The 57,671-nt window shown below is 39.7% G+C and carries 45 protein-coding genes (1 of these 45 running past the window's edge); 13 read left to right on the top strand and 32 right to left on the bottom strand.

Annotated elements, in window-relative coordinates; all coding sequences use genetic code 11:
- Both ACRRSQ_RS02930 and ACRRSQ_RS02925 read right to left on the bottom strand, forming a co-directional pair.
- On the bottom strand, nucleotides 1–1,022 hold the start of the coding sequence (locus ACRRSQ_RS02930; RefSeq protein WP_440874195.1) for an EAL domain-containing protein. Its footprint begins 1,357 nt before the window's first position; the window shows 1,022 of its 2,379 coding nt (coding positions 1–1,022); the start codon lies at nucleotides 1,020–1,022; its stop codon lies beyond the left edge, outside the window.
- An 11-nt stretch (nucleotides 1,023–1,033) separates the two neighbouring features.
- A complete protein-coding gene (locus ACRRSQ_RS02925; protein WP_440874194.1) occupies nucleotides 1,034–1,756 on the bottom strand; it encodes a hypothetical protein in 723 nt (240 codons plus the stop codon).
- A 773-nt stretch (nucleotides 1,757–2,529) separates the two neighbouring features.
- On the opposite strand from ACRRSQ_RS02925, the gene ACRRSQ_RS02920 reads away from it, so the two are divergent.
- The gene (locus ACRRSQ_RS02920) at nucleotides 2,530–3,219 is read left to right on the top strand and encodes a PEP-CTERM sorting domain-containing protein (RefSeq protein ID WP_440874193.1); all 690 of its coding nucleotides are present in this window, start codon (nucleotides 2,530–2,532) and stop codon (nucleotides 3,217–3,219) included.
- A gap of 102 nt (nucleotides 3,220–3,321) precedes the next feature.
- Here the strand turns inward: ACRRSQ_RS02920 and ACRRSQ_RS02915 are convergent, their stop codons facing one another.
- Entirely contained in the window at nucleotides 3,322–3,735 is a 414-nt protein-coding gene (locus ACRRSQ_RS02915) for a MarR family winged helix-turn-helix transcriptional regulator (RefSeq protein ID WP_440874192.1), read from the bottom strand.
- Nucleotides 3,736–3,832: 97 nt separating this feature from the next.
- Here ACRRSQ_RS02915 and ACRRSQ_RS02910 point away from each other — a divergent pair, with 97 nt between their 5' ends.
- The 4 genes from ACRRSQ_RS02910 (at nucleotide 3,833) to ACRRSQ_RS02895 (ending at nucleotide 6,158) form a co-directional block, all read left to right on the top strand.
- Nucleotides 3,833–4,285, top strand: a complete 453-nt coding sequence (locus ACRRSQ_RS02910) for a hypothetical protein (protein ID WP_440874191.1) — start codon at nucleotides 3,833–3,835, stop codon at nucleotides 4,283–4,285.
- Nucleotides 4,286–4,642: 357 nt separating this feature from the next.
- The gene (locus ACRRSQ_RS02905; RefSeq protein ID WP_440874190.1) at nucleotides 4,643–5,383 is read left to right on the top strand and encodes a siderophore-interacting protein; all 741 of its coding nucleotides are present in this window, start codon (nucleotides 4,643–4,645) and stop codon (nucleotides 5,381–5,383) included.
- A gap of 23 nt (nucleotides 5,384–5,406) precedes the next feature.
- On the top strand, nucleotides 5,407–5,874 hold the full coding sequence (locus ACRRSQ_RS02900) for a DUF4405 domain-containing protein (RefSeq protein ID WP_440874189.1): 468 nt from the start codon (nucleotides 5,407–5,409) through the stop codon (nucleotides 5,872–5,874).
- On the top strand, nucleotides 5,874–6,158 hold the full coding sequence (locus ACRRSQ_RS02895; RefSeq protein WP_440874188.1) for a hypothetical protein: 285 nt from the start codon (nucleotides 5,874–5,876) through the stop codon (nucleotides 6,156–6,158). Before ACRRSQ_RS02900 ends, ACRRSQ_RS02895 begins: the two co-directional genes overlap by 1 nt.
- A gap of 30 nt (nucleotides 6,159–6,188) precedes the next feature.
- On the opposite strand, the gene ACRRSQ_RS02890 is transcribed toward ACRRSQ_RS02895, so the two are convergent.
- The 5 genes from ACRRSQ_RS02890 to ACRRSQ_RS02870 form a co-directional block, all read right to left on the bottom strand.
- Nucleotides 6,189–7,022 (bottom strand): substrate-binding periplasmic protein, encoded by an 834-nt coding sequence (locus tag ACRRSQ_RS02890; protein ID WP_440874187.1) that lies wholly within the window; start codon nucleotides 7,020–7,022, stop codon nucleotides 6,189–6,191.
- 204 nt (nucleotides 7,023–7,226) lie between these two features.
- Complete coding sequence (locus ACRRSQ_RS02885) at nucleotides 7,227–8,636, bottom strand: hypothetical protein (protein WP_440874186.1); 1,410 nt, start codon at nucleotides 8,634–8,636, stop codon at nucleotides 7,227–7,229.
- Nucleotides 8,637–8,824: 188 nt separating this feature from the next.
- The gene (locus ACRRSQ_RS02880) at nucleotides 8,825–9,775 is read right to left on the bottom strand and encodes a polysaccharide lyase family 7 protein (RefSeq protein ID WP_440874185.1); all 951 of its coding nucleotides are present in this window, start codon (nucleotides 9,773–9,775) and stop codon (nucleotides 8,825–8,827) included.
- A 199-nt stretch (nucleotides 9,776–9,974) separates the two neighbouring features.
- Nucleotides 9,975–12,587, bottom strand: a complete 2,613-nt coding sequence (locus ACRRSQ_RS02875; protein WP_440874184.1) for a hypothetical protein — start codon at nucleotides 12,585–12,587, stop codon at nucleotides 9,975–9,977.
- 251 nt (nucleotides 12,588–12,838) lie between these two features.
- Nucleotides 12,839–14,254, bottom strand: a complete 1,416-nt coding sequence (locus ACRRSQ_RS02870) for a polysaccharide lyase family 7 protein (RefSeq protein ID WP_440874183.1) — start codon at nucleotides 14,252–14,254, stop codon at nucleotides 12,839–12,841.
- Between the two features lie 306 nt (nucleotides 14,255–14,560).
- Between ACRRSQ_RS02870 and ppk2 the strand changes: the two genes are divergently transcribed.
- Entirely contained in the window at nucleotides 14,561–15,415 is an 855-nt protein-coding gene (gene ppk2, locus ACRRSQ_RS02865; RefSeq protein ID WP_440874182.1) for a polyphosphate kinase 2, read from the top strand.
- A 24-nt stretch (nucleotides 15,416–15,439) separates the two neighbouring features.
- Here ppk2 and ACRRSQ_RS02860 read toward each other — a convergent pair whose 3' ends face one another.
- The 12 genes from ACRRSQ_RS02860 to ACRRSQ_RS02805 all read right to left on the bottom strand — a co-directional run bounded on the left by ACRRSQ_RS02860 (nucleotide 15,440) and on the right by ACRRSQ_RS02805 (nucleotide 29,568).
- A complete protein-coding gene (locus ACRRSQ_RS02860; RefSeq protein ID WP_440874181.1) occupies nucleotides 15,440–16,735 on the bottom strand; it encodes a sensor histidine kinase in 1,296 nt (431 codons plus the stop codon).
- 32 nt (nucleotides 16,736–16,767) lie between these two features.
- Nucleotides 16,768–17,460: a response regulator transcription factor gene (locus tag ACRRSQ_RS02855; RefSeq protein WP_440874180.1), complete on the bottom strand. Its 693-nt coding sequence runs from the start codon at nucleotides 17,458–17,460 to the stop codon at nucleotides 16,768–16,770.
- Nucleotides 17,450–20,611 (bottom strand): efflux RND transporter permease subunit, encoded by a 3,162-nt coding sequence (locus ACRRSQ_RS02850; RefSeq protein ID WP_440874179.1) that lies wholly within the window; start codon nucleotides 20,609–20,611, stop codon nucleotides 17,450–17,452. Before ACRRSQ_RS02850 ends, ACRRSQ_RS02855 begins: the two co-directional genes overlap by 11 nt.
- Nucleotides 20,611–21,768: an efflux RND transporter periplasmic adaptor subunit gene (locus tag ACRRSQ_RS02845; protein ID WP_440874178.1), complete on the bottom strand. Its 1,158-nt coding sequence runs from the start codon at nucleotides 21,766–21,768 to the stop codon at nucleotides 20,611–20,613. Before ACRRSQ_RS02845 ends, ACRRSQ_RS02850 begins: the two co-directional genes overlap by 1 nt.
- Nucleotides 21,769–21,770: 2 nt before the next feature.
- Entirely contained in the window at nucleotides 21,771–23,123 is a 1,353-nt protein-coding gene (locus ACRRSQ_RS02840; RefSeq protein ID WP_440874177.1) for a TolC family protein, read from the bottom strand.
- Nucleotides 23,124–23,303: 180 nt separating this feature from the next.
- A complete protein-coding gene (locus ACRRSQ_RS02835; protein ID WP_440874176.1) occupies nucleotides 23,304–24,263 on the bottom strand; it encodes a Gfo/Idh/MocA family protein in 960 nt (319 codons plus the stop codon).
- 38 nt (nucleotides 24,264–24,301) lie between these two features.
- The gene (locus ACRRSQ_RS02830; protein WP_440874175.1) at nucleotides 24,302–25,273 is read right to left on the bottom strand and encodes an MBL fold metallo-hydrolase; all 972 of its coding nucleotides are present in this window, start codon (nucleotides 25,271–25,273) and stop codon (nucleotides 24,302–24,304) included.
- A gap of 176 nt (nucleotides 25,274–25,449) precedes the next feature.
- Nucleotides 25,450–25,830, bottom strand: a complete 381-nt coding sequence (locus tag ACRRSQ_RS02825) for a VOC family protein (protein WP_440874174.1) — start codon at nucleotides 25,828–25,830, stop codon at nucleotides 25,450–25,452.
- Nucleotides 25,831–25,835: 5 nt separating this feature from the next.
- On the bottom strand, nucleotides 25,836–26,057 hold the full coding sequence (locus ACRRSQ_RS02820) for a DUF7661 family protein (protein WP_440874173.1): 222 nt from the start codon (nucleotides 26,055–26,057) through the stop codon (nucleotides 25,836–25,838).
- 130 nt (nucleotides 26,058–26,187) lie between these two features.
- Nucleotides 26,188–27,711 (bottom strand): parallel beta-helix domain-containing protein, encoded by a 1,524-nt coding sequence (locus ACRRSQ_RS02815; RefSeq protein ID WP_440874172.1) that lies wholly within the window; start codon nucleotides 27,709–27,711, stop codon nucleotides 26,188–26,190.
- Nucleotide 27,712: 1 nt separating this feature from the next.
- Nucleotides 27,713–28,975 carry a cytochrome-c peroxidase gene (locus ACRRSQ_RS02810; protein WP_440874171.1) on the bottom strand — a complete coding sequence of 421 codons (1,263 nt, stop codon included), beginning with the start codon at nucleotides 28,973–28,975 and terminating at the stop codon, nucleotides 27,713–27,715.
- A 17-nt stretch (nucleotides 28,976–28,992) separates the two neighbouring features.
- Nucleotides 28,993–29,568: a c-type cytochrome gene (locus ACRRSQ_RS02805; protein WP_440874170.1), complete on the bottom strand. Its 576-nt coding sequence runs from the start codon at nucleotides 29,566–29,568 to the stop codon at nucleotides 28,993–28,995.
- 589 nt (nucleotides 29,569–30,157) lie between these two features.
- Here ACRRSQ_RS02805 and ACRRSQ_RS02800 point away from each other — a divergent pair.
- Nucleotides 30,158–31,909 carry a DUF885 domain-containing protein gene (locus ACRRSQ_RS02800; RefSeq protein WP_440874169.1) on the top strand — a complete coding sequence of 584 codons (1,752 nt, stop codon included), beginning with the start codon at nucleotides 30,158–30,160 and terminating at the stop codon, nucleotides 31,907–31,909.
- A 12-nt stretch (nucleotides 31,910–31,921) separates the two neighbouring features.
- Here the strand turns inward: ACRRSQ_RS02800 and ACRRSQ_RS02795 are convergent, their stop codons facing one another.
- From ACRRSQ_RS02795 to ACRRSQ_RS02775, 5 genes are all read right to left on the bottom strand, one after another.
- The gene (locus ACRRSQ_RS02795) at nucleotides 31,922–32,665 is read right to left on the bottom strand and encodes a substrate-binding periplasmic protein (RefSeq protein WP_440874168.1); all 744 of its coding nucleotides are present in this window, start codon (nucleotides 32,663–32,665) and stop codon (nucleotides 31,922–31,924) included.
- A gap of 203 nt (nucleotides 32,666–32,868) precedes the next feature.
- Nucleotides 32,869–33,975 (bottom strand): PepSY-associated TM helix domain-containing protein, encoded by a 1,107-nt coding sequence (locus ACRRSQ_RS02790; protein ID WP_440874167.1) that lies wholly within the window; start codon nucleotides 33,973–33,975, stop codon nucleotides 32,869–32,871.
- Between the two features lie 283 nt (nucleotides 33,976–34,258).
- Nucleotides 34,259–35,107 carry a hypothetical protein gene (locus tag ACRRSQ_RS02785; protein ID WP_440874166.1) on the bottom strand — a complete coding sequence of 283 codons (849 nt, stop codon included), beginning with the start codon at nucleotides 35,105–35,107 and terminating at the stop codon, nucleotides 34,259–34,261.
- A gap of 327 nt (nucleotides 35,108–35,434) precedes the next feature.
- A complete protein-coding gene (locus ACRRSQ_RS02780; protein ID WP_440874165.1) occupies nucleotides 35,435–36,403 on the bottom strand; it encodes a Gfo/Idh/MocA family protein in 969 nt (322 codons plus the stop codon).
- Complete coding sequence (locus ACRRSQ_RS02775; RefSeq protein WP_440874164.1) at nucleotides 36,403–38,001, bottom strand: sugar porter family MFS transporter; 1,599 nt, start codon at nucleotides 37,999–38,001, stop codon at nucleotides 36,403–36,405. Before ACRRSQ_RS02775 ends, ACRRSQ_RS02780 begins: the two co-directional genes overlap by 1 nt.
- 374 nt (nucleotides 38,002–38,375) lie before the next feature.
- Between ACRRSQ_RS02775 and xylB the strand changes: the two genes are divergently transcribed.
- From xylB to ACRRSQ_RS02745, 6 genes are all read left to right on the top strand, one after another.
- Nucleotides 38,376–39,833 (top strand): xylulokinase, encoded by a 1,458-nt coding sequence (gene xylB, locus ACRRSQ_RS02770; protein ID WP_440874163.1) that lies wholly within the window; start codon nucleotides 38,376–38,378, stop codon nucleotides 39,831–39,833.
- A gap of 43 nt (nucleotides 39,834–39,876) precedes the next feature.
- On the top strand, nucleotides 39,877–41,196 hold the full coding sequence (gene xylA / locus ACRRSQ_RS02765; RefSeq protein WP_440874162.1) for a xylose isomerase: 1,320 nt from the start codon (nucleotides 39,877–39,879) through the stop codon (nucleotides 41,194–41,196).
- Between the two features lie 108 nt (nucleotides 41,197–41,304).
- On the top strand, nucleotides 41,305–42,267 hold the full coding sequence (gene tal, locus ACRRSQ_RS02760) for a transaldolase (RefSeq protein ID WP_440874161.1): 963 nt from the start codon (nucleotides 41,305–41,307) through the stop codon (nucleotides 42,265–42,267).
- Between the two features lie 172 nt (nucleotides 42,268–42,439).
- Nucleotides 42,440–44,464, top strand: a complete 2,025-nt coding sequence (tkt, locus tag ACRRSQ_RS02755) for a transketolase (protein ID WP_440874160.1) — start codon at nucleotides 42,440–42,442, stop codon at nucleotides 44,462–44,464.
- Between the two features lie 32 nt (nucleotides 44,465–44,496).
- Nucleotides 44,497–46,155 (top strand): glucose-6-phosphate isomerase, encoded by a 1,659-nt coding sequence (gene pgi / locus ACRRSQ_RS02750; RefSeq protein WP_440874159.1) that lies wholly within the window; start codon nucleotides 44,497–44,499, stop codon nucleotides 46,153–46,155.
- Nucleotides 46,148–47,119 carry an aldose epimerase family protein gene (locus tag ACRRSQ_RS02745; RefSeq protein WP_440874158.1) on the top strand — a complete coding sequence of 324 codons (972 nt, stop codon included), beginning with the start codon at nucleotides 46,148–46,150 and terminating at the stop codon, nucleotides 47,117–47,119. The genes pgi and ACRRSQ_RS02745 overlap by 8 nt, the downstream gene beginning before the upstream one ends.
- A gap of 153 nt (nucleotides 47,120–47,272) precedes the next feature.
- Here the strand turns inward: ACRRSQ_RS02745 and ACRRSQ_RS02740 are convergent, their stop codons facing one another.
- The 7 genes from ACRRSQ_RS02740 to ACRRSQ_RS02710 form a co-directional block, all read right to left on the bottom strand.
- The gene (locus ACRRSQ_RS02740) at nucleotides 47,273–48,310 is read right to left on the bottom strand and encodes a LacI family DNA-binding transcriptional regulator (protein WP_440874157.1); all 1,038 of its coding nucleotides are present in this window, start codon (nucleotides 48,308–48,310) and stop codon (nucleotides 47,273–47,275) included.
- A 190-nt stretch (nucleotides 48,311–48,500) separates the two neighbouring features.
- Nucleotides 48,501–49,958 (bottom strand): aldehyde dehydrogenase family protein, encoded by a 1,458-nt coding sequence (locus ACRRSQ_RS02735; RefSeq protein ID WP_440874156.1) that lies wholly within the window; start codon nucleotides 49,956–49,958, stop codon nucleotides 48,501–48,503.
- Between the two features lie 48 nt (nucleotides 49,959–50,006).
- A complete protein-coding gene (locus ACRRSQ_RS02730) occupies nucleotides 50,007–51,194 on the bottom strand; it encodes a fumarylacetoacetate hydrolase family protein (protein WP_440874155.1) in 1,188 nt (395 codons plus the stop codon).
- 41 nt (nucleotides 51,195–51,235) lie between these two features.
- Complete coding sequence (locus ACRRSQ_RS02725) at nucleotides 51,236–52,105, bottom strand: SMP-30/gluconolactonase/LRE family protein (protein ID WP_440874154.1); 870 nt, start codon at nucleotides 52,103–52,105, stop codon at nucleotides 51,236–51,238.
- A complete protein-coding gene (locus ACRRSQ_RS02720) occupies nucleotides 52,105–53,496 on the bottom strand; it encodes a GH1 family beta-glucosidase (RefSeq protein ID WP_440874153.1) in 1,392 nt (463 codons plus the stop codon). The genes ACRRSQ_RS02725 and ACRRSQ_RS02720 overlap by 1 nt, the downstream gene beginning before the upstream one ends.
- Nucleotides 53,497–54,537, bottom strand: coding sequence for a LacI family DNA-binding transcriptional regulator (locus ACRRSQ_RS02715; protein WP_440874152.1), 1,041 nt, complete (start codon nucleotides 54,535–54,537; stop codon nucleotides 53,497–53,499).
- Between the two features lie 100 nt (nucleotides 54,538–54,637).
- Entirely contained in the window at nucleotides 54,638–57,604 is a 2,967-nt protein-coding gene (locus ACRRSQ_RS02710; RefSeq protein ID WP_440874151.1) for a TonB-dependent receptor, read from the bottom strand.
- Between the last annotated feature and the right edge of the window lie 67 nt (nucleotides 57,605–57,671).

The raw sequence follows: 57,671 nt of genomic DNA, 5'->3' as shown, positions 1-57,671 counted from the left end.
AGTTCACTTTTATCGCATATTGCTAAGCGGCGGTCGTATTGCCCTTGTGCGACTATTTTCGCTTGTTTAACCAACTGTCTCACCGGTTTAGTTACTGAGGCGGCAATCCAATATGCGCTCACTAAAGATAACAATAAGGTTAACGCTGCCAAGATCAAAAATTGCCACCACTTCGATTGCAAGACTTCAACAATATCTGCCTTTAAACCATACATAGCAACACCAAACTGCGGTTGGTTATGGACATTAACAATATAATTTGTCGCGATATAGTTTGCCGGAATGTTATTGACAAGAATGTTTTGTGAAAACTCGAGGTTTGAATTGCTATTAGATGAAGCGATTAATTGCCAGCGTGTTGTTTTTTCCTTTGCATCTAGTCCGGTGGACACTGAAATGTCTTCATCAACGCCTTGAGCAAGTAAAAAGTCAATTTCTAGTTGCGTGATATTTTTAAAATGTTGAGTCAGACGATTATCGAGTTGAAAACCAAAACCCACCCAGCCAATCACTTTTTGACCAACTTCTAGCGGTGATAAACTTAATTGATATAGCCGACCATCTAACCTGTATAAATTTGATTGCTGCTCAAGTTCAAGCCATTGCGGATAACGAAAGTTCTGTGCACGCTCACTGCCGGCTAAAACACGAGGTGTTGCATTGTTTATATGTTCAACAAATATTTGCCCCGTGACAATGCCATCAGCTGAAATCGTCATTGCCAAATCGGCATCAATGCGTTTACGGTGATTATTTAATGCCACCAGTAAACTGCGAACATCGTCATTAAAGACTTGTTTAATACCATAATCGCGCGCTGCTGTTTCAGCAAAGGCGCTAAGGTACTCTCGTCTGTCCTGAAATTGTTCAGTAAAAATGGTTTGTGCAGTTTTTAGCCTGCTTTCAATCGCTTGCCGCTCTTGTGTGCGATTGCCTTCATATATTGTCCATATTCCGACAGCCTGAACCAACAACAGTAAGACAACAAAGAGTAAAAATATTTTATTTTGAAGGCTTTTCAAACCAAGTTTCCTTAATAGTCTGACAAAAAGTCAAAATCATCTTCACTTTTTTGCTCAGGCAGATGATTAAAAGAGGATTTTAGCTTGATTGAAAGTTTAGTATTATTTTGTATTTCAATACGTTGAACTTGTTTATTTTCAGCAGCGCTCATTTGCGGATGCCATATATTAAGCAAATAATCTCCGGCGATAACATCACTTATCTCTACCTGCCCTTGCGCATTCGTTTTGGCATAGTACGGCGTATCAACCACCAAGATATAACCACTCATCCAATCATGAATATTACAGCCCATCGCCACTTCCCCGGCATGTTCAAAACTTGGTAGCAGCTTTTGCTCATGGGTTTTTATTTTAAATGCGAACTTATTATCGCTTACCGGTGAATAAATATGGTGGGTAATATCGTCTTCGTTGACAAAATTTGCCTGTCCACCTTTTTGAACAACACTGATGTAAGGCGCAAAGGCTTTATCTCTTTGACTGACTTTAACGATTGCTTGGTTAGCGGGTAATGGTAGAGCAGCACTTAGCGGCTCTAAATAAACAATTAAATCAGCTGCAGCTTTATTATCGATATGCTGTACGTTCAGGGTGACTGAGTAGCTTTGTTTAACTGAATAGTTTTGTTTAGTTGCTTCTTGTGCTGACTCGTTAGCACTCAAATGTCCCCATGGCTGAAATGTCATTATCAACAACAGCGATAATAATAACTTCCAAGATTGTTTTATCATTTATTGTTCTCAAAATTTTAGGTGATAAACAACAAGACCATGACAGCCTCAAACTTATTTCACTAACTGTAGTTAAAATTTAAATATACAATGATAGATAACGCAAATAAAACACTGAATTTTTTCGAAAAAATTAACATTATTGCATTTTGCTACGGTATTAATTTCAAGCGGCGACCTTAACGATGTCGCTTATCGGCTATCAAATTTAGCCATTGTCGGATGTTTTAAAATTCAGCCGCTATAAATGTTGAACGCATTGGTTCATTTAATACGTTAGCTAAAGCAGGTTTAATTGGGCGAGTGATTAAGCTAGCCAAGTGAAAACTGTCACTTTAAAAACAGACGCTCTACATAACAGACGCCTTACAAAAAAGTGTCAGCTTTTTTTACACTTCAATAAGAAGAAACACAAAACGAAATGTAACCTATATACCCTAACGCTTTGTATTATTTTAATAACTAACCTTACCTAGTAGTGCTGTCACCTGTTAATTTCATCGCTATCGGCCAAGGTAATTCCTCGGTTGCAGACTATTTTTTATATCAACATAAAGCGATTAAAAGTAACAACTTCATACCTACTCAGCAAAAACCGAACAAGTGTCCAATTAATTTACAGTTTTAATGTGTACTAATACAAACAAAAGCAATCAGCAATACTTCCCCTTAAATTACAACAACTTACAGACTTGGCAGTGTAATTGCATATTTGTACAATGAAAAAGAGAACCCATTCTATCTAAAGGAATGTTTTACCAAGGAAAATGAAAATGAATTCAAAAATGTTAAAATCAATTATTGCAGGCTTCGCCTTATCTATTGCTAGCTTTGCCCAAGCGGGTGTAATTTACGATGCGGACATAAGTACTGGCGTCTTATTTGGTTCTGGCAATGAAAATGGTTTCTTTGTTGTTAACAAAGCATGGAAAAATAACCAAAATAATATTGAGCTCGGCTTACGTGCTAAAGTACCTTATGAAGGTAGTTTTAATAGTAACGGTGCTGGCACTTATGAAATGAGCACAGGTTTACACCCTAAATTTGGAGCACCTGGTGCTGCTTGGAATTTTGAATTTGCAATTAACCTTAATTACGACGGCTCAAACACCGATCGCGTATTTGACGATTTTTTAATTGAACTAAGTGTCGATTTAGACCCACGTAAAAATAAAAGAGACTGGTTAACGTTTGATCCGGTAACTAAGTTTACAGATAACTATATTGGTGGAGATAACTCAATTGCTCAAAATTCAATGAACATTGGTTGGTTGATGCAAGATTTTGATCCAAATATTGAAGGTACATATGGTTTTAAACTAGAAGTTAAAGACAAACTTACTGAAGAAGTACTGGCGTCAACAAGAATGAAAGTTAAAACAGTGCCAGAGCCTTCAACACTGGCCATATTCGCTTTAGGTATTTTAGGTTTAGCATCACGTAAATTTAAAACAAATAAGTAAGCGATTAACTACTGTCTCGTCATCTAATACAAAAAAGCACCATTTTACTGACAATGGTGCTTTTTTCGTCAATATCACCTTTGTAAATTAACCTATTGTTAATCACCCTAAATTATTTTTAAGTGTTTGCGTTAAGAGAATAAAGCTTTCTATTTGCGCTTTTGGTATATCGGCAATCATTTTATCAAACACTCTTTTTTCTGCGCATTGAAATTGCATCATTACCTTAAGACCCGTTTCTGATAACGTTAAAATTTGGCTGCGTTTATCTTGTTTATTTTCTGATTTTATAATGAATTCCTGACTCACTAACTCTTTAATAAGTCGATTAATTTGCGCTTTGTCTCGCCCCATAAAATCTGCAAGCTTTTGCCCTGTGCAATCATCAATTATTGATATAACTTTTAACGACTTTAAATGCATTGGCGACAAATCGCTTGTTAATTGTTTGAGCTCCTGCTGCATATTGTTGCGCACGGTGTGCACTAAACTAAACAGCGCTTCACTTAATTCCATTTTTTCTCCTAATAACTTTTGAATACCTTAATTTAGTTGACAAAGTCAACCATAAGCAATATAGTTGACATTATCAACCATATTAAAGGAAAGTATTATGCAATATAAACTAAAACCTCTATCGATAATATTAGTCATTATGCTGGCTTTAATTGGTACATTAACCGCAATTATGACATGGGTTAACCTTTTACCCACCCAGAATTTCATTGAAGCATGGACCAATGCGCTTACCTTTGCATTTTTAGTAATGTTACCTTTTGGCGCCGTTAGCTTTTATACCATTAACAAGCTCATTAAACGCTTCTTTTTATCTTGGTCAACAACACAAAAGAACTTATTACAAGGTGTGATGATGGCCATCATTATAGAGTCAGCCATGGCAATCGTGACTGTCGTCAGCAATTTCAACGTTGAACTAAATGCTCATTATTTACAGCTTATCTTCAACAGCTTGTTGTATGCGTTACCTGTTGGTCTTTGCTTTTCAATTGTAATGACACTGGTTGTAAAACCAAAGGTTGAAGCACACTTAACTAGAGCATGTTGACCATTGCGGTACAAATTTCGTTCGAATTAAACGTGATTCTGATTTTTGAAAAAGATAAAGAGGCATAGCGTTCTATATAAATGAGCTATAACACAGAGTAAATCACGTTTAATCGAATCTTAAAGACAGCGTTTATTGCGTATTTCTACTACGTTGCCCCACATGGATGTGGGGTAAGGTGACTTTGCAGGAGCATAAAGTCTTTATCGCCTATTTATGTGGAACAACCACACTGCATAGGCGCTGCCTTGTATAAATACGCAATATACTGCTGAAAAAACATACACCAAAGTTCAACATGCTCTAGTGTATCTGTTTATAAACTGATTAAAAACAAACAAATAGGAGAATTTAATTATGGGTCCTACAATGCGTATGACACAAGTTTTGTCAGTCCGTGATTTGTCGCCACACATGAGACGTATAACCTTAACGGGTGAAGCACTAAGCGACTTTCCTGAAAACAAAGAAAGTGCACATGTCAAAGCTATATTTCCTAACCCTAAGCTTGGCAACAATAAACCTAAATTAGGCCTTTACTTAGGTTTTAAGAAGTTTATGCGCTCTTACACAATTAGAAGCTTTGACAAATTGAACTTAGCCTTAACGATAGATTTTGCTGTGAATGATCATCAAGGGTTAGCAAGTAGTTGGGCACTAAAAGCAAAGCCTGGAGACTATCTCGGCATCGCGGGTCCTGGCGAGGTAAAACATCCAGATTTATCTGCCAACAATCATTTGTTTTTTGGTGATATAACCGCACTTCCAGCTATTGCCGCGACGTTAGAAAAATTACCAACACATGCCACTGGACATGTCTACATTCAAGTACCGGATGAAGGTGATATTCAAACGTTAACTGCGCCAAGTGCAATTCAAATTCATTGGTTAGTGACACACAACAAATTAACAAAAAAATTTGTACAAGCACTGGAGTCTCATGGCACTAACTTAGTTGACACCGCTATTTTTATTGCTGCAGAAGCAAGCATAGTAAGGCAATTAAAACAGCATCTTAATAACAACTGTCACTATAAAAAAACAATGCTTTACGCGAGTGCGTATTGGAAACAACAAAAGCAAATATTAAACGCATGATCAAAAAGATAAGGTTGCAATTAATGCCTAACTGGAAAGAAAATTTACATAAAACGCGATATGTCATGGACGCTATCTTATTGTTTAGCTTTGCAATAGTATCAGCGCCACAAGCCACAGGTTTACCTTTACATGAATGGCTAAGCGTACTTTTTGTTGCGCCATTTTTTATTCACCTTTTATTGCATTGGGATTGGATAAAACAAAGCGCCTTGAAATTTGTCACTAAAATTTCAGCAAGGGAACGATTCACGATTGTATGGGACTATCTGTTGTACCTGACAATGCTATTAGCCTTTATCAGCGGTTTTCTGGTATCGGTAGCACTATTGCCAGCAATAAACATAAATATTGATATTCAAGACTTTTGGTCGAAGCTGCATCACGACTCAGCTACCTTGTTGATGCCAATGCTGGGTATTCACCTTGCATTAAATTGGCATTGGATTGTTAAGTTATCAAAGAAAATATTTACCAAGGAGTCACGCTGATGAAATATTTAAAAGTACATTGGCGACAACGTGTTTTTCTGCTCTCGTTGGTCTCGGTATCAATATCTTTATTAATGATATCGTTAGAGCTTACTGACTGGGCACAACAAATTAATGAACTCGGATTTTCTCATGGTGACAATGAAAATAATGGTAAAAGTATACCAAGTGCAATGAGGTACATATTGCCTTTCGTTAAAGAGTTGGTACTTATTGGTGTGCCGATGGGCCTTGCATTATTATGGCTAAAGATATTGAGAAAATTAAAACACAAATTTAAATAACGATTAAATAATGCCTGAAGTATTAAAAGCCTAGTACTTCGGCTTATTCTCTTGATTTGGTTCGTTTGTCACAATACTTTTATCACTTTCGATTTTACTAAAGCCGCATAACGTCTCAGACTCTTCAAGTAGCAAGGTTGCTTGCTCATTAATTGCATCAATAAATGCTGGTGGATGTTTTTTTGAAACTAAAAGTGCCACTTTGTCTAACCATAATTTTTGATCGAGAAAAACTAGCCCCTCCAGCATTTCAGGCGACTCTACAATTTTTCGATTCCACATGACATTGGAAATAAATGTAAAATCAGCGCGCTTTTTTTTGAGCATTGCAGCTGCTTGATATGAACTCAACGGCGCATAGATAACACTTTTTACGCAAGTGGAATTTTTTGATAACGCATCAACATCTTCATTAATAAATGAGCCTAAGGGTAAGATCACATCAGAGTCTTTCATGACGTCATCGCACCAAGATGTTATGTTGAGCGCTTTGCTTTCTTTGTGAGCAACAATTGAATAATAATGTGAAATGATATCGTTAGTGAAGTTACCAAACTTTTCTCTTTCTTTTGTTCGAGTTAAGCCAAAAGCAAAATCTAATTTGCCATTTTTTAACAACTCTAGCTTTCTTCTTACCGGAATATATTCAAGCCAAGTCACATCGCAACCAACACGTGCCATTAACTCTTGCTGCCAAGCGTCAACACAACTGTCATTTTTAAATAGCGACGCCGTTAACTTAGCCGGACAAGCGTATGAAGATGCAAAGGCGACAAATGCCAAGCACCAAATTGCAAAACTCCAAAGCACAAAGCTAAGTGCAATCTGAAGCCAATACGGTTTTCTAGCGTTAGAATAATTCAAATAGCCACGCCTACGTTAATGCACACCTTAGTTATAAACCTAGTCTAAAATAGTACGTTTTACCTAACTAAGTACTAAAACCTAAGCACTTAAACCTAATCAATAAAACATAAGTAATAAAACGAAAAAGCTAACACAGACTGCGAACCGAACTTTTACCCGAACGACGCATTGCTTGAATTCAACAAAATTGATGAAACGTTATTAGCGCTTAAATAAGAATGCCGCTGGATTATGATTAATGAAATTTTCAATATATTCATTACTATTACCGTTAAACCAAGCACTCGGTGGTAAGACAAACATAAACTTGTGTGAATAATTCCCTTTCATGCATTGATAAAAGGCTTTAACTTGCGCTTTATATTCAGGGTATTGATACATCGTCATAGGAACATCAGTACCAAAGAGTATTTTGTCTTTTAGTTTATACTGGCTGTTAGGAAACTCATCGTCTAATTGTCCTTGTTCATCTAAATATAACAGCCATAAAAAAGATGCTACGGCTTTTTGGTCTTCAAAATCAAATGCCGCCAGATCTGAATAAATATTTTGTTGTGTTTTTAAAAGCTTAATAATGCGATAAGTCCACGACTTAGTATCTCGATCAAATGCCTCAAATAACTTTTTGTTTTTATATTGTGCCCGATCTCCTGCTCGCCATGAACGCCAGTTAACTAAGCGCTTAACGCCCTCTTCGCCACCAAAATGAGCAAAATTCAAAAACAGTTTAGGATTGTCAGCCGCATTCAATAAGTTTTGCCATTTTTTAGGGTTAGCATAGTTTATTAGGGTTTCATCACTAAGATCTAAGTTGCCTGACTCATACGAGTCTTTTTGACAATGTACCGTTACCGGATATTGCTTTTGCGCCAGTGTTTTTATCAATTCAATGTTAATTGCTCTGCGCTGCTCATCTTCTGGCCAAACATCACAGCCTAAACTCGGGTAAATTTTTAAACCAATACAGCCGCCATTATATTGTTGGTATAAATCTTCAAATGGCTGTTCAAAGTCATTAAGCTCAATCACATTTAAACCGCTGCTGTTTAATGCAATTAATTGCTCGAGTGTGTGCTCGATATTATCAGCATTGTCAAATCGACGTAAATCTAAACCAAGAAACGGCAAAACTAGCCATTTATTATTGATAAGCTTTTCTTTTATCAATAAAGAATTGGCTTCTTGTGTTAAGTTTTTTACTTGGTCTTTTAATAGTTTTTGACCAACATAATTAGGGTTGTAGTCAACCACAGAGTATTCGAAATCCATCACAAGTGGCGTAAATAATTTAATGCGATTGTCATAGTCACTAATAAAATAAATGCCTTCACTAGAAGTGACCGCTTTATTAATGCTAAACGCGGCATCGGTATCAAAAAACTCGATAAACCCTTTAATGCGTTCAATACGCCCCTCCACCGCTCCCGTATTTTCTAAAAGGGGTAATAAAGGAATAAGCGGAGCAGCAACAGATAAGCCTGCTGCCGCAGTTAATTTACTGCCAGTGCTACCAAAGGTTTTATTTAAGAGTCTGTCAATGGTTTGTTGCAGTGGAATGTGCCCAGCAGAAAAGAAATGGACATGCGCATCAATATAGAATTTAGTTGTCATCGGTCTTCCTTGTACTCATTTAGTCATGTTTATACCGCATAGGTCTTATTAAGATAGCAGCTAATGAACAAATTACAGGGGAAAAGTTGGAGACCAATATTGGTTTGAAGGTTAATAAAAATGAAGCACCATAGAAAATACATGGTGCTTTAAGACAGGTAAAAATAAACACGAAAGATCAACAGACCCTAACGTTTATTGTGTTTATTTTCTAGTTGATAAAATGTCGCTTGCACATAATCGGTGTTATCGCCGGTATTATTTTGGTTATAAACACCCGCTTTAAAGTACATGTATTGATTACTTTTATCGTAACCGCTGTTAGTCATGTCAACCTCTTGCACAACATCTTCTTTGCCAGCGCGCATAATAGTCACCCGCAATAAATGCCCTTCAACATGAATGCGATAGCTAAACACCTCATCAAGTTTTATTCCATCTTCAGGATTTTTTGCATTGCTGGCACGCGAACCTATTAAATCGTACCACTGTTCGTCGCCAGTTAACGGTTCATGTGCCATGTATATAGCACCATGCGTATTATTTGGCAGTTTGCGATAGTAAAGTCTTACAGGCTCATCGTTGGTGGCATGAATTTGCCCAACGATCACCCGACCAATTTGTTTGGCATCACCCGTTGTGGTGACATGGTTTACTGCAAGTGTCGCGTCGAGTGTGCCATCGACACCGCCTGCTTTTTTCTTTATTTTTCTTTTGGCACTGCTAAACACCCAGTTATTTTGAGTAATGCCTTTGGTTTTAATTCGAGCATTGCCTTTGCGCAGCATTTCACGCAACTCAGTACGCGTGTATTTGGTATTTTTAGATGTTTTAGGGCCATCAATTGGCGCAAGAAATACCATACCGCCATCATCAGCCGTATAAAATAGCGGCTTAATCGTTAAGCCACTGGCCAAATAATTTTCAGGCACGTTGTCTGCAACCCCATCTTTGTTTGAGTCAATCGGCAAACTAATGCTCCAATCAGTCAAATCAAAGTTACTCGCAGGGTTAGCATTAGCATCTAGCGTTACTTTTTCTTTGTGACTATTGATGATGTCTTGTGCGAACACTAGGCTGTGACTAAAAGCAACCACCATACAAGCCAAACTTACTGTGTGTTTAAAAAGAGGTTTCATTATTGTTACCTACTGCTTATTTTACGGATAATCTATTCAATAATAGCGAAATAAAAAATAGCGCTACAAGTAGCGCTATCATCATTATTGCAATGCGATATAGTTAACAATCTAACTACATCGCCTCACTTTATTAGCACTTTTCAGCACTGTTCAGTTCAGTACAGTTCAGTACATTGCAGCACAACAGTCAGATGTATTATCTAATGACTTGGGCAACAACAGCTTCTGCAGTACTTGAGTTATATGGCGATGACGCGTTATCTGTATCAAGTGAATCACCAACACTGTAACCTTCAAAGTCATCAGCAAACGCTTCAGTTGTACCCGCAATATCTGAATACAAGACAAAGTCATCAACTTTATAAGCACCTGTTACAATCGAGCTAGTATCGCTTAGTTTAAATACTACGGTTTCTACGCCGTCCATTACCGTTGAAAAATCGGCTGATACTGAATCAAATGCATCACTTGTTACCGCGCTACCATTAATGGTTAAAGTCACTTTTGGCGCAACTGTTGCGCTAGCGCTAGTCGCATCCCACGTCATAACTACATCAATCCAATCACCTGGTGTGAACGTTGACGAAACCACAGTATCGCTATTACGAATGGTGTAAGAACCGTTACCGATACGTAAATCAACCAAAGCATTGTTAGTTGAAGTAGAGCTACCATATAAAGCAATATAGGCTTCTTTTTCGCTACCGCCGGCAGTTACAACCGCATCTTTTGCAAAAGAAACAGTCATTTTGCCCGCTTCTATCGTTGAGCTGTGCTTGTAACGTAATTCACCTGCGTCGTCCCCCATATTGTCGGTAATAGAGGCAACTTGGTTTTCTGTTGGCATCGCAACCGCTTGACCTTCAGTTTCAATAACAATCGCTTCGGCAGTGCTTGAGTTATAAGGTGAAGCATCGTTATCTGTATCTAGCGAATCATCGACGCTATAGTCTTCAAAGTCATCAGCAAACGCTTCAGTGGTACCGGCAACATCTGAGTAAAGCACAAAATCGTCAACAACATAAGCGCCCGTTACCACAGAACTCGTATCACTTAACTTAAAGACAACCGTTTCAACACCGTCCATTACCGTTGAAAAGTCTGCCGATACTGAATCAAATGCATCGCTAGTTACCGCACTGCCATTAATGGTTAAGGTCACTTTAGGCGCAACAGTTGCACTGGCGCTTGTCGCATCCCAGGTCATTTCAACATTTACCCAATCACCTGGCGTGAACGTTGAAGAAACCACAATGTCGCTATTACGTATGGTGTAGGTGCCGTTACCAATGCGTAAATCTACCAACGCATTGTTAGTTGAAGTAGAGCTACCATATAAAGCGATATAGGCTTCTTTTGCGCTGCCGCCAGCAGTCACGACTGCGTCTTTAGCAAACGAAACTGTCATTTTACCTGCTTCAATCGTTGAGCTGTGCTTATAGCGTAACTCACCCGCATCGTCAGCCATGTTATCGGTAATTTGCGCTGCTTGTGTTAAAGGTGGCGCAGCAACGGCGCGGCCTTCAGTTTCAGCAACAACCGCTTCGGCAGTACTTGAATTATAAGGAGATGAGGCATTATCGGTATCAAGTGAATCATCTACGCTGTAACCTTCAAAGTCATCAGCAAAGGCTTCAGTAGTGCCGGCAAGATCTGAATAAAGCACAAAGTCATCAACAATATAAGCGCCCGTTACAATCGAGCTCGTATCACTTAATTTAAAGACAACCGTTTCAACACCGTCCATAACGCTAGAAAAGTCAGCAGATTCGGAGTCGAAGGCGTCACTAGTGACTGCGGTACCATTAATGGTTAAGGTTACTTTAGGCGCAACCGTTGCACTGGCACTTGTTGCATCCCATGTCATTTCAACATCAACCCAATCACCTGGGGTGAAAGTTGACGACACCACGATATCGCTATTGCGAATAGTATAGGTTCCGTTGCCAATGCGTAAATCAACCAATGCATTATTGGTTGAAGTAGAGCTACCGTATAGAGCGATGTAGGCTTCTTTTGCGCTGCCACCTGCAGTAACAACAGTATCTTTAGCAAATGAAACTGTCATTTTACCCGCTTCAATACTGCCACTGTGCTTATAACGTAACTCACCGGCGTCATCTGACATGTTATCGGTAATTTGCGCGACTTGTGTTAAAGGAATTGACGGGAAGTCTGGTTCTTCGATTACCGCATCGGTTTGTGCAGAAACAACCGCTTCTTCAAAACCGTCGTTATCGATATAAGTTGCTGATACACTAATTTGAGAACCTAAGTCTGCACTAGTTAAGGTGTAGCTTGCTGCGTCAGCGTCGGCGATTTCAGAGCCATCAGCCATCCAAGCATAATCAACTGCGTTGTCACCCGTGCCATTTGGATCAGAAAGAATGGCAGTTAATACATCACCGACATAGGCATCACCTAATATTTCAAGACTACCTTCAGTGTTTACCGGTACAGGCCTAATAGCTTCTGTTGCAAATGATTTAGCAATTTCGTTATAGCCATCGCTATCAACATAAGAAACCGATACGGTAATTGTACTGGTGTTGTCAGCCTCAACAATCACATAAGATTCAGATGTTGCGCCTGCAATGACTTCGTCATTGAGCATCCAAGTATAGGAAACACCGGCACTGTCATAGCCGTTATTATCAGTAATATTAGCTGACAATGTAGAACCAATATAGGCATCTCCAGCAATAGCAACACTACCTAATGAGTTACCCATGCTCTCGGTTACATTGTCATCTTGACAGGCTCCCAGCGCTAATAAAGCTGGCAGTGTCATTAACAATTTGCTTTTCATTATAATTCTTCCCCTACTCTTTTTTAGTTATTTTAATACCAATTACTAGTACCAATTTCGAGTACCAACATGCATCAACAAAGTAAAATCAATTTAAAAAATACTTAAGTTATGCACCATAGTGAAACCATACTCGCAATACATTACCAATCTGTCAACCAATAATTCACTAAAAAACAAACAAAGCGCCATCATTGGTATAACCAAAATCTTCGTACTTATAACGTTATTATTGCCAAATAAGCGCTGTATCAATTGCTATAGCCTTGGTGGCTATTGTCAATGCGGTAAAAAGTGGCTTGTACATAGTCTTTTGGATCTCCGGTATTATTTTGGTTATAGACACCAGCTTTAAAGTACATATATTGACCACCTTGATCGTAGCCGCTGTCGTTCATATCAATAACGGTGGCAATATCCTCTTGCCCTTCGCGGCGTAATGTAAAGGTTAATGAATTACCAACAACCGAAATTGTGTAGCCAAATCGTTCATTGAGTTCAATACCGTTTTCTGGGTTAGCTGCACTTTGAGAGCGTGTGCCGATAAGCTCGTAATAGATATCGTCGCCATCTAATATTTCATGCGCGAGATAAATAGCGCCTTTATCGTTTTGAGGAAGTTTTCGATAATAAACACGAATCGGCTCGTCGTCGTTCGCATGAATTTGGCCAATAATAACGCGGCCAACTTGCGCCGATGTTCCAGTTTCAGTCACATAATTCACAGCGAGTTCGGCAACAAGTTCACCATCAACACCACCAGCAGCCTCTTGCTCGTCGGTACTTGCACTAGAAAATACCCAGTTGTTTTTGTTGATGCCTTGCACCCGAATACTGGTATCGCCGCTGCGCAACATTTCACGCAATTCAGTACGGGTATAACTGGTATTCGTTGATGTTTTCGCTCCTTCTATCGGTGACCTAAAGACTAGCCCACCTTCAGTGTCGATAAAGAAAAATTCAGCATGAAAGTAATTATCCGTTAATACCGATTCATAAATACTTTGTGATTTAGTATTCGTCGCTTCATCTACAGGGATACTCAGATACCAGTCGTTCAGCGCGATATCAGACTGATGCTCAGTGAAACAGCCAAAAGCTTCTGCTTCAACGATATGATTGCCATTATTAAGCACATTGCCACGCGCAGTAATTTTAACGTAATTAGCGGTAGTCTGCGTTAACTCAACGTACTCACTTCGAGTTGAACTAGCGTCGCTATTTTGAGAGGTTAATACAGGTTGCCATGTGATGTTGTCTTGCGAAGTTTCAACGTCATAACTGTAGCTAATTTGCTCTTCATTTAACCAAGTGATCGCGATCCCTTTTACTAATGACGTCTCAGCTAACGTTAAGATAATAGCTTGTTCATTTTGCCTAGTTGACCAACGAGATTGCGATACAAATTGACCATCAATGACCTTGCTAGCGTCGTAATTTGTCATTTCATCATCAGCCAGCGCTTCAACAAACGTTAATCGAGCGGTGCTCTGACAGGCGATTTCTTGAATTTCAGTCGGTGTTTCAGTATCGCCAGGTGGCGGAATATCTGGCGTAGTAACATCACTTACTGGTTCATTTGGCGTTTGAGTTTCTGACTCGCTTGAAGAACCACAACCAGAAACAGACAATAAGAACAAGAAAGGTAAAAACAAATTAAAACGCATAATATAAACATAACCCATCAAATTAAAAACAACCAATATACACGCAAAAACAAACCAATCAACACAAATTGGTAATAACAACAGGTAATGAGCATTATAAATAAACGACAAGTTATGGAAAAATAAAATGTGAATAAATGAGTTAAGTCACTGAACAAATGGCAATTTAGCTTTTATCTTTAATAAAAATTGATATAGATCTGCGTTCAAACACAAATAATTTTGTTTATTTTTACTATCTTCTAAACTTATAAAATAAATATCGATAACATTGATTAAATCCCTATATGTAATAGTGAGCCAATTATGAATCCATCCCCTTCATTTTCCGTTAGTGAAGTCAGTATTAAAGATCAAAGTAAGCAAGAAGAGTTTGGTGACAATTACAACGGCATCGAACATCGAAAATCGCAGAAAAAATTGAGCAATAGCGACTATTTAACCTTGCTCAACCCTTTGCACATTGAATTAGTTAAATTTCAAACTTGGGTTAAAAAGCACCATAAAAAAGTTGTCATTATTTTTGAAGGGCGTGACGCTGCCGGTAAAGGGGGTACGATTAAGCGTATTATTGAGCATATCAATCCTAGAGGTTGCCGCGTTGTTGCCTTAGAAAAACCGACCGAAACCGAATTAAGCCAATGGTATTTTCAGCGTTACGTTACACACTTGCCAAGTGGCGGAGAAATCGTACTTTTTGATCGAAGTTGGTATAACCGAGCAGGCGTTGAACGGGTAATGAAATTTAGTAATAAAGACCAAGTTATGGAGTTTTTGCGCACAGTACCAAGCTTTGAAGACATGCTAAGACGCTCAGGCATTCATATTATTAAATTTTGGTTTTCGGTTAGCAAAGAAGAGCAAGCACGACGCTTTAAAAAGCGTGAAACCGATCCGTTAAAACAGTGGAAACTAAGCCCGGTTGACAAAGAGTCGCAAAATTTATGGGAGCAATATTCGCAAGCCAAAGAAGATATGTTTTATTACACCAGTAGCCCAGAAGGCCCTTGGACAGTAGTTAAATCTGATGATAAAAAACAAGCCCGGATTAATGCCATTAGTTACCTGTTAAGCCAATTTGACTATGACAATAAAGATGAAAGTGTGATTAAAGTCGACAGACGCATTATCAAGCGTGTCGTAGATGAATTAAATAATTAACTGACTCACTAACACACGATCAATTTAAACAGAATTTGTGACAGGTTCAGAGCGTTTAAAGTTAATCAACACCTGATAACTTTGCGCGCTATGTTTAATAGTGTATTGCCAGCCAAATTGCAGCACTAGTTTTTCGACCAGTTGCATACCTAAGCCAAAGCCTAATTCCTGCGCAGTCGTTTTTTGTGAAACTTGCGAAGCATCATCCATTTCAACATTAGTGATAACAACTTCACTGCCACATTGAACTATATCAACTTGGCCATGTTGAGTGTGTTGAAAAGCATTTCTGATCAGGTTATTTAAGACAATAATCACCGGCGTCGTTTCAATAGTAATTTCGGTATTATCAGTGACCAAGTCAACCGACACTTGTTTACCTGAAAGTAAATACGATAATTCTGCTTGCATGGTTGCGAGCAAATTCCCTAATGAGCATGGCTCAGATATTAACTCAGTTTCCCCTTCTCGGCTTAACCACAACAAGGTTTCAGTCATCGACTTCATGGTTAAACTCGCCCGTTGGATCCGATCTCTTATTTTACGTTCTTTGTCACTTGGCTCTGGGTTCACTTTTTCTAACAGCGCCGTATTACTTCTTAGCACAGCTATTGGTGTGCGCAGTTCATGGCTGGCATAACGTAAAAATTCTTGCTCGCGCTCAACGGAATTTGCGACCGAACTCAAATTACTGTGAATAATGGCAGCAAGTGCATTAAGTTCTTTAAACTGAAAATCGGGCGGGGTATTTTTTAAATCTTCTATCTGTAAATCTTTTGCCCAGCGATGCAAATGTTGAACGGGCATTGTCACCTTTCTAAATGCATAAAGCTGTGCCAATATAAAAATCACGATGCCAGACACGCCAAGTAAGGCAATAAATATCATCGGGTCGTTATACCAGGCTTGCTTGCCATATTTCTCTTCAACTTCTTGGTGGATATTCTCATTAATATGAGTAATAAAGATTAATTGATTGTTGCGTTTCACCGTCAGCAACGAGTAAGATTTTTGCGGCGGAGCAAAATACACCCAGTCAACAAATTTACTTTGAATACGGTTAGAATTTTCTGGAATAGTCGGAAAATATTCTTTAACTTTACTAGGCACTTTTTGCCAATCGGTTGTGACATAAAAGTCTAAAACATGTGCTTCGTCAGTCCCCTCTTTAGGATAACGCTCAGCTATTTCACGCATCGTGCCTGCCATAGAGCGCTCAAAAGAGCCAATAAAAATACGAGCACTTTGAAACGACAAAAAAGACGCAATAATTAGCACCATGCTAGTTAAAATAATAAAAAGATAATTACGTATACTCATTTACTGCGCCTTTTTCTGCTCTACCATTTAGCTTATGTTTTACTCTGTGTTTCACTTTGACTGCGTAAGACAAAACCAAAGCCTGCTTCATTATCTATGGTTAATTTTGCCTGCACTTTTTTAAGTGAATTACGTAAATGATGAAGATGCACTTTCAAGCTATTGCTGTCAGGTTGTTCTTCGCCCCAAACTGCGTACATTAGCGCTTCTCGCGTTACCGCCTTGCCCGATTCTCGCATCAGTTTTTCAAGCAATTTATAGGTAATTGGCGTTAGCTTTACCGGCAATGCTTGATAACTAGCACTGCGCTGTTTAAGATCTAAACTTAGCGCTTCAAAGGTTAAATTTGCCACTTGACCACTTTTTCGTTTCGACAAGGCAATAACACGTACAACTAATTCTTCAATTTCAAAAGGTTTAACTAAATAGTCGTCAGTGCCCGCATCAAACCCTGCTACTTTATCGGTTAACGAGTCACGCGCAGTCAACATTAAAATCGGCGTATCATTGCTGTTTTCACGCACATGTTTGCAGACAGATAAACCATCTAAACGCGGTAGGTTTAAATCGAGCAAAATCACTTGATAGTTGTTTGCTTCAATCAAAGCTAAACCTTGCACGCCGTTAACGGCATGATCACAGTGAATATTTTCAAGCTCTAAATAATCGACAACGGTAGCGGCCAGATCGATATCGTCTTCAACTAACAATACACTAATGCTCATAAGCAACATTTTCCTCTGTGTTTGAGAAGAGTTTAGTTTTTATTTTGGCTAATATGTTTATCGCATCTTGTTGCATCATAAGCAACGCAGGAACAAGCAATAAGGTGATAAAAGTTGCAAATAAAATACCATAACCTAGCGATGCTGCGGCAGGAATAATAAACTGCGCTTGGGTCGAGGTTTCACTCAGCAGCGGCATTAACCCCGCATACGTAGTAATGGATGTTAACAATACAGCGCGTAATCGGCCTGTACAGGCGGTTAGTACCGCTTCTTTAATATCAATTTTTTGCTCTTTCAAACGGTTAAAGCGCGACACTAATAATAAGCTATCGTTAACCACTACCCCACTTAAAGCAACAATACCATTGAAAGATAAAATACTTAGTACCATGTCGTTTAAATAGTGTCCTAATATTGCACCAACCAAACCAAACGGTATTGCCATCATAATGATCACCGGCTGCACATAAGAGCGCAGTGGTATCGCCAATAAAATATAAATTGCGCCCATGGCCATGATAAATAAATAGCTCATTGAATTAGTTGTTTCTGCTTGCTCTTCTGCTTCACCAGCAAAGTGTATATTTAGATCGGGATAACGACTTTCTAACGATGGGATCAAGCTATTTTGTAATGTTTGCACTAACTCATTTGACGAGAGAATATCTTTATCAACCCGCGCACTCACATAAACCGCAGGTAAACCCGAAATACGGGTAATTTCATTTTGTTGATACTCAGAATAAATATTTGCCACCACCGATAATGGCACAACTTGGGAACTGCTTACGCGAATATTGGCATTATGAATGTCATTTGCGTTTTGACGTTGATCTTCTGGGTAGCGAATGCGCACTTTAACTTCATCTTTATCACGTTGGTAGCGCTGGACAATTTCACCGCCAAAGGCTTGTAATACTTGGCGAGATAAACTTTGCGTCGTTAGCCCTAATGCTAAGCCTTGTTCATTTAATTCAAAACGAAGTTGAGCTTGGCCCGAGTCAAAATTATCATCAATACCACTAACACCTTGAATTTGCGCAATTTCAGATTTAATTTCTTGGCCGGCTATACGAATAGATTCGGTATCCCATGCTTTTATTTCAACTTTGAAATTATCTCGACCACCAAAACCAGACATAATATCAAGTTTACGCACGCCTTCTGGCGTTTTAGCGGTTGTTTTCCAAATACGAACAAAATCATTTAACCCATAAGGCGAATTTTCATCGAGTTCGATAACCACAGAACCAGATAAGTCGCTCTCGGCAATCACTTCCACTGTATCTATCGCAGTACCCGGTTTACCATGTTTTTCCATCAATAGTTGATCGGCTTCTTTAGCTGCTCGCTCTAATACCATCAGGTTTTTGTTGGTTTGACCAAAGCTTGCATCATTTTGCATTAGCATATTGGCTTCAACCACACTGCCTGGAATATCAGGGAAAAATGCCACACGCACACTGCCATTAAGTGGCATGCCAATCACTAAAATAAACACCGAGATAAAAGCAAAGAAAACGCCATAACGGTAGTTAATGGCAACTTTTACCGCGGGTTGATAAATACGGTCGCTAAAGTACTGCAGGCCTGCATCGGCGCCATGTTGAATTCGCCCCCAAATATTGCGCCAGCCTTGCTTAGGTTTACGATGGGTATTTAAGTGCGCTAAATGCGAAGGTAAAATAAGTTTAGACTCAACAACAGATAAGATTAAACAAATCGTCACCACGACTGCAAACTGTGAATAAACCTGCCCCATACCACCTTCAACATTGGCTAAGGCGATAAAAGTTGCCACTGTAGTTAACACGCCAAATATAGTCGGAACAGCCACTTTTTTGGTGCCTTCAATGGTACTTTGCAGTGTATCACCCTGCTCTTTTCGTGTTGAATATATGCTTTCACCCACCACAACAGCGTCGTCAACCACAATCCCCAGTGCGAGAATAAAGCCAAACGTGGTCATTTCATTAATCGACATACCGGTAAAGCTGTCGGTCATAAAAAACAAGGTGCCGCAAAAAATAAACGGTAGACCCGCCGTCACCCAAATAGCCACTCGTAGATTTAAAAATAACGCTAAAACAATAAATACTAACGCGATCCCCGATAACGCATTTTTAACCAACAGCGCCAATCTATCGCGAATTAACGTGCCGCCATCATTCCACGCTTCAATAGCAACATTGTCAGGCAATAACGAACTCGTTTGCCATTGCTCAATCACCTGATTAGCTTGTTCAACTATGTTTAATACATCACCGTTTTCATCAACTGTCAGTTCAATACCAATACCCGGTTGGCCGTTGTAGCGCCCCACCACAAAGACATCATCGGCAAAACTGTCGTCTATTTTTGCCACATCGCCTAACAAAATATGGCTGCCATCAGCTAGCGTAACTAACGGAATATTGGCAAACTCTTTTTTACGATAAGCCTGCTCTGCCACTTTTAAACGCACTACTTTATCGGCATTACGTAAACTAGTAGATAACGCAACCGACGATTCATTATTAACAATGTCGGCAACATCAGAAAACGATAAATTATACGCTTGCAGCTTTTGCTCATCTAATTCGATAGACATCATAGGTTCAGCTTTACCTTTGATTTCAACATTAGAAATAGCGTTTTTTGCGAGTAAGTCGACTTTTAAGCGCTCGGCTAACGCTTGTAACGTAGTACGGTCAGTATCCCCATAAATTTTAACGGAATAAGCTTGGGTTAAGCGCGTAACTTGTTCAATGACAGGATTTTCTGCATCGGCAGGAAAATTAAAAATTGCGTCAACTTCTGCGGTAATATCACGCTGTAAAAGATCAAGGTCGTAGCTAGACTTGGCTTCAACTATGAGGTTACTGCCATTGGCATTTGACGTAGAGGTAATACGTTTAATACCTTGTACTGTCGCTAATGCTTCTTCAATTTTTATCGCAATGCCTTCTTCCGATAACTTGGCATCACCACTGTCGTAAACCATGGAAATACTAATTGAGTCAGTCGCCATTGCCGGAAAGGCTTCTTTTCGTAGCTGGTTAAACGACAATATGCCTAGAAACAAAATCGACAACATAAGTAAGTTTGCCGCAACGGAATTACCCGCAAACCATGCAATAACACCACCTTGGTTGGTTGAAGAGTTCATTATTGACGCTCCTCAACTACTGCTTCTACTTTCATTTTTGCTAGATAACTTGCCAATGGACGATTAACAATTGTTGCTACGCTCATCGGTTGTTCAGGTTGCACATAAACATCACTGCCTTGTGAAAAAACAACGGCTATTGCCAAGTGTTCAAGTACATTTTCTTGTGTTACTTGCCAAACGGTTTGATTGTCGATTAAAGCAGATGCCGGTAATTTCCATAAATTATCAAGGGATTGTCCACTTATAGTGGCTTTAACAAAAGTACCTGGATACAAAGGTTTTGATAAAGTGATTGGCTGCTCAACAGTTGAAATTAATGAGCGTTGTCGACTCGTGCCGTCAATATGTTGTTCAACACGGTCAATTTTCGCCTGCCATTGGTGTTGATTGGTTTCATCAACAATCGCAATGGTTAACGCCGATAATGTATTAATGTCGTTTTCAGGTAGCAGTTGCCATTGTTGCTGAGAAAGTGGCAAGGCAATTTCAAAAACAGCGGTATCGTATAGCTCGGCTAAGGTAACACCGGCTTGCACGTTACTGCCTAATTGCACTTGTCTTGTTACCACTAGCGCGTTAAACGGCGCCACTAATTGGGTTTGTTCTAGGTCGTATTGCGCTTTTTCAACATCGGTTTTTGCCATTGATAATGTTGCTTGAGCTGCTGCAAGTTGCGGTTTTCTCAGCACCAAATCTGAAGCTTGTTCATTGGCTAGACCTGATTGTTGCCACTCTTGTGCCGCTTGACGACTGTTTAATTCTTCTTGTGCTAACGCAAGTTTAGCGTCGGCTAAACTCGCTTGTGCGCTTGCCAGTGCTTGCTGATAAATAATAGGTTCAATTTTGGCGATCACTTCACCTTTTTCAAAGGTGTGACCCGATAAAAACTTAGGAGACAAATAGGTGATTTGCCCACTCACTTGCGCCGTTAAGTCTAACTGATGACGAGAAACAACTTCGCCATAACTCACAACGCTTGCTTGATGCGAAACAGGCGAAACTTGGCTAACCGACACTACAGGTAATTGCACTACCGCTTTTGGTGGCGGTGTTTTTTTCTGTTTGGTCGACATGGCGCCATTAATGCCAACAGCCAAAAAAATCATTAAAAATCCGGCTACTGTTACAATTAATGTTTTATTTATTTTTGCCATAATTAAGCTCCTAAGCCCAGTGCAAGACCTAAAGTAATGCGATTTGTTAAGTGTTGATACGTAAGCTCGGTTACTTGCGCTTGCAATGAAAAGGTTTGCTGCTGAACTTGTAACAGGTCAATTAAAGATACCGTTCCTTGACGATAACGTTCGGTGTACGTTGTTTCACTACGCCTTGCACTTTCAAGCGCTTGTTTTGTTAGCTTGATTTGTTCGACAAGCGCGTGCTCTAATGCCACAGCATTGTCGACTTCGTTAACAGCATTTAATAAGGTTTCTTGAAATTGCCAGTAGGTTTTTTCGGCGTTGAATTTGGCAATTTCTACTTCGCTGGTAAGCTTGCCTGCATTAAATAGCGGCGCAGATAATTGCCCCAGTAATTGCCAAGCACCACTACCAAACAATGCTTCGTGTAAATTTGCATCACTGTTTCCCACAGATGCAGTTAACGATAAATTCGGTAATAAGTTTTTGTAGGCAACTTTATGTTGGTATTCACTGGCAATAATTTCTTGATAAGCTTGTTGCAAGTCTGGACGAGTTGCTAAGTTTTGCTCGCTAACGTCAGTTAATGCCAATAAAACATCAGGAAAGTCGGTACGATAATTAAGTTGGTTTTCACTAAGTCCAGTCAGTAACGATAAGTTTCTTAACGCTTGTTGATATTGTGCTTGGTAATTGACCAAATTGGCTTGACTAGAACGGGTTGATGACTTTGCAGTATCAAGCTCACTTAATTCAATTAAGCCTTTACGATAACGGTCGATAATAACCTTTTCGTTGGTTTGATAAACAGCAACACGTAAGCGTTCTATTTCAATAAGTTGAGCCGATTGCACTAAGCCCAAATACGCTTGCATAACGTTGGCTGCTAATAAGTTTTTAACGTCTTGATATTGATACGCTGAGGCAATAGCGCTTGCATGCTGCGCGTTATTTGCATCACTTAACTGCTGCCAAATATCGAGTGTCCACACTACATCTAGGCTTGCTGAATAGTCACTGGCAGTATTTTCAACTTTGTTAGCGTTTACGCCCGCACTAACGCTTGGCCAGATTGCAGACGACGTAACGGTAACTTGCTGCTGCGCAATTTTTAAGGTCAATAAACTTTGTTGCAAACTCGGGTTATGCTCAAAGGCACTGGCAATAAGCTTTTCTGACTCTTCTAGCGCAAGTAACTGTGTTAAAGACAATGACGACTCATTAATCTTATTTTCAGTGTTGACTTGTTTATTAAGGGGATTACTTAGTTGTTGCTCTGCTTGTTGGCTATATGTTACATCGTTAAAAGACGCACAAGAGGCAAGCATACACACGCTAAAAGCAGAAGCTAACCTAATCGGCTTTTTCATCTTTAACCTCATCATTTTAATTATTGGCTAAAGCGTAAATGATCGGTGGTTAAGACACGGTTAAGACGTCGTTATTTAGGTAAAAAAAGTGAAAAATCCTCAACTCGCTACTTGTCACGTTGAGGATTCTTTAAATGAAAGTCACACAAATTATCGTGTGTTCAGCGCTGTTGACCTTCGCTAAAATAAGGCTTTAATACGTTCCATTTGCTGTTGAAAAAGCAAACTGTGTTGATGGCTAACCACGTCACTTTCAATGTTGCCAGCTAAAATTAAACGGCCAACTTCTTCTGCTTCAAAGTTAAGACCAATTGATTGTCGGTCATCTTGAAAATGCTCAACCAAATCATCCATTTCAAATAATGAACACTGATAGGCACGAAATGCGTCAGGAATAACAATATAACCTTTATCACCAATAATATGAGCGCTATTGCCTAATCGGCATTGAAATGAAGTGGCTAAACTCGACATTGCTTGACCACATTTTGCGGTAATCATTACGTCATCATCAACACCCGTTAGCGCCAGTTGTGCGCGTACTTGTAATTCGTCAAGATCCTGATTAAGAAAGAAGTGATTTATCGCAATTGGATAGATGCCCATATCTAACAAACAGCCACCGGCCAGTTCTGGATTATATGCACGCCCTTCAGGTTGATATGGCATAGGGTAACCAAAATCGACTTTAACATGTTTGATGTTACCAATGCGCCCTTGTTCAACCCACTGCTTGGCTTTTTGCATTGCCGGTAAAAAGTAAGTCCACATCGCTTCCATCAAAAAGACATTTTTTTCTTTTGCTAACACCGATAACTCCGCGCATTGCTTAGCAGAAATGGTGATCGGTTTTTCACATAACACATGTTTACCGGCTGATATTGCGTCAACGACATTTTGATAATGGAAATTATGCGGGGTTGCTACGTAAATAACGTCAATGGCAGGGTCGTCAAACATGGCTTGATAGCCTTGATAGGCTTTTTCAACATGATATTTTTCTGCAAAAGCCTGCGCATCAGCAAGGTTTCTTGCCGCCACCCCATAAGCAATTCCGTTAGTCGTGTATTGTAAGTCTTGACAAAACTGTTCAGCAATTCGACCTGCGCTGACAATTCCCCAGTTTAGTTTTTTGTTCACAAATTATTCCTATACCTTGTTATATAACGACTGTGCCATTATTCACTAGTCAACCAATCGGCAACACTTGTTAAAGATTTTTGCAGCATGTTCATCGGCTGAATAATAAACTCAGCAAACCGTATTTCTTTGGGTTCTTGATTGGCTTGCAGCGCTGAATTTAGCGCTTCTAAATGCACTAGCCCTAAATCTAGTTGGTGTTCATTTGGCTGATATGTTGTGCCGATCGGGTAAATAATACCTGGCTTGTTAGACATTTCAATATGAGCGCCCATAATCGCACTGATTGGGTTATTTTTTGAAAATTCGCTAATGCGTTTAATGCTATTACGATAAGCTTGCCAATCTTTAACATATATCAGCCCAGGATATAGGCTATCACCAGTCATTAACCATTTTGTCTGGTCGTCGTACAGCGTGATGGCTTGTGCTTGATGCCCAGGAGTCGCAATAACCGTTATTGTTCGATGCCCCAACTCAATGGTTTTTTGCTCATTTGGCCAGTCTTGGTAATTAAAATACTGGCCGATTGCTTTTGCCGTAGGAGCAATAATTTGAACATTCTTTTTATCTTTAAATGCAAGATCGCCTTTATAATGATCGCTGTGACGATGAGAATGAATGACCACTAATGATTTAGTGGCTAATTGATTTTCGCCGAGTGTATTTTGCAATGTCTGATATAAAGAAAACTGATGAATATCATCAAGTGCGCCGGTATCAAGCACTAATATTTTTTCTTTACCAACAAATACATATATAAAGGGTGCTTCAAATGTTGCGCATTTGTTTTGTCTAAAAATATAAGTATTTTCATTATGTTGGTAGGTTTCAATAATAGGCTCTCTATTATTGTCACAATTTTCGCTGCCATGAGACCAATGGGATTTTGTTATGACGCTTTGCTGTTTATCGACAATAGGTGCAGATACCTGACTTGCCTTAACCTGTGTTTGTGAACTACAACTAACCGTTAATAAACCAGCAAGCAGTGTAATTAAAAACTTCATATTTATTCCTATTATTTAACGGTGCGCTTTAACATAAATTTCAGTCTACCTAATCACACTCAGTAATTGATAGCTAATGTGGCTAAAGAGTTGTTACACGATATGTTGCCTACAGGTAACTTAGCTTTAAGTTAATTGATAGCTAAGTTAATTGATAGCTAAGCGAATTGATTAAGCTACTCGCTTAGTTCAACACGCCAAGGAGGGTTAAGTCGATTTTCACCAGCCCAGTACAATTTAATTTTATTGCCTGACGGGTCAAATAATACCGCTTCTCGCCACAAATAGCGTTGTTCTGTGGGTAGCTGAGTAAATTCGATGCCTTTACCTTGTAGGCGCTCGACCCAAGCATCTAATGCTTGATGTTCAAAATAAATCACCGCGCCATTATCTATTGGCGCAGGCTCTAACGCCAATGAAAACGTAGCGTTGCCTTCTGGGCATTCAAAACGCGCATAGTGCTCGGTATCAACAATTTGGGTAAAACCTAAGGTGCGATAAAACTGGCAGGCTTTGTTCATATCGATAACAGGTAAAGTTACTTGGTTTAAATTCAATGGTATTACTCGCTTAGTTGCACGACATGCGGATGTTTTGTTGACGAATATTCGTGATAAATATCGTCAAGATAAGTGGCTAATTCACTACTTTTCAAATCATCAGGGATAACAACATCATAAATACGGCTGCGCATTCCTGTGTCAGACTCTTGATATAACAGCCACTGCTGCTCTGTTTTTATCACTGACATTATTTTGCCAAAAACATTAAATTTTATGATCACCAATTCGTCCTTAACAAATGAATAACAAGCACTTAGAAAAGCATAATTAAAGTGGTTGAGTCAACAAAAAAGCCTCACTGTTTACACAATGAGGCTTTACGATTTTTCCTAATTTTAACTTGTTCGGTAGTTACTTAGTTCGGCTCAGCATATATTCTGCTGCCGCCAAACGAGTTTTCTCGTCCAAGTAATTTTGTGGTGGCATTTCTGGGTAGTCTTCACGCTTTTTAGTTGGGCTATTAATATAGTCAGCAATACCTTGCGGATTATCCATATAAAGTGCCTGAATAATTTGCACTGGTGGCCCTATCATGCGCCCAGTATACGTATGACAGCCAGCACATACGCCGTTATAAACAACTTTGCCGCGCTCAGACGGGTCAATAACGCGCGGCGGCACAGGCTCGTCAAGCAAATAGGTATCAATTGACGCAGTATTGGTAAAGCTACATTCTTGCCATTTATTAACACCAACACTGACATAACGATGACGATTAATTATACAACTGTCTTTTGAATTACCGACACGAATAATATCAGGCTCGCCTTGTTTAAACTCGGTCAGCATTAAGGCTTTAATTTCATCAATGGTATCGTAGCCATTGTTATGCATTAAGTTATTTAAGATTTTAACACCATCTGGTGAAGGGTCTGACTCTGGGTCAATAGTCACATTTGGCGCATTTTGATGGTCGGTGATCAATATGCCTGCGGTTTTATTTCCGGTAATAATATTGTCTTCAACCACCACATCATCCGCCGCCATAATCAGTATACCAGTACCGGCTGGAATGCCGCCGACAGTCGAGCCAGGCGCACCGAAGTTTTTATGATTATTGTTATAAATGAAGTTATTACGAATAATGACATCATAAGTGGTTTTAATCGGTAGGCCTGGAGTAATAAAGGCCAAAATACCGCCGGTATTGTTGTAAACATTGTTATTTTCAACAATCGCGTGGCGCGAATTTTCAATTTCAATACCTGCAACATTAGCAAAAACATCGTTGTACGCTACGTGAATATTGTCGCTCATACCAACATATATGGCGGCATCTTCAATGCCCGAAATAACGTTGTATTCAACAATGCCGTTTTTACCTAATTGCGGAAAAATGCCGTAAACGCCGGTATCAACAATAATGTTATTACGAATTTCAAAATTATTGCCCGCCTGCCCCATTACGCCATTACCTTTATATTTGGTAATGACAAAATTTTCGACAACAAAGTTATTACCTGAATACAAAAATGCGTCGTTAAGTACGCCTTTACCGTCAAGAGTCGCGCGTTTACCTTCTTGAATAACACCAATTATGCGAATGTCATCTTTATCAACATATACGGTTTCATGGTAAGTGCCCGGCATCACTTGAATAGTATCGCCAGGTTTCGCCGATTGCACCGCCGCCATAATGGTATCCCCATCATTAACAACATGTACTGTACCTGCAACTTTTCGTTCAATCACTGCACTTTTTTTGGCGCCTTTGTTTAAGTTTTTATCCGCAGACTTATCGTAACCACCGCCATAACTAGCACCACTTGAGCTATTGGTGATAACCGGTGCGCCATTTTGACTACTTCCAAAATACGTGCCGCCAGCAAATGCTGCCACCACCAAAACTACCCCAACTATTTTTCCTGAACTCATACTATTCCCCGCTATGCATGTTTACGTTATTGTTATTTTGATTATCTTGCTGTGTCGTTAATGCTTGTTGTTTTGCTGTTTGTTGTTTTACTGCCTGAAACTTACTATCGATTACAGGCAAACCAGACGGTACACTCGTAGGAACTTGCGGTGTTAAACTTTCATCAGTTAATGTACCGAGAAATTCAACAATTAAATCTAACTCATGGTCGGTTAAATCAGGCTCTGAAATATGCCAGTGGATCAGCATTTCTTCCCCTTCTGGAATGGCATTGCCACGACCGTCGTTATAAAATTTCACTGCATCGCGTAAATTATCGTAACGACCAGAATGCATATAAGGCGCTGATTTTGTAATATTTCTTAACGTTGGCACTTTAAAGCCGCCACGCAACTTAGGCGCGTTATAGGTTTTTTCTGCGCCAATATCTAAGGCTCTACCTTCTGGCTCAGGTGCACCAATAACGGCGATTTCATTATTGGTAAATAATGGCGGTTGATGACATTCTGCGCACCTAGCGACAAACGAGCGAAAGACATTCAAACCTTTAATTTCATTTTCAGTTAAAGCTCCATGGTAACCGTGGGCATAACGATCGTAACGACTATTAAGTGAAATAAGTGATGCTTGAAAAGCAGTAAGTGCCGTATACACTTGCGATAATTCAATTGTGTTTTGCTCAGGAAATGCCTGTGCAAATAAAGCAAGGTAGGTTTTATTCGCTGACAATGTTGCTAATAATTGCGCCGGTGTATTGCCCATTTCAAGTGGATCAAATAATGGCCCTTGGGCTTGTTCTTCTAAATTATTTGCCCGTGCGTCCCAAAAAAATTTATCAACAAAGGCAACATTCCACAGCGTTGGTGCAGAGCGAGCCACTTTTTCACCGGTGATACCGATACTACGGTCAAGATCATCACTAAAACCTTTGTCTGGCTGATGACAACTGGCACATGAAATTGAGCCATCTTTTGACAATAACGGGTCAAAAAATAAATAACGGCCTAAGTCTATTTGCGCAGGAGTAAAGCCATCTCGATGTGGTGGCAAATTGGTTTGTGTTCCACCTAGCCCTTTATTTTGTACCGAACTATAAAATTGATATTGGGTTAACAGCCGGCATACGCCCTGCTCGGTAAGCTCAAAACTTGGTGGGCAGCGCTCAGACAACAGATAACTTTTGCTGATGTTTGTATTCTCATTACTATGAGTAAAACCTACTGAGCTGATAGCGGTAAGAATCAATAAGATGAAATTTTTCATGATGTCATCACCTGCCATTACTGCTGAGCAATAAAGTGCAAAATATCGTCAAGCTCTTTGCCTGAGGTCGTTTTGGCCATCATCGCCATTTGACGACCTAATTTGTCTGTCGCTACATTGCCGCGTATGCCAGTTGAGAAGTTTTTCATTTGGCTTTGCAAATACACAATACTTTGCCCAGAGAGCTTAGGCGCATTAAGCGATAAATTACCTTGCGCTTGACCGCCATGACATGCACCACATTTACCTTGGTAATAGCGACTACCATTTTTTAAATCACCCTCGGTGTTATTGATAATTTTTACCGAAGGTAGCGCCGCTAAATATTGAGATAACTCAGCAATATCTTCAGCAGTTAACTGCTTGCTTATTGCGACCATTTGTTTACCTAAAACATCTTGCTGATGACTGCCACGCAGTCCAGATGAAAAATTAGTGAGCTGTCTTGATAAATAGCTTTGTGATTGCCCTGCTAATGCCGGTGACTTTAACTCGGCATTACCTTGAGCTTCTTCACCATGACAAGCAACGCACTGAGCATAAGATTTAGGGGCTTGGTTAGCGTAACTATTTACACTTATTAAACATGCCATGATAACAGCACAGTTAACGGTAAGTTGTTTTAGGGTTGTGTTACTCAGCACACAATTTATACAGGTATTAATAAAAGATGGACGCAAATTAAAGTTCAAAGCAACTGCAAGGTTCATAAATTAACTTCACTTATTATTAGTTGCTTTCAACTATAAAGTGAGCAAAGCTAAATTGCTGACGAATTCCAAAAAAAAGCTGACGAATATTAGAAAAAAGCTGACGAATTACATTGTCTAACCACGTTTAATAAAAAAGTGTTATCTATAAATAATCAATAACTTAGCTAAACAAAAAACAAGATTTTGAATTATTAACCACCTTAAAAGCCATAATTGGCGTGTGCAAAAAATCACAAAATCATGCGATAAACGTTTCTGGCAGTTAGGTTATTAAAATCGATTTTCGCAGGCAAAATAGCCGTTAAAAAATAAACTTTCACCGGTAAATAAAAGATGATTTTTGCTCAAACTGCGATTAACCCACCAACATAATCGGTCAGTTACCATGACTTATTTTCAATAAGCGGTCATGATAGACAATAGCAATGTTATGCAAGATAACGATAATAAATAAGCGACGAGAAAGTTTATGAAAAAAATACTATTCACCCTTGCGGTTGGTTTGATCAGCAGTAATGCATTTGCCAAATCGCAAGCACTAGAAGATTTAATTCAACAAGAGTGGCAATACAATTTAGCCAAACAGCCACTAACAGCCACTAATCACGGCGTTAAAACCTACAATGATCGACTGGCTGATGTTTCGCCCGCAAGCTTAGCTAAAAAACACCAACAATATCTGGAGTTTTTAGCACGGCTAAAACAAATACCCCGCAATAATTTTACCGAGCAAGAACAAATAAATTATCAATTAATGAAGTGGCAACTCGAAGGGGAAATTAAAGACTATGAATTAAAATCGTACCGTGTGCCCTTTAATACCTTCTGGAGTTTTTATACTGCGGTAAGCAGCACTATGCCAAGTACGCCAATGCGTACTACCAAAGATTATCAAGACTACATTAAACGATTAGCAGATATTCCTCGTTATTTTTCACAGCATATTGCCAACATGGAGCAAGGCATTAACGACAATTTCATGCTACCTAAAATAGTGCTCGAAGGCATTATTCCTACGGTAGAAAGTCAAGTTTACAACTCAGCAAAAGACAATGCGTTATTTAAGCCGTTTAACAGCTTTCCAAAAACCATTGAAAAAAGTCAGCAACAACAGTTAACAGCACAAGCAATAGCGGTAATCGAAAACAAAGTTCACCCGGCTTATCAAAAACTTGCTGACTTTTTTAAACATCAATATCTACCAAAAGCGCCATCTAAAATTGGTGCTTATCATATGAATAACGGTAAAGCCTATTACGCACAACAAATTCGAAATTATGTCACCGTAACTGACTTAAGCGCTGAGCAAATACATCAAATAGGCTTAGATGAAGTTGCTCGTATTCGCGCAGAAATGATGGCGCTGATCAAAAAAGAAAAATTTGACGGAAGTTTTAACGACTTTGTCCAGTTTTTACGTACCGATAAGCAATTTTATGCAACCAGCAAGCGTGACTTGTTAAAAGAAGCTTCTTATATTGCCAAACGCATTGACCATAAAATGCCGGGCTACTTTAAAACCTTACCACGCCTACCTTACGGCGTAGTACCTGTACCCGATAGCATAGCCCCCAACTACACCACCGCCGCTTACTGGAATGCCATTAAAGGTGGCGATACCGGTGGCAGCTATATGTTAAATACCTATGGCTTAGATCAGCGTCCTTTATATGAATTAACCGCACTAACCTTGCATGAAGCGGTGCCGGGGCATCATCATCAAAGTGCAATTTCATCGGAATTGGAAAACGTACCAGAATTTCGTAAGTCGTTATATTTTAGTGCCTTTGGCGAAGGTTGGGCGTTATATACCGAAAAACTCGGTGTTGAAATGGGCTTGTATGAAACCGCCTACGACGACTTTGGCCGTTTAAGTTATGAAATGTGGCGTGCTAGTCGCTTGGTTTTAGATACGGGTATTCATGCCATGGGCTGGGAACGCCAACAAGCACTAGACTTTCTCGCAGACAATACGTCTTTATCACTCGCTAACGTGCGTGCAGAAGTTGACCGTTATATCTCATGGCCGGGGCAAGCACTGAGTTACAAACTCGGTGAAATTAAAATTTGGCAATTACGTCACAAAGCTGAAAACGCTTTAGGCGAAAAGTTTGATATTAGAGAATTTCACGACGTTATTTTAAAAAACGGTGCTCTTCCTTTAGTCATGCTTGAACAATTGGTGAATGATTATATTCAAACAACCTTAACTGCCGTTTAGGAATAAATGCCTTTAACTCGACGTAAATAATGTCTGATATTTCGCCTTGTGTTTTAACTGATCAAACGCTTGGCGAAATTCAGCAACGACAGCGCTATCTGTTGATAAACTAAAAGCAATCGCCAACTCGCCATTTTCACTGGGCAGTGCATAAGTATGACGTAATTTATCAAAATTAAACCCTAAGCTTTTCACTCTGTCTTGTAACAGCTGTCGCGAGCTCAATAACAAATCAACACGACCACTCATTAACATTTTCACTGCTTGTTCACGAGAATTGACCACATACAAGTTTTGATTATGCTTAAAACCATTTTTACTTAAATAACTGTAAGTATTGTCATCTCGAGGCACAACAACTGAATATTGCTTAGCTTGCGCGAGTGAACTGACATTTAGCTGATTATTCGCTTTTAACGACCAAAAGCTGTCTTTGACTGTACCGAAACCGCCAACCCACTGAAATAAGTGCTCACGCTCTGGTGAACGAGTAATTGAAAAGATAAGAACATTAGGCTGGTGACGAGCCATTTTATACGCGCGCGCCCAAGGATAGACTTCGATCGCACTATTACTTTGTGTTTCTTTAAGTAGTTCGCTGACAAAGTCGACCGCTAATCCCGATAAAGGCTGCCCTTGATTGGCGATTTGATACGGTGGAAAATGTTCGGTAACAACGGTAATAGGTGTGTTTTTTGAAAATGCATTTGTACAAACAAATAGCACTAAAACAATATTAAATTTGATAAACGACATAAAACAGCTTTTTAAATACGGCATTAAAAGTAAAAAACGGTCACATTATATACAAACTTGGTGGCACTCCCAAACAAATTTACGCTTTATTTTTACACAAAAGCTTTTCACTATAAAAATCAAACTTTAAGACATTCATCGTAAAGCTGCGATGATAAAAAAAGCACCTTAAAAAGGTGCTTTGATAAAGTCAGGTATTCAAATTAGCGTTTGCGGCTATTCACCCACCTGCGCCAACTTAGCATCACACCGGTATAAACCAATAGACACGCCAATAACGAGGCAAGGCCTGCAACCGTTTGGCCAACTAAACCAAACACCTCACCTGTATGTAAAAAGCGAATATAACTTCTAATTTTTCGATAACTTGATAACTGCTCAAAGTCTTGTTGTTCAACAATTGCTGACGTGATCTTATCTACCGATACCGAAAATCGTTTATGCGGCTCGCCGCCATTGCCCATATCAAGGGTAAATATTTGCGTTCTCGTATCAGCGACAGGATATTGATACGACATGGTTTGCCACAAAGGAAAGCGTTGTTGCAACATAGATAGGTGTTGATCGGTACTTTTTACTTTAACTTGGCTCTGCAATTTAACCGGCTGACCTAATGACTGCTCTGGCGTGGTTGCGTATTGCTTTAGTAATTCACCCGGCCATTTGTACGAAAAGAATACGGCGGTTACGGCAAGCACAATTAAAATTGGCGCCATGTAAAAGCCAAAGACATTATGCCATTGGTAGTTTCGCGCTTGCTTATTGTTATGTGACTTGCTTAGTTTTAACTGTTTTTTAAAGGCACGTTTATTAAAACGGTTAGGTAACCACAAGTACAAGCCCGACAAGGCTAAGATAACAAAGGTGATATTTGCAATACCGTTAATGGTTCGCCCTGTTTGACTAAAACTGCCATCTAACGTTAACCAACGATGAAATGCACGTAGCTTTTTCATAAAGGCTTTAGTTTCTTGACCCGGCATATCCATTTCAACACCCGTATAAGGGTTTAAGTAAGCCAAGGTTTTTCGGCCTTGTTTAACCAATACTGGCGCACCATCACCTTTAGTAATAACGATATTGACCGGTTTTTTATCGACTAATGTCGAAAACTTTTGCGCAAGCTGTGTATGAGTTAAAGCCGTTTGCACCGAACTGGCCGGCCTTGCATAGTCAGCCCTTTCGGCTGATTGAATAATTTGACGCTCATAAGTAAGCGCTACACCGGTAACAGACATAAGGAAAATAAAAATAGCGGCACTGCAACCTGCGATTAAGTGCGCCCAAAACAATATTTTTCTAAAATTCATAAATCTACTTATTTAAACACGATAAAAATACCACCTTAAAAATACGAAACAACAAAGTACTAATTAGGTAGATTACAACAATAACGTCACTAACCCGATATCTGAGCAGAGTATATTCGATAAACCTAAGTAAGTTAATGTAAATAGTTCTTATTTACAAAAGAGATACAAGCGAGTTACAGCTTTTCTTGAGGAGCTATTGATAGTTAAAATTTACAGAAAAAAAATGGTGTCTCCTTTAAAAGCTAACACCATTTATTTTACAGCTTATATGTTGAATTAATTATAGTTGGTAGTTAAATTCAATTCTGTGCTGACCATCTTTAAAATCAACATTTTCGCTCCAGTTAGCGAAATAACGAATATTGGCACGTGGAGATATCTTATAACTAATGGCAAATTCGTGTAGCAACATACTATCAGCATCAACACCGTAAGCATGCGCCTTATATAAATCTGAACCGCCTAATGCCTGAAAGTAAAATGGATTGTAGTTTACCCAAACACGATCTGTAATAGCAATTTTTGAATACATCCCGATAAGACCGTATGCACCAACGCCTGAGAAACCTTGATCGACAATTGGACTACCATTTTCATCAAAGCCATCAGTCACATTATTACCAAAGCTTGCACCAACACCAGCTAAAGGAAATAAGTTTACAGGACCAACTTTTGGCAAAGCTTGCATGACTGAGTATGAGATATCGGCAGTTTCTTGAGCTAAATGTGTACCGTCAACATTAAAGTTAACATCAAGCTGTGAACCTCGACCATTTGTCGAATCTACAGTAAGTTGCCTCCACCGAAACGAATCTATAGAGTTATCTCTTGTTTGCGCATCACTGAAACCAACGTCTTCACCGTAGAGACCTTTCATTTCAAATACATTCATACCTTTAATGGTATCGCTACCGGTATTAAGCGTTCTACTCATGTTTAAGTTAAAACCACGATCCGTAATACCAACACCCACTTTTGTCATTACCGCCATTGGATCTGACATATCGACCAATTCTTGTTCCGCTTTGATTTCTGGAGTATTTTCAGCAGAATTTGATTGTTCAGAAGCCGCAAAAGCAGTGGAAGACATAAGGGTACAAAGTAACGCTAACTTTATATTTTTGTTCACAATAAAATCCTTAGACCTATCTGTAATTTTTAATAAGCCTGTTATTTAAGAAATTCGTCAGCCGCAACAAAAAGGCTATAAAATAACTAGACTGAGAAAACACATTACATTTACGCAGCTATTTGTATTTAATTGTACAAACAGACAAGCAAAGATAAGAATTTTTAATAAATGAAAGCGTCGAAAAAACAAAAACTCACACAAATAAATAGCTGTGAGCCTAAGCTGTATAAATTATTTAGGAAAGAAAATGGAATGGCACCTTAAAAACCTAGTTACAGTGGGTCTTTTAGCAAATAAAGAAGTATAGTAACTCATTATTTTAAGCTATTTAAATTGCCGCTTTAGTTTCTCCATCTGTTGTTGCAGTAATAAACTTGCACTATGTGGCATTGTTGCATGTTCCACAGAATTAGCCATTATCGCCTCCCCTGCAGCATCTGCTTCAAAGTTAAAACCTAAAGTCGTTCGCTGATCACAGAAAAAGTCTACTTTTTCATCAAGCTGAAATAAGCTGCATTGACTTGCTCGCCAAAAATCAGGAATGGCAATATAGCCATGTTCACCAATAATATACGCCCAGTTTTGCAATTTACACTGAAATGACGTTGCTAAAGTCAATTTAGTGTTACCTGACTGAGCAAGTATAATGACATCATCTTCGACCCCGTTTGGCGCTAAATGATAAGAAATTTGCATATTACTCATTGGCTCTTTAGTAAAATGGTGAGCAAGTGCCAAAGGGTATATGCCCATTTCAAGCAAGCAGCCTCCGCCCAGATCTTTATGATATTCTCGGCGATTGGAGTCATATGGCAATGGGTATCCAAAATCAGCCTTAATATGCTTAATATCCCCTATTTTCCCTTGGTCAACCCATGCTTTAGCTTTCTTAATTGCAGGTAAAAAATAAGTCCACATCGCCTCCATTAAAAATAAACCTTTAGTCTGGGCCAATTTTGAAAGCTCATCAAACTCCCGGCTGCTGACAGTAATTGGCTTTTCACATAAAACTGATTTACCAGCTTCAAGTGCTGATTTTATATTGCAATAATGAAAGGTGTGAGGAGTTGCAATATAAACAGCGTCAACCTTTGAGCTTTCAAACATTGATTGATAGCTTTGATATGCATATTCAATATCGTATTTATTAGCAAAGCGCTGAGCATCTACACGTTTTCGTGCAGCAACAGCGGCCAATTCAGCGTTAGACACAAAGGGCAAGTCTTGGCAAAACTGCTCAGCAATTCTGCCCGTACCTACAATACCCCAACGAACTTTACTTGAGTTATCCATTATACGGCACCCGCTGATTTTAATGGGCTTACATCTTTTGCTCTTTTTTGAAACACAACTTCCAACTCTTCTAATGACTTGCCTTTTGTTTCAGGTAATAGTCGATAGACCAAAACAAAACCCAATATGGCAAAAACACCATAAATGATAAAAGTAGCGGCGGTGCCAATTGTCGCGACTTCCCAAGGAAATAATAACTGCACACTAAAGCTCACCATACTGTTAACTAAACCTGTAAATGCAATGCCAACACCGCGTAAGTGATTAGGGAATACTTCCGCTAGCAAGACCCACATTACAGGTCCTAAAGAAACCGCAAAAGATGCAACAAAACCCAGTATGCCTGCCATGATCAACAGCGCATTCATATTTGCTGCAGCTTGTAAGATAGTCGCTTTATTCTCTCGCATCTCTTGCTCACCGATAAGATCGGTCACCGCATTTTTAAATTCAACATCACTGTTAAATTGTTTACCAACTAAAGGAGCTAATTTTTCTTTGGTTTCAACAGACGAAATTTTTGATACAGATTCCGGCGTTAATTTAAATGTTGCTTGATGAAATCCATAGGCCGCAACCGACATACTGATAACGACGCCTGCTAACCCAATCAGCATCAAAGGTTTTCTACCAAGTTTGTCAATCAATAACATGGCGACAATAGTGAAAACAACATTAATAATTCCAACCCAAACCGCTTGCGAAAACGCCGCGTCTTGCCCGACACCGCTTTGCTCAAAAATACTTGGCGCATAAAAATAGACCGCATTTACGCCAGTAATTTGCTGACTAATACCGACAGTTAAACCAACTGCCAACACTAATCGCATTTTAGGTGAAAAAAGCTCAGCCAATCGCTGCTTAAGCGGTGGCGCAGTACTGCCTTGTTGAACCTGAATCTCTTCTACCATTTTGGCTGAGTTATTATCAGGGAAAAGTTTTGTAAAAACGGCTTTTGCTTGCTCAATATAGCCATTACTCGCTAACCAACGCGGGCTTTCCGGGATAATAAATAATAGCGCCAAATAACATAGCGCAGGGATAATTTCCAAACCTAACATCCAGCGCCAAACATTTTCTTTAAGACCAAAAGTAGCTGCGATTTCGCTAGCGCCGTTGCTTAATTGCAGCAAATAGTAGTTAGCAAAATACGCCACTGAAAAACCAATCACAATATTAAATTGGTTAATTGAAATCATCTTGCCTCGGTATTTAGCGGGCGATATTTCGGCAATATACATAGGGGCAAGTACTAATGAAGCAAAAGCTAAACCGCCAATAAAACGCGCACCAATAAGCATATAATAGTTAAGAGCAAAAGCAGAAAATATTGCTGAAACCACATACAAGGCAGCAATGGTTATTAATACCTTTTTTCGACCAAAATGATCAGCACTTGGTCCCGCAAATAATGAACCGATAACAGCGCCTAACGTAGGAGAACTCACCACAAAGCCCTGTTGCCATTCACTTAAATGAAACTCCACCGCAACAAAACCAACGACACCTGATATTACTGATGCATCAAAGCCAAATATAAAGCCACCTAATGCGACAACTACAGCATAAAAGACACTGTTAGCGATTGATCCTGACATACTTTCTCTCTTTTAATTTTTATAATTCAAAAACACCTATGATAACGCTACCACAATTATTTTAATAATACCATTTTAAATAACGTTCCCTGAAAGGTAACCAAAAATTTATAATTAGGAATCATCATAACTTCTATGTTATTCACTCCCTTTAAACCAGTTGAACACAATAGTTACTCAAAAGAAAACAAACTAATTTACAAAGAGTTAAGGCGGTACAAAAACACGTTAACACGGTTAATCGCCTCAATAACCTTATCACTTACTTTCGATTTAATGACGTTATCTCGAAATATTTTGACAAAAAATGTTGCTAACAAAAAAAACCGATGATAATGTTAGCGCTAACAATTTATAACAAACAAAGCTTTCATATGTATTTAGGAATAGATTTAGGTACCTCTGGGGTAAAAGTGATTATCCTCGACAATAACGACACTATCGTTGCACAGGCACAGGCATCGCTTGAAGTAAGCCGCCCAGCCCCTTTATGGTCAGAGCAAGCTCCGAGCGATTGGTGGCAAGCCACCAATGAAGCCATCGCAGAAATAAAATCAAAAAATAGCGCGGCGTTAAAAGCAGTGCAATCGATTGGTTTATCTGGGCAAATGCATGGTGCAACTTTGCTTGACGCTGATAACAACATTATTCGTCCGGCGATTTTATGGAACGACGGTCGCAGTGAAGCGCAATGTAAAACCATTGAACAACGTGAGCCTAATACACGAGCAATTACCGGCAATATTGCCATGCCAGGTTTTACTGCACCAAAACTGGTTTGGTTAAAAGAAAACGAACCAGAGCACTTTGAAAAAGTTGCTAAGGTGTTATTACCAAAAGATTATTTACGCTTTTTAATGACCGGCGATTTTGCCTCAGACATGTCAGACAGCGCCGGTACCCTTTGGCTTGATGTTGAAAAACGCCAATGGTCAAATGAAATGTTAGCCGCGACCGAGTTAACCCTTGAACATATGCCTGCCCTTTTTGAAGGCTCTGAGATCACCGGTTATCTTTCAAAAGAAGTCGCTGATGCTTGGGGAATGAATGAAGTTGCGGTAATTGCAGGTGGCGGTGACAACGCCGCAGGCGCTGCAGGCATTGGGGTGATTAACCCTAATGAAGCTTTTTTATCTTTAGGCACCTCTGGCGTATATTTTGTTGCCAACGAAACCTATAACCCAAACCCTGATAGTGCTGTACATACCTTTTGTCACTGCATACCTAATACTTGGCATCAAATGTCGGTAGTGTTAAGCGCCGCAAGCTGTTTAAGCTGGGTGACCAAGCTTACTGGTTTTACCAATGAAAAAGCCTTACTCGATGAAGTAGAAAAGCTTGATTTTACCAAGCCCTCGCCGGTGATGTTTTTACCTTACCTTTCTGGTGAGCGCACGCCACACAACAACCCTAATGCACAAGGTGTTTTCTTTGGCCTTGGCCACAATACTGGCGCCGCTGAACTTGGCCGCGCCGTATTAGAAGGTGTTGCCTTTGCTTTTGCCGACGGCCAACAAGCACTCATTGCTGCAGGTACAAAAATTGATCAAGTATCCGTTATTGGCGGCGGCGCACGTAGCGCGCTGTGGGGAAAAATATTAGCCAGCGTACTTGATAAACCACTGACCTACCGAAAAGGTGCGGAAGTAGGCCCTGCTTTTGGCGCGGCGCGTTTAGCAAAAATTGCCAGCAGCAAAGCACAGCCAAGTGACGTATGCACCGCCAGCGAAGTCGATTTTGTTATCGAACCTGACACTAGCATGCACGCTTATTACCAAGCGCAACACAATAAGTATCAACAACTTTATAAAAGCTTAAAAGATCATTTTTAAGCGGTAACAACACAACAAATTAAGCATTAACTAGGAGTACCACATGAGCGAACAATTTTTTAATACCGTAGAAAAAATTAAATTTGAAGGTGAAAACAGCACTAACCCACTAGCGTTTCGTTATTACGACGAAAACCAAGTTGTGCTAGGTAAAACCATGAAAGAGCACTTGCGTTTTGCCGCATGTTACTGGCATAACTTTTGTTGGGCAGGCTCAGACATTTTTGGCGCGGGTACATTTGAGCGTCCTTGGATTTCAGCGACAGGTAACCAATTAGAGCTTGCTGAGCAAAAAGCAAAAGTTGCCTTTGAATTTTTTGAAAAATTAGGTGTACCTTACTTTTGTTTCCACGATGCAGACATTGCACCTGAAGGCGAGTCATTACAAGAATTCCACGACAATGTTGATCACATCGTTGGTATTTTTGAAAAAGAAATGAAGCGTACCGGCATTAAGCTGTTATGGGGTACTGCGAACTTATTCTCAAATGCACGTTTTTGTGCCGGTGGTTCAACTAACCCGAACCCTGATTTATACGCTTACGCTGCAGCGCAAGTAAAACATGCCTTAGAAGTAACGCACCGTTTAGGCGGCGAAAACTACGTACTTTGGGGTGGTCGTGAAGGTTACGATACGTTATTAAATACAGACCTTGCACAAGAAGGCGAGCAATACGCACGTTTCCTTAAAATGGTTATCGAGCACAAACATAAAATTGGTTTCAAAGGTAAGTTATTAATTGAACCTAAGCCTCAAGAGCCGACTAAGCATCAATACGATTACGATACGGCTACCGTTGCTGGTTTCTTACACAAGCACGGCATCGCTGGTGAAGTTCATGTCAACATTGAAGCTAACCATGCAACACTTGCCGGTCATAGTTTCCATCATGAAATCGCAGTTGCTTGTGCTGAAGGCATTATGGGTAGTGTTGATGCTAACCGTGGCGACATGCAAAACGGTTGGGATACCGACCAATTCCCGAACGACGTAGCAGAATGTACCTTAGTGATGTATGAAATTTTAAAAGCCGGTGGTTTAGACACAGGTGGTTTCAACTTTGATACTAAACTTCGTCGTCAATCATGTGAGCGTGATGATTTATTCATTGGTCACATTGGCGGCATGGACACTATGGCTAAAGCCTTACTTAACGCGGCTAAGTTAATTGAAGATGCACCATTATCTGACTTTGTTAAAGAACGTTATGCCGGTTGGAAAGGTGAATTAGGCCAAAGCATAATGTCTGGTGATCACAGCTTAGAAAGCTTGTCTAAATTAGTACTTGAAGAAAAAATCGATCCAAAACAAGAATCTGGTCGCCAAGAGCTACTAGAAAACATTGTTAACCGTTACGTTTAATTTAATTTTAATCTTAATTTAACGTTAACTTAAACCGATGCTTTAACTGCCAATAAATCCTAGCGATTATTGGCAGTCTTTAATTACTGTCACTCTAGGTTACCCCCAATGAATTTATTAGCACAATTAAAAAAGGTCACTAAAGTTGTGGCTGACAGCGGCGATGTTGACTCCATCAAAGCGTTAAACCCGGTAGATGCTACCACTAACCCTTCGTTGATTTTACAAGCGGCAAAACTACCGCAATACAATCACTTAATTGATGATGCTATCGTAAAATCTCGCAAAAACGGTCAGATCGATATTGATGATGTCTGCGACCAACTGATTGTCAATTTTGGCTGTGAAATACTTAAACATGTTCCAGGGCGCATTTCATCAGAAGTTGATGCCAGATTGTCGTTTGACACCCAAGCAAGCATTGAAAAAGGTCGTAAATTAATTGCCCTTTATCAAGCCGCCGGTATCAGTAAAGATCGCGTATTAATCAAACTCGCTTCGACTTGGCAAGGCATAAAAGCCGCCGAGCAACTAGAAAAAGAAGGCATTGCTTGTAACTTAACCTTACTATTTTCAATGGCGCAAGCCGTTGCCTGCGCCGAAGCAAATGTTACCTTAATTTCGCCTTTTGTTGGTCGAATTTTAGATTGGTATAAGGCTAAAGAAGCGCAAGCACCAACAGGAAAAGACTTTATTGGCGCAGATGATCCCGGCGTGCAATCGGTTACTCGCATCTATGAGTACTACAAAACCTACGACTACAGTACCGTGGTTATGGGCGCAAGCTTTAGAAACACCTCAGAAATTATTGAACTTGCCGGTTGTGATTTATTAACCATTTCACCCGCGTTACTGACTCAATTACAAGAAACGCAAGGTGAGCTTGAAACCAAATTAGATGCTAGCAAAATCAAAGGCCAATCACGCGATGCATTAACCGCGCTAACAGAAGCAAGCTTTGCATGGCAGCATAATGAAGATGCGATGGCGGTTGAAAAACTGTCGGAAGGTATTCGTAATTTTGCCAAAGATCAAAATATTTTAGAGCAAATGGTCGCCGAGCTTATTTAAGCCGTAAATGTTACAGACCCATTTGCCAAATATACGAAATAAAAACACAGTGCAAACTCATGAATATTTACCAATGCAATATTTAATCAACTGCACATTCAGCCAACGGCGCATTCCCTGCCGTTGGCTTTTAAAATAACAACACGAATTACCAACTACAAAGGAAATCATAATGACGTCTTCAAGGCAGCATCTCGCTAATGCTATTCGCGCACTTACAATGGACGCAGTTCAACAAGCAAAATCTGGTCACCCAGGTGCTCCTATGGGCATGGCAGATATTGCAGAAGTATTATTTAATGATCACCTAAAACATAACCCATCAAGCCCAAACTGGTCAGACAGAGATCGCTTTATTCTGAGTAACGGCCATGGTTCAATGTTAATTTATTCGCTACTACATTTGAGCGGCTACGACTTACCTATTGATGAATTAAAACAATTTAGACAACTTCATTCAAAAACCCCCGGCCACCCAGAATATGGTTACACCGTAGGTGTTGAAACGACTACTGGTCCACTAGGCGCAGGTATTTCAAATGCCGTTGGTATGGCGATTGCCGAAAAAACCTTAGCCGCACATTTTAACCGTGACAATTTTGCTATTGTTGACCATTACACCTACTGCTTTTTAGGCGATGGCTGTTTAATGGAAGGTATTTCGCACGAAGTATGTTCATTAGCGGGCACTCTCGGTTTAGGCAAGCTAATCGCGTTTTGGGATGACAATGGCATTTCTATCGATGGCGAAGTTGAAGGGTGGTTTACCGACAATACCCCTGCCCGTTTCGAAGCCTATGGCTGGCATGTGATCAGCGATGTTGACGGTCATGATCCGGTTGCCATTAACGCCGCTATCGAACAAGCAAAAGCGATAACCGACAAACCAACGATGATTTGTTGTAAAACCACTATCGGCTTTGGTTCGCCAAACAAATCAGGCTCGCACGACTGTCATGGCGCGCCATTAGGCGACGTAGAAATTGCCGCAGCCAGAGAATTTTTAAATTGGCCACATGCCCCGTTTGACATTCCACAAGAGGTTTATCAAGGCTGGGACGCAAATGAAAAAGGCAACCAAGCTGAGTCAAAATGGCAGGCTCTTTTTACCGATTATCAAGCGCAATACCCTGAATTAGCTACTGAATTTACTCGCCGCGTGATCGACGGAAAGTTACCCGAGCAATTTACTGAAAAAGCGGATCAATACATCAAGCTTTGCCAGCAGCAAGGGCAAAATATTGCTAGCCGTAAAGCCTCGCAAAATGCGATTGAAGTCTTTGGCTCACTACTTCCTGAATTACTTGGTGGCTCAGCCGATTTAGCCGGCTCTAACTTAACTTTATGGTCAGGCTCAAAAGGTATTTCAGCTGAAGATGCCGACGGTAACTATTTATTTTACGGCGTACGTGAATTTGGTATGAGCGGCATTATGAACGGCTTATCACTTCATGGCGGCTTTATTAACTACGGCGCAACATTTTTAATGTTTATGGAATATGCGCGTAATGCCGTGCGTATGTCTGCCTTAATGGGCATTCAAAATATTTTTGTTTATACCCATGACTCGATTGGCCAAGGCGAAGACGGACCAACCCATCAACCGATTGAACAGCTAGCAAACTTACGCATGACGCCAAATTTAACCACATGGCGCCCATGTGATGCGGTTGAGTCAGCGGTTGCTTGGAAAGCAGCCATAGAAAAACAAAACGGCCCAAGCGCGTTAATTTTTAGTCGTCAAGGTTTGCCGCATCAACAGCGCGATACTGAGCAAGTAGGCAATATTGAAAAAGGCGGTTATGTTTTAGTTGATTGTGCTGATGTTTCAGCCACTCCTGACGCAATTATCATTGCCACAGGCTCAGAAGTTGGCTTAGCCGTAGATGCCGCTAAAGTATTAAGCGAGCAAGGCAAAAACATTCGTGTGGTTTCTATGCCAAGTACCAATGTATTTGACCAACAATCTGCACAATACCAAGAAAGCGTATTGCCAACTCAGGTGCAAACCATTGTTGCGATTGAAACTGCCCATGTCGATTATTGGCACAAGTATGTTGGCCGAGCAGGCGCGATTATTGGCATGAGCTCTTTTGGTGAGTCAGCCCCAGGTGGTGAATTACTTAAACATTTTGGCTTTACGGTTGATAATGTTGTTCAAACCACATTAGCGACTATTAACAAAAATCAGCACTAATCATCACTAATATAGCTAACTAGGAAAATAACATGCAATCGAGAACTTCATTAAAAAGCTGGCAAACGCTTGTTACACATGCAAAAGAGATGAAACAAAAACACATGAGTGACTTGTTTAGTGAAAATCCAGCACGTTTTGAGCAATTTTCAATTAAGCTCAAGCCTTTTATGCTTGATTACTCAAAAAACTTAATTGGCAAAGAAACCATGTCAAACTTAATCGACCTTGCTAACGAGTGTGAGCTTGAAGCTTGGCGCGATAAAATGTTTGCCGGTGAGCGCATTAACCGCACCGAGGAACGTGCGGTTCTTCATGTTGCTTTGCGCAACCAAGGTAATCAAAGCTTTGAACTTGACGGCGAAGACCTCAACCAAGAAGTTCAGCAAACACTAATGAAGATGAAAGCATTTTCTGAAAAAGTGCGCCAAGGTCACTGGAAAGGTTATTCAGGAAAGCGCATTACCGATGTGGTCAATATTGGCGTTGGTGGCTCAAACCTGGGCCCGCAAATGGTGACCGAAGCATTAAAACAATACAGTGACAATAGTATTAATGTTCACTATGTTTCGAATGTCGATGGTACGCAAATTGCCAACGTATTAAGACCACTGAACCCAGAAAAAGTCTTATTCATTGTTTCAAGTAAAACCTTTACCACCACAGAAACCATGACCAACGCTAAAACAGCAATGAAGTGGTTGGTGTCTTCGTCATTCGATCAGTCAGCTATTGGTAAACACTTTGTTGCAGTTTCTTCAAATAAAGAAAACGCCACAGCTTTTGGTATCAAAGAAGAAAATATTTTTGATATGTGGGACTGGGTTGGCGGTCGATTTTCACTATGGTCTGCCATCGGTTTGCCCATTGCACTCGATCTAGGCTTTGAACCGTTTATCGAATTATTGCAAGGTGCTTACGATATTGACCAACATTTTTGTGAAGCGCCACTAGAACAAAATGCGCCGGTAATTCTTGCGTTGTTAAGTTTGTGGAACTGCACCTTTTTAGGCGCGCAATCGCAAGCTATTTTGCCGTACGATCAATCACTGCATATGCTATCGGCTTACCTCCAACAAGCGGAAATGGAAAGTAATGGTAAATCGGTTAACTGGCATGGTGAAGCAATTGACTACCCTACTGTTCCTTCTATTTGGGGCGAGCTAGGTATTAACGGCCAACATGCGTTTTATCAATATTTACATCAAAGCAACAATGTTGTTCCCGCTGACTTTATCGGTTCGATTGAAAGCGTTACCCCAGTTAAAGGGCACCATCAAACTTTAATGGCAAACTTTTTTGCGCAAACACAAGCGTTAATGCAAGGTGTAGACGAAAAACAAGTGCGTGACGATTTAAAAGCAAAGGGCCGAACGCCAGATTACATTAATAAAGTTGCCCCACATAAAGTACACAAAGGTAACCGTCCTACTAACACTATTTTAATGGAACGTATTTCACCGCGCAGCCTAGGTAGTTTAATTGCACTTTATGAACATAAGATTTTTACGCAAGGCATTTTGCTTGAAATTTGTTCATTTGACCAATGGGGGGTTGAGTTAGGGAAAGGCTTAGCGAATAATATCGAAGCCGAACTTAATGATAACAAAGTAAATAGTCACCACGACAGTTCCACTAAAGGCTTAATGGCTTATTATTTACGCAGTAAAAAGCACCTAAACAATGACTGATTTAATTAGCTACACCTTGCGCAATGCGCAAGGTGATGAAATAACCTTGAGCAATTATGGCGCAAGGTTAATTCAATGGAAAACCAAACTGAACACCCAAGATAGAAACGTACTACTAAGCTACGACAGCCTAGAAGACTACCGACAAGATACTTGTTATCTTGGCGCAGTTGCTGGCCCTTATGCCAACAGAATTGCTAACTCAAGCTATAAAACTGACAGTCAACTTGTTAAGTTGCTGGCTAATGAGGGTGACAATCACTTACATGGCGGCAATGGCGCATTTGCAGATCAATGTTGGCAGTGTTTAAAACATAGCGACGAGCAAATTGTATTTTCGTTAAGCTTGCCAAGTAATTTTAACGGTTACCCTAGCAAGATATACGCAGAAGTTAGCTACAGCTTAACTGAGCAAAGTGAGCTGATCATTGAATTTACGATTAACAGCTCAGCACAAGTGGCAATTGGACCAACATCGCACCCTTATTTTAATTTAAATGAACAAAGCAGTGATCATTTGCATTGGTTAACGGTTCAAGCTCAGCATTATACGCCGGTTAATGATCAAGCCATTCCAACTGGAGAAATTGCCCCGGTGCAAAATACTGACTTTGATTTTACCACGCAAAAAGCAGTATCTGATGATGACAACTGCATGATGTTAGATCACAACTTTGTTGTTAGTGAGCAAGATACTAGCTTGTCTAACGTTAAGGCAAAACAAGCGAGTTTAACCAGTAGTGACAAAAAGCTTAGCTTATTGGTGAGTTCAAATTACCCTGCGATTCAAGTCTACAATGGCAAGTTTTTAAGTGAACCATTTAAGCCATTTGCCGGTATTTGTTTAGAACCTCAGTTTTGTCCAAATAGCCCAAATGAGCCTCAATTCCCGTTTCATTTTACCGATAGAGACCAACCACTTAAAACGGTTATCAGCTATCAGTTAGTCAAACACGACAATTAGCCCTAAATAATTTGCACTGAAAAAATAAAAAGCAAAAATGAAAAAAGAGATAACCACTTAGTGATTATCTCTTTTTTTCTCTTATTAGCGCTTATATTTGTATTCGCTAGAATTACTGTCTTAAGCAAATAGTCCGCAATAGTTCAGCACTGACTATTTAAATTCTGCTTTGGTTGAGTCACGCTCAACAATTTCAAAGTCGAGTACATTTCGAAACTCTCGACTATTGGCTTTTGCCAAGTCATTAAACTTACCCGATGCGATAATTTCAATAGCTAGATCTGCCATAGCTTGAATAGGCTGTTTAACCGTGGTTAAACTCGGAGATACGGTTACCGCTAAATGTCCATCATCAAAGCCAACAACTGCCAAATTATCTGGTACAGAGATACGGTTAAGATTTGCAGCTGAAATTACTGCTGCCGCCATTTCATCATTGGCAGCAAAAATAGCGGTTGGTCTATCTTCTAACGACAATATTTTTTTAGCGGCCGCTAAACCTGTGTCGTAAGTAAAATATCCTTGTTCAATATATTCTGGAGGTACATTTATTTGATTAGAGCGCAGCGCATCTAAATAACCTTGATATCGTAAACGACTCACCCCTTGATTGGGGTTACCAATAATGTGCCCTATTTTGGTATGACCTTTTTTAATTAATAATTCAGTCATTTCAAAACTGGCTTGGTAATCGTCCATACAAATGTAAGGTGATAGATTAAGTTGGGTATCAGGCGCTATACGAACAAACGTCACATTAGCCTGCTGCAACATATTAAGCAGTTTTTCGTCGTTACATATTGGTGGTAATAAAATAAGTCCGTCGACTTGTGTGACATCAATTAACTCTTTTACTGAAGCGATAGACTTGTCAATATCGTCATCAATTTCATCAACCACTAAATGATGACCGGTTAAGCGACAACTTTTTAAACCACGTAATAAAAACTTACTGACATAAGACGTATCAAGATCAACATATAATAAACCAATAAAAAAAGATTTATTACTTGCCAAGCGACGAGCGGAAACATTAGGGCGATAGTTGAGGGCCTTTACAGCGTCCATCACCAAGGAACGTTTTTCGTCACTGACTTTTACATCGTTGTTTAATACTCGAGATACCGTCATATTCGAGACGCCCGCTTTTTCAGCAACATCTTGAATTCGAGCACGTTTAGGGCTAGCCATAAACTAAATTTGTCCTAAAAATCAATCTTTACAGTAATGTAACTGTAACAAATACTGATAGCGATATCATGTAAAAGTTGCTTTAAGCTTCATATTTACTTGTAATTCAGCATAGTTAAGACTTTCCTTCATTTTTTAATGGTTAAATGGCGAATAATCACCCACCATTGGTACACTCGATAAAAGTTAACTAGGCGCTTAAATATGAAGTTTTAACAGTTGTATAAAATTCTTTCGCATAACTGCCTTGCTCGCGAGAACCGTATGAAGAACCTTTAGTGCCGCCAAACGGTACATGATAATCAACACCCGCGGTTGGCAAATTTACCATGGTCATGCCCGCTTGAATATTTTCTTGAAAATGCTTGGCATATTTTAGTGAAGTGGTACAAATACCTGCAGATAAACCAAATTCACTATCATTAGCCACAGCCAAGGCTTGTTGGTAGTCTTTCACTTTAATGATCGTAGCAATTGGACCAAAAATTTCTTCTTGGTTAATACGCATATCATTGGTGGTATTAATAAATAACGCCGGTGACATATAAAAACCAGTTTTCGCAAGCGTAAGTTTTTCACCTCCACATACCAGTTCTGCACCTTCAGCTTTACCTATTTCTACATAAGCTAAGTTTTGTACTAATTGTTTTTCATCAACCACAGGACCAATATCAGTTGATTCACTTAACGCATCGCCAACCGTAATTTTACTCATTCGCTCTTGCATCGCTTTTACAAATTTATCATGAATACCGGCAGTGACAATAATACGACTTGACGCGGTGCAACGCTGGCCAGTTGAATAAAAAGCACTTTGCACACAAGTTTCAACCGCAAGATCAATATCGGCATCATCAAGCACTATTGCTGGGTTTTTCCCTCCCATTTCTAGTTGAATCTTTTTCATATTCTTTACCGCTTCAACGGCAATAGCACGGCCGGTATTTACTGAACCGGTAAAGGTTATTGCTTTAACATCTTTATGTTTAACTAAGATATCACCAACAACTTTGCCTTCCCCCATCACAAGGTTAAATACCCCTGCTGGCACACCTGCTTCAACAATAATTTCAGCCAGTGCGTGGGCACTCGCAGGTACCAATTCAGCCGGTTTGAATACTACTGTATTGCCATAGGCAAGTGCTGGTGCAATTTTCCATGCAGGAATTGCAATTGGGAAGTTCCAAGGCGTAATAATACCAACAACTCCAACAGGTGAACGCGTAGTAGTGACGCTAACACCTGGCCTTACTGAGTCAATTGCTTCGCCTGATTGCCTTAATACTTCACCCGCAAAAAATTTAAAAATAGAACCAGCACGGTGAACCTCGCCCATTGCTTCAGCCCTAGTTTTCCCTTCTTCACGTGCAAGTAGCTCACCTAATTCAACTTGTCGACTAAGAATTTTATTACCAATGTTATCAAGTATGTCACTACGTTGTTGTATACCCGTTCCCGCCCAAATAGCTGTTGCATCTTTAGCTGCCATTATTGCATCTAGCGCATCTTGTTTATTCGCTTCGCTAAAATAACCAATAACCTCATTAAGGTTTGACGGGTTAATATTTGTTGAATAGCGCTCACTTGGCACCCACTTGCCATTAATGTAGTTCTTTTTAACTTGGTTATTTTCTTGTTGAATTGTCATAGCTTAACCCTAAATTAATTTAATTATTGATATACAGAAAATACGTACCTAAAGCAGTTTTCTTGCACTTAAGTTTTTCATTAGTGCATTAGTACCAAATGTCCACGGTGTTATAACGTTGCTATAATTAACCGTATTTTCCAGACAGCCTAATTTGCTTGAAGAAATCGATACTTTGTCACCGATATGATGAGTAAAGCCGGCCCCTTTATCGCCACGATCTTGAGTGGGTGCAAATAGAGTTCCGGTAAATAACGCAATACCGTCTGGGTATTGGTGGCTGCTATTACGTGTTTGTTTAACTAAATCTGTTACATCGCGGCTAATTTCTTTCATGTCACTATGGTCTTGCATAACAAAACCTTCTGTACCTTGAATCGATAAATTCACCGTCATTGTTCGTACATCATCAAGCGTAAAACTTTGGTCAAACAAACGAATAAAAGGCCCAATACTGCATGAAGCATTATTATCTTTTGCCTTACCTAGCAATAAAGCACTACGTCCTTCAATGTCACGCAAATTAACATCATTACCCAAAGTAGCACCTAAAATATCACCTTGACTGTTTACGATAAGCACCACTTCAGGTTCAGGGTTATTCCAAGAAGAATTGCGGTGAATGCCAATTTCATCGCCAAGACCAACAGATGATAAAGGCTGAGATTTAGTGAACACTTCAGCGTCAGGCCCTATGCCCACTTCAAGATATTGCGACCATAAACCTTGTTCAATTAACACGGCTTTTAGCTGCATAGCTTGTTCTGACCCAGGCACAATTTCTCTGAAGTCAACATCAAGCGTTTTCGATAATTGTTCGCGAAGCTGATTAGCTTTTCTGGCATCGCCGCCCGCGCTTTCTTCAATGACTCGTTCGACCATGCTACAAACAAATGTAACACCACAGGCTTTAATTGCCTGAGTATCAATTGGCGCCAGAAAATATGCTTGGCTGGTATCCGTCTTTTTCGACACCGTATTAAGCAATATATTTTCAACTGAACCTATTTTTTCTAGTGTGTGATTTACAGATAAATCAGCTAAAGCTGTATTTTCTAATAGTTCTGATATCGTTGGCGCAATGGTCGTTAAACTATATACACCGTCAGCTTTTATCAGTACAGGTGAAGGACCTGTAATACCAGACTTATCTGTATGCCAAACTCTGCCTATTAATAGGCCAGTGAATTGATCTTCTGGCAAATATTTCACCACTAAAGATGCAGTGTCGTTCATGCGTTCCCCTAAGCAATTAACTCTATTTAAATATTGTGTAACTAACCTGCAAAAGGTGGTACAGCGATACCGCTGGCGTCAGCTGTCGCGATAAATAAACCACCTGCTTGTGGCTCCTTAGCCAGCTGTTCATCGCTCAAACATTTTTTCGCTGTGGTGAATACCATTCGGTTAAGGTTTTCGCCAACAAAAGTACAGCTGGTAATGTTTGATACAGGGAATTGATATTCAGTCAACCTTTGTCCCGCTTCACTGTATTTAACCACTTTGCCACCAGCGAAATGACATACCCATAAATTGCCTTCGCTATCGACATTCATACCATCGGGATATCCATCTTGCTCTGGAATATTAATGAATACTTGCTTGCTGGTAATTTGGCGATGTTGATCTAAAAAGATTTTATAAATCACGCGTTTTAACGTATCGGTGTGGTACAAAACAGCATTATTTTTAGTAAAGGCGGGACCATTAGTGATGCAATAGCCAGTATCGATTATTTGCCACTGCAGCTGAGCATCAAGTTTATATAGAGCACCTGATTTCAACTGTTCATTATCATCCATAGTGCCTGCCCATAGCTCACCAAAAACGTCAATTTTTGCATCGTTATAACGATTATTAATGATGTCTGATTCAGGGCTAGCAATAGGCGTAAGTAAGCCACTAGATAGCTCTAACAAAGCAAACCCTTCACGCAAAGTGACAATAAAGCCTCCTTGAGCACGGCAATTGATACTACTAATTTCACTATCAAATTGCCAAGTTTGATGGTCGCTACCGTCAAGCTTTACCGAGTGTAAACGCTTGCCAATAATATCAACCCAATAAATACGTTGTTCTATTGCATGCCAAATTGGACCTTCACCTAATTCACATTGGCTATCGCACAGAAGCGTTAAATTTTTCATTATTTATCACCTCTTAGTTGATGCTTAAAAGCCAACATATCGCCATATGCAATTCCACTGCGTTTGATCGTTCTTTGTTGTGATTCAAAGTCAACATGAACTAAACCAAAACGCTTGTTGTAACCTTCTGCCCATTCAAAGTTATCTAAAAAGCTCCAAGCAAAATAGGCTGAAATATTAATGCCTGAGATAACCAGTTGGCTTACAACAGCTAAATGTGCTTTGAAATACTGAACTCGACGCGGGTCATCGACACCTTGAGGAGTAACTTTGTCGTCAAAAGCGGCCCCATTTTCCATAATCATAATTGCAGGCAACTGATAGTCTTGACAAATTTTGTCAATAGTCATTTTCAATCCTTGCGGATAGACATCCCAACCCATAGCTGTTTTTTCAAACTCAGTAGCTTCAGCGTTTTCGTAGCAAGTATATTGGTTGCTCATTACTGGTGTAGCAGATTGAACCACATTTCGGGTATAATAATTTACGCCGATATAATCAACAGTTTGCTTTATTATCAGCAAATCTTCCTGGTAATTTTTAGGTAAATAATTTTGGTAAAGTTCAAGTAAAGTATCAGGGTAACAACCTGACATTAGTGGGGATAAAAATAAATCCCACTGTTCTTGGTAAGCGATATTGGCTGCATATTTATCGTTAAAACTATCTGTTGCTGCTTGACTAGGCCCACCATTTAATACAATACCATGTTGACTGTTAGGGGCATTTTTTCTCAATAGCGGTAAAGCCAAACCATGTGCTAATAATTGATGATGCACGCTATGATAGGTAGCTTTTCGACATTGTAATCCCGGGGCATGAATACCATGTAAATGACCGAGAAAACTTGTTACCCAGGGTTCATTAAACGTTGCGTAAGCGACAATTTTGTCACCAAAAAACTGACTAACAATATCAGCATAAAAAGCAAATTCTTCTGCCGTTTTTCGGTTTTGCCAACCACCAATATCTTGCAAATATTGAGGTAAGTCCCAGTGATATAAGGTGATATAGGGTTTAATGCCCTGCTCAATCAAACAATCAATTATTTGTTGATAAAAGTTCAGCCCTTGTTGGTTTATTTCTCTATCAATTGAACTAATGACGCGCGGCCATGAAATGGATAAACGATAAGCTTCAATGTTTAACGACTTCATCAAAGCAATATCTTCTTTCCAGCGATTAAAGTGGTCACACGCGATTTCACCTGAGTCGCTATTAGCGATAGCTCCTTCTTGGCGGCAAAATACATCCCAAATAGAGTCAACTTTACCTTCGACAGTGGTACTACCTTCAATTTGATAGGCTGAGGTTGCAACACCAAAAGTGAAATTATTTTTCAATAGGGGTGATTGAGTATCGATAAGTAATTCTTGCATAGGTTTATACATTTATTTGTTAACTTTTTTTAGGCTTGATTCTCGCTCAATGACTTCAAAACTAAGCACATTTCTAATATCGCTAGCTTTAATTTTAGATAAATCACTAAGCTTGCCAGATGCCAACAATTCAATTGCTAATTCAGACATCTCTTCAATAGGTTGACGAACTGTAGAAATGTTTGGCCACACTGTTGTCGCCAACTGGGTGTCATCAAACCCAATCACAGCCAGTTGATTAGGTACATCAATAGCGTTCATATGGGCTGCTGAAATGGTAGCTGCTGCCATATCGTCATTAGCTGCAAAAATGGCAGTTGGTTTATCCTTAAGGTTTAATAGTTTTTTTGCAGCCATCAAACCTGACTTATAAGTAAAACTACCTTGTTCAATGTATTCAGGCGGCACATTAATCTGGTTTGAGCGCAGCGCATCCAAATAACCTTGATAGCGTAAGCGACTTACACCTTGTTTAGCATCTCCAATAATATGGGCTATTTTTTGGTGGCCCTGCTTGATAAGTTTTTCAGTAACCTCGAACGCAGCTTGGTAATCATCCATACAAATATAGGGAGACGCGTTTAGTTCCCTATCAGGTGCGACGCGAACAAAAGGAATGTTACTTTTTTTTAGTAAATCGACAATATCTTCACAGTCACATACAGGAGGCAATAAAATCATGCCATCAACTTGAGTAATATTGATAAGGTCATTAACAGAATTTAAACTGGCTTGTTTATCATCACCAGTTTCATCAATAATAAGGTGATAGCCTTTTTGTCGACATTGCTTTAAAGCACCTAACAAAAATTGACTGACATAAGACGCGCTCGGGTTGTCATACAATAATCCTAAAAAAAACGACTTGCTACTGGCTAAACGCCTAGCAGATACATTAGGACGATATTTTAACGTCTTTACAGAGCTAAGAACTTTGATACGGGTCTTTTCACTGACTTTAGTATCTTGATTTAAGACACGAGACACTGTCATTGAAGATACACCTGAGTGCTCTGCAACATCTTGTATCCTTGTTCTAGCTGGTTTTGACATAAAAATTTCCGTGAATAATACAAATAATTATGTAGTGGCCATCAACAGTGAATGTAGATGGCCACTATAAAAGCGTAGTTATCGTTAACTTAAAATAAGCTTAGAAACTACCACGAATACCAATGTTATAACGCGCTTCATATTCTTGAACACCTACGAGTTGATTTTCAAATCGGCCGTGTTGACGAGAGTCTTCACCAGTAATGTTGATTGCTTCAACAAAAACACTTAGTTCAGGCATAACGTCGTAGCTAATGTTTGCATCCCATTGGCCGTACTCTTCAGTAAATACTGGCTCATCTGGAGCGCGTAATTGGTCAGTCGCTAGCAAGAACTCATCACGCCAGTTATAAGCAATACGTGCTTGTAAACCATTTCTGTCGTAGAACGCTACAAAGTTAGCTGAGTCACTTAAACCTAATAGTGCAAGTTGTTCAGATACATCGTAAACATCATATTCAACATCACCGTCAACAAACGTGGCGTTTGCTTGAATACCAAAGCCACTTTCACCAAATAAGTGTTGAACAGCAAGTTCTATACCTGAAACTTCTGCATCTTCAGCGTTTTCAGGTGTAGTGATTTGCCAAACAATTTCAGGCTGACCTGGTTGCTGACTTAAACAAGCCGGGTTAGTTGCATCACCATTTGCCGGACAACCGTAATCAGTTGGATTAACACTTGGTTCTGTTAATGCCTCACCTTTGTCGTTATAAAACGCACCCGTTGTCGTACTATTTGAAATATAGTTACCTACCCATTTCTTATAATAAGCTGCTGATAAATAACTGCCTTCGTCATAATACCATTCTACTGATAAATCGATATTATCTGATTCGTAAGGAAGTAGTTCAGCATTGCCTTGGTAAGAAAGGTATGGACCACCAGGACGTGAGTTAGCAATTACAGCAGCAGGACGAAGTGCAACTAAATCACTACGGGTAATACTTCGACCGTATGCAGCACGAACCAAAATGTCATCAGTTAACTCAACATTGACGTTTAAGTTAGGTAAAAATACGTCGTAGCTACCATCGAATTCTGTTACCGCATAGTTTTCACCCGTATATTGTGGGCGTAACTCAGTAAGGCTCATATAACGTAGATGCGTTACCGTATCTTGGTTTGTGCTACCTGTTGTATCTGTTTTTTCATATCTGAAACCGGCAACTATACCTACAGGAAAGCCAGCAAATTCAGAATCAAATTCCATTTGGAAGTATGCATGAAGCGTATCTTCTTCAATACTGTTATAAGTATCTGGGTTATATGTGATGCCTATATCATTTTCAATTTGTTGATAAACTTCATCTACATTAAAGTCCATGTAATATGGGAATAATGTTTCTGAACCACTAAAACCCGTTAATAAACCATCTGTGCTAACACGACTGACCGCGTCACCAAGTACTAACTGGTTAATGGTAGTTTGATGGAAGCGCCATGTAGTGTCATATTCGTACGCTTGTTGGCCTAAACCAAAACTGATACTGGAAAGTGCATCATCATTTGAGTTAATCCAAACAAAATCTAACTGCCATTGATCAATAGTGTTTTCGGCTTCATTACCACGACCAATTGCTAAGTTACCTGTCACCATTTGCGGATCGTATGGGTCAGCGTTTGCGTGATCACGACCGTTTAAATCAATGTTCGCACCAGGGTAGAAACCTGAAGAATCAACAATTGGCACTGGCGCGCCTAATACTGGAATATCAGTACCTTGGCTATAATCAATATCATACCCACCAAAGTAACAGGCAGTCCCAGGGCCTTGACAAGTAAAGTCTGAGTTAGACAATAAAACCGCTTTATCACTTAACAAACCATCTGGTTGCGCATGCGCAGTTGAATGATGGTAATCAAAGCTTGCTTTGAAAGTATCAGTGATTTGCCAATCTGCATTAAAACCAATTGAATCAGTATTCGTTTCAATTCTATCGTGATACCCAATAAAGTCTGTACCACCAGCACCACTGGTTGTTTTAACAACCGTACCATTTGCGTCAGTAATACCACCTACCCAGTTACCAAACCAGTGAGCAACTTGATGACGTTCAACTTCATCTTCAAAGCGTGACATTACATAGTCAGCAGTGAAAACAAGATCTTTTGTTGGCGCAAACTGAACAACAACCTGACCATTTTGACGAGTACGGCTATGATCTGAAACATCCATATTATAGTTTTGCGCACGCCATAAATACGAATCTGGATTTTTGGAAGTATCAATCGCACTATCGTCGATTTCAGCACCTAAACCAGGACACTGCGATGTTGTGTAACCTTGTTCACACGCAGGACCTTGTCTTAACCAACCATCAGAAGTTGCCATTGCTTCGCGTGAATCACGTTGAGCATGAGAATAAGCAACAAGAACCCCCAACTTATTGTCTAAAAACTTGCTTGACAACATACCTGAAAGTTCAGGAGTAATATCATCACCTACTTCATTAGAAGTATCCATGACACCTTTAACAGAATAAACAGCTTTAAAACCGTCGTAATCAAAAGGGCGTGCTGAAGTAATATTTACGGTTGCACCTATACCGCCTGATGCTTGTTCAGCATTGGCCGTTTTATATATTTCTACGCCACTTACTGATTCAGAAGAAATCTCGGCAAAGTTAAATGCACGAGCTTGTGTGCCACTACCTACGGTATCTTGTTTTGGTGAAGCAGCATAAGGCATAACACGGCCATTTAACGTCACCATGTTAAAGCTAGGACCAAAACCACGAACAGTAATTTGGTTACCTTCGTTATTAGCTCGGTCAATTGATACACCAGGAATACGTTGTAATGACTCAGCTAAGTTAGTATCTGGCATTTTACCAATATCTTCAGCTGAAATTGCGTCCATAACGCCACTTGATGAACGTTTCAAGTCCATAGCACGAATCACCGACGAACGAATACCACGCACTTCTATAACTTCTACTTGTTCTTCAGCTTTATCATCTACTTCGGCTGCATTGGCCAGTGGTGCTTGCACTAAAGACACTGCACCGACACTTAAAGCAACAGCAAGACTTGTCGCTATTTGAGACTTTTTAAATGTTTTCATTTTCTCCCCCAAAGGTATTATATTATTTTAGTTGAACAGACAGTTAAATATCAAATTCATGTTAACG

The sequence above is a fragment of the Thalassotalea sp. PLHSN55 genome, from assembly GCF_052030545.1.
Lineage (GTDB): Bacteria > Pseudomonadota > Gammaproteobacteria > Enterobacterales > Alteromonadaceae > CANMXU01.
The sequence above is the reverse complement of the archived record's forward strand: the minus strand, read 5'-3'. Positions and strand labels throughout refer to the sequence as shown.

Excerpts from the sequence above, each read along its gene's own strand:
- ACRRSQ_RS02810 (WP_440874171.1), bottom strand. The coding sequence starts at position 28,975 with ATGAAAAATTTCATCTTATTGATTCTTACCGCTATCAGCTCAGTAGGT.
- ACRRSQ_RS02780 (WP_440874165.1), bottom strand. The coding sequence starts at position 36,403 with ATGGATAACTCAAGTAAAGTTCGTTGGGGTATTGTAGGTACGGGCAGA.
- ACRRSQ_RS02720 (WP_440874153.1), bottom strand. The coding sequence starts at position 53,496 with ATGTATAAACCTATGCAAGAATTACTTATCGATACTCAATCACCCCTA.
- ACRRSQ_RS02880 (WP_440874185.1), bottom strand. The coding sequence starts at position 9,775 with ATGAAACCTCTTTTTAAACACACAGTAAGTTTGGCTTGTATGGTGGTT.
- ACRRSQ_RS02850 (WP_440874179.1), bottom strand. The coding sequence starts at position 20,611 with ATGAACTCTTCAACCAACCAAGGTGGTGTTATTGCATGGTTTGCGGGT.
- ACRRSQ_RS02870 (WP_440874183.1), bottom strand. The coding sequence starts at position 14,254 with ATGCGTTTTAATTTGTTTTTACCTTTCTTGTTCTTATTGTCTGTTTCT.
- ACRRSQ_RS02815 (WP_440874172.1), bottom strand. The coding sequence starts at position 27,711 with ATGAGTTCAGGAAAAATAGTTGGGGTAGTTTTGGTGGTGGCAGCATTT.
- ACRRSQ_RS02830 (WP_440874175.1), bottom strand. The coding sequence starts at position 25,273 with ATGAAGTTTTTAATTACACTGCTTGCTGGTTTATTAACGGTTAGTTGT.
- ACRRSQ_RS02775 (WP_440874164.1), bottom strand. The coding sequence starts at position 38,001 with ATGTCAGGATCAATCGCTAACAGTGTCTTTTATGCTGTAGTTGTCGCA.
- ACRRSQ_RS02800 (WP_440874169.1), top strand. The coding sequence starts at position 30,158 with ATGAAAAAAATACTATTCACCCTTGCGGTTGGTTTGATCAGCAGTAAT.
- ACRRSQ_RS02745 (WP_440874158.1), top strand. The coding sequence starts at position 46,148 with ATGACTGATTTAATTAGCTACACCTTGCGCAATGCGCAAGGTGATGAA.
- ACRRSQ_RS02885 (WP_440874186.1), bottom strand. The coding sequence starts at position 8,636 with ATGACAACTAAATTCTATATTGATGCGCATGTCCATTTCTTTTCTGCT.
- ACRRSQ_RS02735 (WP_440874156.1), bottom strand. The coding sequence starts at position 49,958 with ATGACAATTCAACAAGAAAATAACCAAGTTAAAAAGAACTACATTAAT.
- tkt (WP_440874160.1), top strand. The coding sequence starts at position 42,440 with ATGACGTCTTCAAGGCAGCATCTCGCTAATGCTATTCGCGCACTTACA.
- ACRRSQ_RS02925 (WP_440874194.1), bottom strand. The coding sequence starts at position 1,756 with ATGATAAAACAATCTTGGAAGTTATTATTATCGCTGTTGTTGATAATG.
- ACRRSQ_RS02910 (WP_440874191.1), top strand. The coding sequence starts at position 3,833 with ATGCAATATAAACTAAAACCTCTATCGATAATATTAGTCATTATGCTG.
- ACRRSQ_RS02840 (WP_440874177.1), bottom strand. The coding sequence starts at position 23,123 with ATGAAAAAGCCGATTAGGTTAGCTTCTGCTTTTAGCGTGTGTATGCTT.
- ACRRSQ_RS02845 (WP_440874178.1), bottom strand. The coding sequence starts at position 21,768 with ATGGCAAAAATAAATAAAACATTAATTGTAACAGTAGCCGGATTTTTA.
- ACRRSQ_RS02715 (WP_440874152.1), bottom strand. The coding sequence starts at position 54,537 with ATGTCAAAACCAGCTAGAACAAGGATACAAGATGTTGCAGAGCACTCA.
- tal (WP_440874161.1), top strand. The coding sequence starts at position 41,305 with ATGAATTTATTAGCACAATTAAAAAAGGTCACTAAAGTTGTGGCTGAC.
- xylA (WP_440874162.1), top strand. The coding sequence starts at position 39,877 with ATGAGCGAACAATTTTTTAATACCGTAGAAAAAATTAAATTTGAAGGT.
- ACRRSQ_RS02740 (WP_440874157.1), bottom strand. The coding sequence starts at position 48,310 with ATGGCTAGCCCTAAACGTGCTCGAATTCAAGATGTTGCTGAAAAAGCG.
- xylB (WP_440874163.1), top strand. The coding sequence starts at position 38,376 with ATGTATTTAGGAATAGATTTAGGTACCTCTGGGGTAAAAGTGATTATC.
- ACRRSQ_RS02905 (WP_440874190.1), top strand. The coding sequence starts at position 4,643 with ATGGGTCCTACAATGCGTATGACACAAGTTTTGTCAGTCCGTGATTTG.
- ACRRSQ_RS02895 (WP_440874188.1), top strand. The coding sequence starts at position 5,874 with ATGAAATATTTAAAAGTACATTGGCGACAACGTGTTTTTCTGCTCTCG.
- ACRRSQ_RS02860 (WP_440874181.1), bottom strand. The coding sequence starts at position 16,735 with ATGAGTATACGTAATTATCTTTTTATTATTTTAACTAGCATGGTGCTA.
- ACRRSQ_RS02900 (WP_440874189.1), top strand. The coding sequence starts at position 5,407 with ATGCCTAACTGGAAAGAAAATTTACATAAAACGCGATATGTCATGGAC.
- ACRRSQ_RS02725 (WP_440874154.1), bottom strand. The coding sequence starts at position 52,105 with ATGAAAAATTTAACGCTTCTGTGCGATAGCCAATGTGAATTAGGTGAA.
- ppk2 (WP_440874182.1), top strand. The coding sequence starts at position 14,561 with ATGAATCCATCCCCTTCATTTTCCGTTAGTGAAGTCAGTATTAAAGAT.
- pgi (WP_440874159.1), top strand. The coding sequence starts at position 44,497 with ATGCAATCGAGAACTTCATTAAAAAGCTGGCAAACGCTTGTTACACAT.
- ACRRSQ_RS02710 (WP_440874151.1), bottom strand. The coding sequence starts at position 57,604 with ATGAAAACATTTAAAAAGTCTCAAATAGCGACAAGTCTTGCTGTTGCT.
- ACRRSQ_RS02795 (WP_440874168.1), bottom strand. The coding sequence starts at position 32,665 with ATGTCGTTTATCAAATTTAATATTGTTTTAGTGCTATTTGTTTGTACA.
- ACRRSQ_RS02790 (WP_440874167.1), bottom strand. The coding sequence starts at position 33,975 with ATGAATTTTAGAAAAATATTGTTTTGGGCGCACTTAATCGCAGGTTGC.
- ACRRSQ_RS02920 (WP_440874193.1), top strand. The coding sequence starts at position 2,530 with ATGAATTCAAAAATGTTAAAATCAATTATTGCAGGCTTCGCCTTATCT.
- ACRRSQ_RS02875 (WP_440874184.1), bottom strand. The coding sequence starts at position 12,587 with ATGAAAAGCAAATTGTTAATGACACTGCCAGCTTTATTAGCGCTGGGA.
- ACRRSQ_RS02730 (WP_440874155.1), bottom strand. The coding sequence starts at position 51,194 with ATGAACGACACTGCATCTTTAGTGGTGAAATATTTGCCAGAAGATCAA.
- ACRRSQ_RS02915 (WP_440874192.1), bottom strand. The coding sequence starts at position 3,735 with ATGGAATTAAGTGAAGCGCTGTTTAGTTTAGTGCACACCGTGCGCAAC.
- ACRRSQ_RS02855 (WP_440874180.1), bottom strand. The coding sequence starts at position 17,460 with ATGAGCATTAGTGTATTGTTAGTTGAAGACGATATCGATCTGGCCGCT.
- ACRRSQ_RS02805 (WP_440874170.1), bottom strand. The coding sequence starts at position 29,568 with ATGGCATGTTTAATAAGTGTAAATAGTTACGCTAACCAAGCCCCTAAA.